The following is a 57,154-nucleotide window of genomic DNA, read 5'->3' as shown; positions in this document are numbered from 1 at the left end:
GTTGCTCATCAAGAAACAGGCGCCTTTTCAGGCGCCTGTTTTTTTTGCGTGCCGATTTGATCGGCGTCGCGACTTTGTTCATGCTGCGCGCCCCATGGATGATGACGCGATACTGCAAGGAGCTTTTTCATGAGCGGAAAACCCGCTGCCCGAGTGACCGACCCGACGGCCTGTCCTTTGCCGGGGCATGGCACCAACCCGATTGTCAGTGGCTCGCCGAACGTGAATTTCGACGGGTTGCCCGCTGCGCGAATGACGGACAAGTCGGCGTGCGGCAGTCCGATTACCGGTGGTGTTTCTTCGACGGTTTTTATCAACGGCCTGAACGCCGCCACCCTGGACAGCACCGGTGGTCACGGGAATGTGGTCATTGGTGGATCCGGCACGGTCCTACATGATCCAGCGTGCGGACGGCCGGATGGAGCACGGTGTATCCGATGCTGGCGGCTTCACCCACACGATCAGTTCGCATCTTCCGGAATCCATCAAACTGTTTCTGGAGGAATGAGGCATGTGTGCGGAAACGGTTACGTGCGAGAAGGGCAACAATTACAAGCTGCACAAGGAACATACGCTGACAGACAAGAAAGACGTCAGTGTGAAGACTGTTCCGGTGGAGAGTACCAAGGCGGTTGTGTTTTTTGTGGGAGGTGCGGGGGATAAGGAGAGTTACTATTTTTCTGGTCCGTATAGAAATATCCAGGGAGCTCAACAGCGCTTTGATAAACGAACCGAAGAACTCGCGAAGCAGGGAAAATACAGATCGGAGTGGCTAGGGTATAACGAGGTCAGAGGAAAAAAAGATATTCAGAGATGTGTCTTAAATCTTATCCCGTACAAAAGTTGCCCAATCTATGTTGTGGGTCACAGCCTGGGGGGATGGAACGGTGCGCATCTGACAAAAATCATGTCGGATTGGGGTTACCGGATTCAGATGTTGATTACCCTTGATCCAGTGGGAGAGGGCGCTTTGGTCTGGTTGGGTTCCGATATATATCGCGAGCGTCCTGAACCCGTCTCCGCTGACTGGATCAACATCAAAGCGACACCCAGTCAAAGAGATCCATCGGACGGCGTGGCAGACTTTGGCGAAAAATGGCAAGTGTCCTGCGGCCCCTCACTAAACGTAAGCGTCGACACGAATCATGCAAATGCACTGTGGCTGTTTAACGCGCCGATAGCTGGAACAAAATCAGCGAGCGACCTTTTGTATGATTCAATCATGGAGGAGTTTTCTTAATGCATAAGTTTATACTTTGCGCATTTTTGGTCGCCTGTACGGGATGTGCTAAAGATCATTCAAAGCCTCCCGCCAATCTAAGCTTCACCTCTGTCGACAGGAAAAGTGGATCGTTGCTTTACGATATAAGGTATAGGTCTGATATTGATGTTCTGGATCTTTTTGGCCGAGGGGAAAGAGTCGGAATGGCTTCTGGAAGTCTTGAGTGCGCTTTGGCGGATGATACGGATTTTTCGGTTGATAAAGCGATTCAGTTTTCTGCAGTTGGTTTGGTTGAGTCTGACAAAGGTGAAGGGCGTGATGGCAGTTTTTCGTACATTACCAACGCGTTTCTGGTTGAAACGTATAACAACCGTAGTTCACAAAGGCACTTGCCAACAAGCGAGCTGAACCAACTCCTCTCAGACAAACAACAAATCCCCTGCAAAGTCGTCGTCACCGCTTACGGCTACAAACCCTACTACTCGAACACCATGAACATCCCGGTCGCGGACCTGCTGCGGGAGGTCAACAAGCCTTGAGCCGGCTTGAGGTGCGGAGCCTGAAAAAATAAATCGCCGCGCAGGTCATCCATTTCCACTGCGCGCCGATATCTACGGGGTCGGGATGGTCCCGGTGGCACTTGGTTGCCCCGTACAATCCGGTGGGCTACGCTCACCAAACACAAGGGTTTCGGGCCTTTGCCCCTGTCGTACCTGCCCAGGACACGCTTTTGCCTATCCCTATTCACGATCCGCATCAGGCCCCCGGCGGCACACTCAAGCGTTTACCGCTGCGCAAGGCAGCGGCGCTGTTCATTGTTGGTGTGTGCCTGTGTCTGTCCGGTCTGCTGTATTTGCAAATCGAACAGTCGCGTCGGCAGGATCTGGCGAACGCACAGATGGCTTCGGCCAACCTGACCCGGGCGATGGCGCAGCAGGCCGAAGACACCTTTCTGGCTGCCGATCTGGTGATGACCAGCCTGGTCGACTGGATTCAGGAGGACGGCTATGGCGCGGCGCAGAGGCCGCGACTGCAAAGAACCTTCGCGCGCCGGGTGCAGCAGCTGGAACAGTTGCACGGCATGTTTCTGTTCGATCGCGAAGGGCAGTGGGTCATCACCTCGTTCCCGGATCTGCCGCGTGGCAACGGTGTGGCCGATCGCGAATACTTCAAATATCACCAGCAGAACGTTTCATCCGTGGCGCACATCGGCCCGGCGATCCGCAGTCGCGAGAACGGTGAGTGGGTCATCCCGATTTCCAAGCGAGTGAACGATCACGCCGGCAACTTTCAGGGCGTGCTGATGGCCGGCATCAAGATGTCGTACTTCGATCAATTCTTCAAAAGCTTCAGCCTGGACGACAACGGCACCATGTTCCTCGGCCTGACCGACGGCACCTTGCTCGCCCGGCGGCCGTTCGACGAGGCGTTGATCGGCACCTCGCTGGCCAAGGGCGAGATCTATCAGACGCTGCTGCCCAATGCTTCTGCCGGCACGGCGATGATCGATTCGGTGGTGGACGGAGTCACGCGGCTGTACGGTTATCGGCAACTGGCTGCGTACCCGCTGGTGGTTTCCGCTTCGACATCGCGGGACACGATTCTTGCGGGCTGGCATGACCGGGCCTTTCAATCCAGCGTGATCGTGGCGCTGGTGATGCTCGGTGTAGGGCTGTTCGGTTGGGTGTTCATCCATCAGGTGCGCGACGGCGAGCGGATCGAGAAGAATCTGATCAAAGCCCAGCGCGCGCTCGAGCAGATCGCCACCCACGACAGTCTCACCGGGCTGGCCAACCGGCGTCTGTTCGAGCGCTCGCTGGAGACCGAGTTTGCCCGTGGTGCACGGCAGTCGAGCCCGGTCAGCCTAATCATGCTCGATATCGATTTCTTCAAACGCTACAACGATGCCTACGGCCATGTGGCCGGCGACCATTGTCTGACGCAAGTCGCCCAGGTGGTGAGGAACTGCTGCCAGCGCAAGTCCGATCTGGCCGTGCGCTACGGCGGCGAGGAGTTCGCGGTGCTGTTGCCGGACACCGACATCAACGGCGCGCTGGCGATTGCCGGGCAGATCCGCCGCAGCGTCATGGACAAACACATCACCCACAGCGGCTCGCCCTCCGGTTATCTCACGGTGAGCCTGGGCTGCTATTCCTTCATTCCGCTGGGCAACGACAGCCCGGAGCTGTTCATCCAGCGCGCCGATGCGGCGCTGTATCAGGCCAAGAACGCCGGACGCAATCGAGCGGCGGTGTTGTCGATGGACGTCGGCGTCGGCGAATTGCTGCGTTCGGATCGCTGATCGCAAAAGACTTCAGACACAGGCCATGCTGCGCTCACCATGGCCTGCTCTTGTTCGTTCAGCTGCCAGTGCCACCGCCAGCTCCGCCTGTGCCGCCACCCGCCGAACCTGTGCCGCCGCCGGCTCCCGATCCAGAACCGCTGGCACCGCCATTGGTGCCGGTGCCTTTGCCCATGTCATCGGAAGTGTTGCCGCCCGAAGGCGCGCCAGGCGTACTGTTCGGTGGCTGGGTCGAGCCGCTGGTGGCGCCGGACTTGGTGCCGGTGGCGTCAGCGCCGTCATTGGCGGCAACACTGGCGGCGGATGCCGTGGCCAACAGGCCGGCCAGCAGGAACGAGGTCAAGGTGCGCGTGTTCATGATGTTTCTCCAAAAACGGGATTTACCTGAAGTTGGTCTGAAGCGCGCACAGCTTGGTGCCGGTCAAGTGACCAGTGGTACTCAGAAGTCCACGGTCGCCGAAACTTTCAGCGTTCGCGGCGCGCCCTGGGTCAGGTAGCCGCCATTGGCCGATGCCCAATAGGCTTCGTTGGCGACGTTTTCCAGATTGGCCCGCAGGGTGATCTGTTTCTCATCCAGCCTGAAGGCATAGCGCGAACCCAGGTCGAAGCGGTTCCACGCCGGGATGCTCTGGGTGTTGGCCGCGTTCAGGTACTGGCCGCCGGTGCGCAACATGCGGGCACTGAGGGCTGCGCCTTCCAGGCCCGGAATGTCCCAGTCGGCGCCGATATTGAACTGGAAGCGCGGGACACCGATGGCGCGGTTGCCGTCGTTGACGCCGTTGCTGCTGCCGTCGAGTTCGGTCTTCATCACGGTCGCGCCGCTGAGTAGCCGCAGGCCTTCGACCGGTTCGCCGTAGACGTTGAGTTCGACGCCTTTATTGGTCTGCTGGCCGTCGACCCGGAAAATCCCGTCCTGGGTGTAGCTCGACGGTTGCTCGATGCGGTAGACGCCGAGACTGGCGCCGTAGCTGCCCATGTCCAGGCGCACGCCGGCCTCGACCTGTTTGCTGCGCACCGGGGCGAAGGTTTCGTCGCGGTTGATGGCGCTGGTCGGTGGCGTCGGGCCCTTGGCCAGGCCTTCGATGCGGTTGGCGTAGAACGACACGTGTTCCCACGGTTTGATCACCAGGCCGTAGACCGGGGTGGTGATCGACTCGTCATAGCTCGAGGTGCGGGCGCCGGTGGCCGTGGCCCAGCCATCGACTTTCATTTGCTGGCGGCGCACACCGAGGGTCAGCAGGATGCGGTCGTCGAGGAATCCCAGGGTGTCGGAAATCGCTTCGCTGCGCAGGGTGTTTTTGCCGACCACACGTGGATCGTTGATGTCACCGGCGAACGAGGTGGCAGGCGGGCGCGGTTTGTCGGTGACGTTGTAGAGATTGGTGCTGTAGCGCGAGGCGCTGCCGATGGTCTCGAACGCCGAGCGTTGCTCGCCCCGGATGCCCGCCCAGCCGAGGTTCAACTGATGGCTGACGGGGCCGGTGTCGAAATGACCGTTGAGGCCGGCCATCGCGCTTTGGTTGTCCTCGTCATGGGGTGAATAGAGCATGCCGCCACGGGCGTTGCCATTGAGGTCGGTGACGGTCAGCGACGAGTAAACGCCATTCTCACGGGTGTGTTTGGCGCCGCCGGACACGTAGGCCGTCCAGTTGTCGTTGAGGTCGTACTCGGCGCGGGCCATGCCGAAGGTGTCTTCAAGCTGCGAGTAGCTCCAGCTCTGGGCGTAGCTGGCGTTGGCGTGCGGCACCTTGGGAGCTTTCGTCAGGCTTGAGTCGACGTAGATCACCGAGCGACCCTGATTGATGACCTGCTTCTGATAGCCGAAATCGGTGGAGATCCGCAGGCGTTCGCCGCGATAGTCCAGGCCGAGGCTGAACAGCGACGAACGCTGGTCTTCGTCATCGACAGCGGTGTCGCCTTCGCGCTGCATCAGATTGAGCCGAGCGCCGAAGCGGTTGTCCTCGCCAAAGCGCTGGCCGAGATCCAGATGTGTGCCGACCCGACCGTCGGCACTGTAGTCGAGGGTGACGCTGCGGGTCGGGGTGTCCATGGCACGTTTGGGTTGCAGGTTGATCCCGCCACCGATGCCGCTGCCGCTCGGGGTCACGCCATTGACGAACGCATTCGGGCCCTTGAACAGTTCGACCCGCTCCAGCGCTTCGACGGCGATGATCTGTCGGGGCAACACGCCGTACAGTCCGTTATAGGAAATGTCATCGGAGGCCAGCGGCAGACCGCGGATCATGAACATCTGCGAGAAGTTGCCGAAGCCGTTGGACTGGCGCACCGAGGCATCGTTGAGCAGCACATCGCCAATGGTTTGCGCCTGCTGGTCGGCCATGGTCCTGGCGGTATAGCTGGTGACGCTGAACGGCAGATCGTTGACCGCCTGATTGCCGAGCATGCCGACTTGCGCACGACGGGCGACCTGTTCGCCGCCGTAAGTGTCATCGTTGCTGTCGTGCTGGGCGCTGATGGTGGTGGCGCCCAGCTCCAGCGCGCCGTCCGCCGCAGCTTTCGGCGCCACGGTGTAACCGTTGTCGCCAGTGCTGATCAGTTCGAAACCGCTGCCTTCCAGCAACCGGGCAAAACCGCTTTGCGCGGTGTAGTTGCCTTGCAGGCCCGGACTCTGGCGATTGCCCAGTTGTACCGGATCGAACGACAACGGCACGCCGACGCTCACTGCAAACTGCGCCAGTACGTGGCTCAGCAGGCCGGGGCCGATGTTGACACGCTGGCTGGCGCTTTCGCTGACGCTGTCGGCGGCGTGACCGAGCGTTGGCACCAGTGAGCCGAAAGCCAGGGCAAGACTCAGGGCCTTGAACGGAAAAAGAGCGGGGCGGGGCGTGGGCAATGCGGTCATTCGGCGATCCTGTCGAGCGCGTGGAAATTGAGGGTCTATCCACTCACCGAACGAGACGCGAAAAGGTATCAGTGAACATTGAAAATATTTTTTATCGGTCTCAGACGCGGGGCTCCACCGACAGCCAGTAGCGGGTCAGGCTGTTGATGTTCAGCGGCAGAGTATCGCTGAGCAAGCGCAGGCTGGCGTCGGTGTCGCGCAGGGAAAACGCACCGGATACGCGCATCGCCGCAACGTCCGGATGACAGCGCAGGACGCCGCGACGATAACGGCTCAGTTCGCCGAGCAATTCGTCCAGACGCATGTTGCTGGCCAGCAGCATGCCCTTGTCCCAGGCCAGGCTTGCGGTGTCGAAGGTTTCGGCGGTGTCGAAACCGTTCAGCTTGAAGCGCTGACGCTCGCCGGCCTTGAGGACTGCGTGTTGCTGGAGCAGTTGCGGAGTGATCTGCACCTGGCCTTCGAGCACCGACACCAGGCTGCGCGAACCTTCGGTGCGCACGCAGAAGCGCGTACCGAGCGCACGAGCGAGGCCTTGTGGCGTTTCGACGATGAACGGGCGGGCGGCGGCATCGCTGGCGGTGTTGATCAGCACCTCGCCCTCGAGCAGCAACACCCGACGTTCAAGCGGACTGAAAGCGATGTCCACGGCGCTGTCGGTGTTGAGCAACAGTTGCGAACCGTCCGGCAGTTGCAGGGTTTTTTGCTCGCCGACAGTGGTGCGCTGGTCGGCGGTCCACTGCTGCCATGCAACGTGTTGCGAGGCGATGCCCAACGGCCCGGCCATCAACAGCAGGCCGAGGCGGGTGAGGGTCTGGCGACGGCTCAGGCCTTCCTTGCGTGAAGCTCGTTGCAGAGTCTGGATGGCGACGTTGGCCGGTACACTGCGCAAGTCCCCCAGCAGGGCTTCGGCCCGTTGCCAGGCCATGGCGTGTTCGGCGCTGCGGCTGCGCCATTGGGCGATAGCCTGATGATCGGACGGCGAGGCGGTACCCGAATGCAACTGCACCAGCCAATCGGCGGCTTCACCGAGAATCTGCGGATTGATCATCGACGAATTCATCAGGCGACACTCAGGCAGGCAAGGAACGCGGCGCGCATGTGGCGTTTCACGGTAATCAGCGAAACCTTCAGGCGTGTGGCGATCTGCGCGTAGGTCAGGCCTTCGATCTGCGACAGCAGGAAGGTGTCGCGGGTCTGTGCCGGCAGTTCACGCAGCAAGGCCTCGATGCGCCACAGGGTTTCCAGGATCAGATAGCGGGTTTCTGCCGACGGCACTTCGGCGGGCGGCAGGTTGGCGATGGTTTCCAGATAGGCGCGTTCGAGGTCCTGACGTCGCCAGCGGTCTATCACCAGACCTTTGGCGATGTGCGTCAGCAGCGCCCGGGGTTCGCTGCCAAGAGGTTTGAGTACCTGGCGGCTGAGCAGACGCAAGAATGTGTCGTGAGCCAGATCAGCCGCATCGCAGCGATTGCCCAGCTTGCGCTGCAGCCAGCCTTGCAGCCAGCCGTGGTGTTCGCTGTAGAGCGTCTGGACTTGCTGATTCAATGGCGGATCGAAAGACGACATGAGCGGCAGATACTCGTTGCGGGCATCCGATGCCTGGCTGCAATTGGAGTGCAATTAAGAATGGATCGCATTCTAGTGGCACCGAACAAGCGCTGGCAATCGCCCCTCTGCACTTTCTTTTCTGGCGCCAGAAAGCAGTGGCCTACCCGTCTTCCGGGAGATTGGCTATTTGTCCGGCCCGCTCCCGGGACTAACGTAGCCACACATTCACTTGCCCCGGAGAGTCACCATGAAACCTCGTGTCGATTTCTACACCGCGTCCCCCGATGCCCTGAAAGCGATGATCGCCCTGGAAACCGCCGTCTCGAAACTGCCGCTGGAAAAGCCCCTGATCGAACTGGTCAAACTGCGCGCTTCACAGATCAACGGCTGCGCGTTCTGCATCGATATGCACACCGCCGACGCGATCAAGGGCGGCGAAACCCCGCGCCGTCTGTTCGCCGTGACGGCCTGGCGTGAAGCGCCTTTCTTCACCGACCGTGAACGCGCTGCGCTGCTGTGGACCGAGTCCCTGACCCAAGTGAGCCTGACCCATGCCCCGGACGAAGATTACGAAGCGGTCGCCGCGCACTTCTCGCCCAAGGAAATGGTCGACCTGACCGTGGCCATCAGCACCATCAACAGCTGGAACCGTCTGGCCGTGGGCTTTCGCAAAACCCCGCAGGCCTGATCGATCAGTGTGCATCGGCACTCGGCGCGGCCGGTGGTTGCACCTTGCGCATCAAGGGCACCATCGCCGTGGCGATCACGAAGCACACCATGATCATCAGAAAGGTGTCGCCATAGGTCTGCGTTTGCGCCTCACGGTAAGTCAGCAGCCATAACTGATGCAGACCGGCGGTGATGCCCACGTCACCGCTCTGACCCAGAGCGGCGAAGTTGCCGCCGACCTGGGCCAGCCACTGGTTCAACGCTTCGTTGCTGCTGTTCAGATGCTCTGCCAACCGCGTGAAGTGCAGGTTGGTGCGGTCGTTGAGAATGGTCGCGCACGCGGCAATGCCGATCGCACCGCCCAGGTTGCGCATCAGGTTGAACAGACCCGAGGCGTGCTTCAACCGTGCCGGGGCCAGCCCGCCAAGGGTCAGCGTCACGGCGGGCGGCACCGCCAGTTGCTGGGCAATCCCGCGCAGGGCTTGCGGCAACAGCAATTGCCCGGCACCCCAATCGTGGGTGATCGGACTGAACTCCCACATCGACAGGGCGAACAACGCCAGGCCCGCCATCATGATCCAGCGCAGATCGAGGCGATTGGCGAGAAAGGCGTACAGCGGAATCGCCATGATCTGGAACACTCCGGTGGAGAAAACCGCCAGACCAATGTCCAGCGCGCCGTAGCCACGCACCCGGCCAAGAAACAACGGCGTCAGGTAAATCGTCGCGAACAGGCCGATCCCCGTGACGAAGGAAAAGAAGCAGCCGAGCGCGAAATTGCGATCCTTGAGGGCGCGCAGGTCGACGATCGGATTGGCCACGTGCAGCGTGCGGCCGACAAACGCCACACCGGCCAGGACGCTGATCCACGCGGTGGTGAGGATGGTCTGGTCGCTGAACCAGTTCCAGCGCGGGCCTTCTTCGAGGGTGTATTCCAGGCAGCCGAGAAACAGCGCCAGCAGCACCATGCTCGGATAATCCGCGCCCTTGAGCAGCGACAGTTCCGGCTGGTCGATCTTCACCAGCATCGGCACCGCCACGGCCACGAAAATCCCTGGCACCAGGTTGATGTAGAACAGCCAGTGCCAGGACGAAACATCGGTGATCCAGCCGCCGATCACCGGGCCCAGCGTCGGGGCCAGCGACGCCACGGCGCCGATGGTCGCGGCAGCAATCACCCGCTGTTTACCGGTGAAGAAAAAGAACGCGGTGGTGAACACCAGCGGAATCATCGAGCCGCCGAGAAAACCTTGCAGTGCGCGAAAGGCGATCATGCTCTGGATATTCCAGGCGACGCCGCACAGCAGGCTGGCAAGGGTGAAACCGATGGCCGAAGCGCAGAACAGCCAACGGGTCGAAAACACTCGCGACAGCCAGCCCGACAGCGGGATCACGATGATTTCGGCGATCAGGTAACTGGTCTGCACCCACGCCGTTTCATCGGTGCCGGCGGACAGTCCGCCGCCGATATCGCGCAGCGAGGCCGAGACGATCTGGATATCCAGCAGCGCGATGAACATGCCGATGCACATCGTGGCGAAGGCAAACACTTTGGTCGCCGTCGCCATGTCGGCGGCATTGAACGGCTGCGCAGGGACGGCGAGGGCACGGCTCATGGCGCGCTGGCCACGGCGGTGGTTTCAGGCCGGTCGCGGGTGTCGACTTCAGCCGTCACCGACAGCCCTGGACGCAGGTGACCGAGCACGCTGTCGGCGGGGTCGAGCAGGATGCGCACCGGTACACGCTGGACGATCTTGGTGAAGTTGCCGGTGGCGTTTTCCGGCGGCAGCACGCTGAACTGCGAACCGGTGGCCGGGGCGAGGCTGTCGAGACGGCCATGGAATTCCTGGCCGGACAACACGTCGGCGCGGATGCTCACACGTTGGCCGGGTTTCATCCGCGCCAGTTGGTCTTCCTTGAAATTGGCATCGACCCACAGACCGTTGGCGGGCACCACCGACAGTTGCTGCGAACCCGCCTGTGCATATGCACGACCCGCGCACGGCGGTTGCCGATCACGCCGTCGACCGGGGCGCGCAGTTCGGTGTAGCCGAGGTTGAGTTGCGCCAGATCGCGCTCGGCCCGGGCTTGCTGGAGGGCGGCACGGGCCTGTTGTTTTTGGGTTTCGATCACCGAGAGCTGGCGTTGTGCGGCCAGCAGCTCGGCCTGGGCCTTGGCGCTCAAGGCTTGCGCGGTCTTGAAGGTGGCGTCGGCCCGTTGCGCGGCTTCCACCGAAACCGCATTGGTGGTGACCAGACGTTTATAGCGCGCATTGTCATCCCGGGAGCGGGCGGTTTCGGCACCGGCGGCATCGATGCCGGCGCGGGCCTGACCGATCACTGCTTGTTGCAGTTGTTCGGTGGCATCGAGATTGGCCAGTAGCGCCTCTTCGGCGGCGACCGCGCCTTCGGCCTTGGCCAGACTGGCGCGGTAGTCCCGGGCGTCGAGGCGGATCAGTACGTCGCCGGCCTTCACCGGCTGGTTGTCGCTGACCAGCACCTCTTCGATGTAACCGGCGACTTTTGGTCCGATCACCGTCACGTCGGCACCGATGTAGGCATCGTCGGTTTCTTCGAGAAAACGCCCGGTGCCCCACCAGTGCGCGGCATACAGCCCGGCAAACACCAGCGCAGCCAGGCCCGCAGCGGGCAACAGCAGGCGTTTCAGCAGGGGAGGCCGGGGGGCGCTTACCGGAACGGCGAGGTCGGGTTCTACGGTGGGCATGCTGGTCATGGCGTAATACCTGAAAAAAGGCTGTTATTACGGCTGTAATATGACGCGAGTAATATTTTGTGGCAATTGATTTTTATCGCCGGTCGTCAGTTGTTTATCTGAGCCAGGTGCCGGGCGTGCTGCCGGTCATGGATTTGAAGAACGCGATGAACGCGCTGTCGCTGGCAAAACCCAGTTCAAACGCGCAATAGCCGAGGTTGCGCCCGGTGGCGAGCAGTTCCATGGCGCGCATCAGTCGCCACTGCTGGCGCCATTGCTGATAGCTCATGCCGGTTTCGCGCTGGAAGATCCGGCCGATGGTGCGGCTGCTGGCGCCGATCTGTTGTTCCAGCACTTGCAGCTCCGGTGGCAATTGCTCGGGCCGTGCAAGCAGGGGGGCGAGACGCTTGTCTTGCGGCAAGGGTAAAAGCATCGGTTGCTGCGCCGCCTCGCGGATTTCACTCTGGCACAGTCCCAGCAGATGGACGAATTTGCCCTGTTGCCAATCGGTATCGAAATCCGCAATCGCTATCGGCTCCAGTACGGCACGAAGCAGCGGGCTGACCTCGATCACACAGACCTGTTGCGGCAGCTCGCGACACAACTCGGGCGTCAGGTAGATGGAGCGGTAGTCGACGCTTTGCTGCATCACCGCCCGATGGGTGACGCCACCGGGAATCCACGCCGCTCGTGACGGTGGCAGCAGGCATAACTGCTGCGCCAGCGTGATGCGGGTGCAGCCTTGCCGGGTATAGAGCAGTTGCCCGCGCTGATGCCGATGTAACCCCGAATCGTGATCGCCGAGGGTAGAGGCAATGCCGATCACCGGCGCCGGGAAATGATCCGGGTCAAAACGGTCGTGAGCTTCGAGCCAGGCCATGGGTTGTCCGATTTCAGCGATAAATTGGCGGGGTTTGGATAATACGCCAGTCACGGCTTTTTAAACTCCTCGGCGCTTTTGTTGAGGAGTCAGGCTAATGAGCCATAGAACGTTTTTGATGTTGGCGATTGCGCTGCTGATGTTTCCGCAGATCGCCCAGACGTTGTTCAGCCCGGCGCTGGGGGATATCGGCCGGGCGTTCGATGTGGGGCCGCAAGCCGCAGCGCAGACCTTGTCCGTGTACTTTCTGGCCTTCGCGTTTGGCGTGGTGACCTGGGGCCGGGTGTGTGACCGGATCGGCCGTCGGCCCTCGATGCTCGCCGGTCTGGCGATATATGCAATGGCCTGTGTACTGGGTTTGTGGGTTCGCGGTTTCAACGGTTTGTTGATGGCTCAGGCGTTGGCGGCCTTCGGCGCTGCCGTGGGTTCGGTCGTGACCCAGACGTTGTTGCGCGACCGCTTTCGCGGGATGGAACTGGCCCGTGTGTTTTCGCTGGTGGGCATGGCGCTGGCGGCCAGTCCCGCTATCGGCCTGTTCAGTGGGGCGAGCCTGGTTCAAGGCTTCGGCTATCGCGGCGTGCTCGCTGCACTGTTGCTGCTGGCTTCGATCTTGTGGATCTGGAGTTGGCGCACCTTGCCGGAAACCCGTCCAGCGCAACTGACCTCCATCGGTCTGTTCGCAACCATGGGCGACATGTTGCGCGACCCGGGCATCTGGCGTTCGGCTCTGTGGATTGCATCGTTCAACGTCGCGTTGTTCAGCTATTACAGCCTCGGGCCGTTTCTGTTCGAACGTCTCGGCCTGGGCGGCGAGTGGTTCGGCTACAGTGGTGTGATACTCGCGCTGGCCTCAGGGTTTGGAGCATGGTTCAACAAACGCCTGCTGCAATCCGGTTGCAGCCCGTTACGGTTGATTCGCCTGGCGGCACTCACGGGGTTGCTCGGCGGTAGCGGCGTATGGCTGTTGGAAGCGCACGTCTGGTTCGTGCTGCCGATGCTGCTGGTAGTACTGGCGTTCGGCATGGCGATCCCGAACATTCTGGGCGCTGCCTTATGCAATTACCCGGATCGTTTGGGCACCGCCGGCGCATTGCTCGGGCTGTTTTATTACCTGCTGATCGGTGCGGGATTGATGTTGGCCGCATGGGCTCAGGCCCTCGGGGAAACCCTGATGATCTGCAACTTGCTGGCATTATCGCTGGCGATCCGTGCTAAAAACGCATTTGTTTAAGAAATGTAAGCAATGTAGGAAGCGTCTTGCATTTGTGTAGGAAGGCTCTGACTATCACTGCAATTGATGGGATGGCATTAAGCCATTTGATTGCAAGGAAGTTGAGTGCCGTATTCGATTCGCGCTGTTTCTCGCTGTAGTTATCTGCCTCGTCCGCTGTTGCCGGCTTTGTTGTTGAGTGTGTGTGCACCCAGCGTTTTTGCTGCCGAACCGTCGAATCCAGGTCAGGAAGTGCTGCGCCAGCAGCAACAGCAACAGCGCGACTTGCAACAACTGCAACTTGAACAACGCAAGCGCCAACTGGAGCGCGGTGCGTTCGGTCCGGCGCCTGCCACCCCGGCCATTCCCGACTCGGTCAAACCCGATGAACGCTGCTGGCCTTTGAGCGGCACGCGCATCGGCGGCGTGACGTTGATCGACAAAGACCAGCTCAATGCCCGCATCCAGCCGTTGCTGGCGCCGTGCATGGGCGTCGGCCAGATCAACCATCTGCTGGCGACCATCACTGCGCTGTACGTGGAGAAGGGGTACATCGCCAGTCGCCCGTACCTGAGCAGCGCGCCGGCAGCGGGGCAGTCGCTGGATATCCTGATCGACGAAGGCTATATCGAGTCCATCGAACTGGCTGACCAGAGCCTGCCGGTGTCTCTCGGTGGTGCGTTTCCGGGCATGCTCGGCAAACCGCTGAACCTGCGGGATCTGGAACAGGGACTGGATCAGTTGAACCGTCTGCGCTCCCTCGATCTGACCGCCGACATCGCTCCCGGCAGCCAGCCCGGCGCGTCAAAAATCATCTTGCGTTCACGCACTTCCGGGCAATCGCGCTGGGCCCTCGGCGCCGGTCTCGACAATCTCGGCAGCGCCAGCACCGGGCGGGATCGCAACACGTTCACTTTGAGCCTGGATAGCCCGCTGGAACTCAACGATCTGTTGAGCCTGAGCGCCAGCGACACCCTCAACCGGGGTGACCGTTACAACCGCAACGCCAGCCTCTATTACGCAATTCCCTACGGGTACTGGACGTTCAGCACCTTCGCCAGCCATGCCGAATATCGTTCGCCGTTCAAACTGCTCGGCTCGACCCTGTACAGCACCGGTATCACCGATCAACTCAGCCTGCGCGCCGACCGCGTGTTGTGGCGTGACCAGAGCCACCAGCTCAGCGCCAACCTGCAACTGGCGCACAAGGACGTCGACAGTTATCTGGAAAACGTTCGCCTGGGCATTCAGAGCCCGACCCTGACCGTCGTCGAGGCCGGACTCAATCTGTTCTGGCTCGACCGGGCGGTGTGGAACCTCGACTTCAATTACGCCCAGGGTCTGCGCTGGCTCGGCGCCGACGACGATGCCGATCATCAGGTCAGGAACCTGCCCAAGGCACAGTTTCGCAAGTACCGCGCCGGCCTCAGTCAGTGGCGCAACGGTCAGTTCGGCACGCAAGCCTGGCAATGGCAGAGCCAGCTCAATGTGCAATACAGCCCCGATCCGCTGCCGGCCATCGAACAACTGCTCGGCACCGACGATTCCGCCGTTCGCGGTTACCGGGTCAGCAGTGCCTCCGGTGCCAGCGGCGCGATCTGGCGCAACACCTTGCGTCTGCCGATGCGCACCGATCTGCCGGTGCAGATCACTCCGCGCGTGGGCCTCGACCACGGCTGGATCAAGGCCGATCACGGTGCGCCGGTTCAACGCCTGAGCGGTGCCAGCATCGGCCTCAACCTGGGCTGGAAAAACCTGCAGGTGGATGTCGATTACCAGCGCAGCCTCAACACCCCGACCGGCCTGCACCACGAGCCTGAAACCTGGCTGATGCGGGTCGGATTGCAGATATGAACGTCAGTGAACAACAGCCATCGGATCTGAGCGCGACAGCCGTGGCCTGTAACTCAACGCGCAACGTGATGCCGCACTACATGGAGAGTTTTTTATGCCAATGAACACCTTTGCGTTTCATCTTTCCCCGCGAGGCAAACTGCGCTGGGCCATCGCCAGCCTGTTCCTGGCCGCTCACCTGCCGGGCGCCATGGCCGGCGGTGTGGTGGTCGCACCCGGCCCCGGCGGCACCGCGCAGTTGCAGACCCAGGGCGGCGTGCCCATCGTCAACATCGTTGCGCCCAATGGCTCGGGCCTGTCGCACAACCAGTTCCTCGACTACAACGTCGACCGTCAGGGCCTCGTGCTGAACAACGCCTTGCAGGCCGGGCAATCCCAGCTCGCCGGACAACTGGCGGCCAACCCGCAATTGCAGGGCCAGGCGGCGAGCGTGATCCTCAACGAAGTGATCAGCCGCAACCCGTCGGCCATCAACGGCGCCCAGGAAATCTTCGGGCGCGCCGCCGACTATGTGCTTGCCAACCCGAACGGCATTTCGGTGAATGGCGGCAGCTTCATCAACACGCCGAACGCCAATCTGGTGGTCGGTCGTCCCGAGCTGAACGACGGCAAACTGCAAGCCCTCAGCACCCGCGACGCCAACGGTCAATTGCAGATTCAGGGCGGCGGTCTGCGCAACGGTGAGGGCTCGATCAACCTGATCGCGCCGCGCATCGACAGCCAGGGTGCGATCACTGCGCGGGACCAACTGAACCTCACCGTCGGGCGCAATCAGGTCGACTATGCCAGCGGTCAGGTGAAAGCCGTGGACCCGGCGGGCAACACCACCGATCAGCGGATCGACGCCAGCCTGTTCGGCGCGATGCAGGCGGGGCGCATCAACATCGTCAGCACCGCTGAAGGCGCGGGTGTGAAGGTCGGTGCGGTGCAAGTCGCCGGGCGTGACGGCGTGCAGATCCGTTCGGCTGGGGACTTGAGCGTCAGCGGTCAGGCGATTCCGGACAGCCTCGATGTGACCCGCGCCGGCATTCGCAGCAGCCAGGGCGATGTCGGGCTGCACAGCGGCAAGGACCTGACGCTGGCCGCCACCGACGTCAGCGGCCGCGACGTGAAGGTCGATGCCAAGCGCAATCTGACCCTGAGCACCGTTGAAAGCCGCAAGCTTCAGGAACAGCGCGAAAACTGGAACAACAGCACCATCGGCATCACCTGGGAAACCTACGAGCGCACCCGGACCGACAGCGATTCACGCCAGCACGGCAGCCAGATCGTTGCCAGCCGCGACGCGCAATTGTCGTCCGGCAAAGACACCGAACTGAAAGCCGCCAAGGTCGACGCGAAGAACAACCTCAGCGTGCAAAGCGGCGGCGATCTGCGTTTGACCGCCGCCACGGAAAGCCACACTCAGACCGATCAGGGCAAGCACCGCAAACACCTGTGGAAAGCCGATTGGGACAGCAGCAGCGAAGAGCAGCGCAGCGTCTCCAGTCAGTTGAAGGGCGGCAATATCGCCCTGCAAACCGCTGCGTTGTTGCGCTCCGAAGGCGCTGAACTGACCAGTGCCGGCGACCTGCAAATGGCCGGAAAACAAGTGGAAATCACCACCGCGACCCGCACCAGCCGCAGCAGCGACAATCGCTATTCCGGTGATCTGGTGGGCGGCGGTTTCTTCGGCAAGACCGGCGACGCCGATAAAGGCCAGACCCAGCATCAGGGCAGCAAAATCAACGCCGCCGGCAAACTGGTGGTCAAGGCTGACGATGTGCGTATCAGCGGCAGCCAGGTGCGTGGCGCCAAGGACGCCAGCGTGATCAGCGACAACGGTTCGCTGACTATCGACGGTGTGCAGGACACTTCGCACAGCAACCAGCACGACAAGGACAGCAAGTTCTTCGGCATCACCAAGGACGAGTCCCGGCAGAACAGCAAGGACAGCACCACGGTGCGCAGCGAGCTGGCTTCTGACAGCAACCTCAAGCTCAAAAGCGCCAAAGACATCGATGTCGCCGGTTCCACAGTCAAGGCCGGTGGTTCGCTGACGGCGGATGCTGCGGGCGATGTGAACGTGCGTTCCACGCAGAACACCCATGACAGCAGCAACAGCACACAGACTCGTGGTTTCGATGCCTACGCCAAGGAGCAGACGGCGGAGCAGTATCGTGCCGGCGTGCATTACGAAGACAAGGTGCAAACCGTCACCGCCAACGACCTCACGCAGCAGGGTTCCAGCCTCAGCGGCGGCAGCGTGCAAGTGAAGGCGGGCGGTGACGTGACGCTCAAGGGCGCCGAGGTGAAGTCCACCGCCGGCGACACCACGCTGAGCGGCAAGAATGTCTCGCTGCTGGCCGAGCAGGACAGTCACACCACCTCGACCGAAACCCGCAGCACCGGCGGTGGTTTCTACTACACCGGCGGCCTCGACCGCGCGGGCAGCGGTGTGGACTTCTCGCACAGCACCTCGCAAGACATCACCGCTAAAACCACCGCGCAAACCACCGGTGTGCAGAGCAGCGGCAGCCTGAACATCAACGCTGACAAACTCGCTACCGAAGGCGCGCAGCTCAAGTCCGGCAACGGTCTGAACGTCGCCGCCAACGAAGTCGACAACCGTGCCGCCAGCAACACCGAAAGCAGCACCCACAAGGAGAGCAACTGGTCGGCGGACATCGGCGCCAACGTCGAGTACAAAGACATCGCCCGGCCGATTGCCGGCGCGGTGAAAGATGTGCTCGACGGCAAGGTGCCGGACAAGGACGCACTGGCCAATCTCGGTCAGCCGAACGTCGGTATCGACGTGGCGGTCGGTCATGCGAGCGCTGACAAGACCGAGCAGAGCAGCAACGCCGTGGTCAGCCGGTTCGACGGCCAGACCGTGGACGTGAAGGTCGGCGGCACGCTGCATGATCAGGGCACCCAGTACAACGCCAGCGCCGGCAAGGTGAACATCAGCGCTGACAAACTGGTGGCCGATGCCGCAACCAACACCCGCAGCAGCACCGACAATTCGGTGGATGCCAAGGTCGATGTGCGGGTCTACACCAAGACCGGTGAAGACGTGAACGTGGCCGGCAGCGGCGCGGGCGGCAGCAGCCAGTCGAGCAAGAACAGCTCCACGGCGGTGGTCGGCAGTTATGCCGGCACTCAAGGCGTGAATATCAATGTTGGCCATGATGCACAGTTCGAAGGCAGCCGTTTCGACGGCGGGCAGGGCGGTGTCAGCGTCAAGACCGGCGGCGATCTGGCCCTTAATCAGGCCGATGACCGTCAGAGCAGCGACAGCTCCAGCCTGCGGGGCAGCGGCTCACTGACCGTCGGCACCTTGCCGGGCACCGATGGCACCAACGTCGATCTCGGCGCCGGGTTCCAGCTCGATCACAAAGGCAACCAGACCACCGACAGCCAGGCGCACGTTGCCAGCCTCAGTGGCAACGGGCCGGTGCAACTGAGCAGCGGTGGCAATCAGGTTCAGCAGGGCACGAAGATCGACAGCGCTGGCGCTATCGACTTGAAGGCTGACGGCAAACTCGATCTGCAAGCGGCCACCGACACCCACGTCGCCAACGGCAGTAATCTCGGCGGCGGTCTGAAGGCGGGCGGCAGCAAGAGCAGCAGCGAGAAGAGCCACGATCAGGGCGGCAACCTCAGCGGCAACTTCAACATCGGTCGGGTCAACGAGAACACGCAAACCCTCACCGGTGGCCAGCTCAACAGCCAGAACGGCCTTGCGCTGAGCGGTGATTCGGTGCGCCTGCAAGGCACTCAGGTCACTGCGCCAAACGTCAGCATCGACGCGCAGAAGGGCGGTTTCGTTCAGGAGTCCGCGCAGTCCACCGACAGCCGCAATAACTGGAACGTTGCGTTGAACGCTGGTGGCAATCTGAGTAAAAGCATGCCGACCGCCGCCGATGAAAAAGTCAGCAGCGATCACGGCTTCAATGCCGGGGCCAAGGTGGGCGTGGATTACCTGCAAGGCACCACCCAGCAGAACAGCCAGATCAAGGCTGACACTGTGGTGCTGAACAGCGCGGGTGATGCGAGCCTGAATGGTGCGCGGATCGATGCGCGCAACGTCAGCGGCAACGTATCCGGCGATCTGTCAGTCGAGAGCCGTCAGGACTCCAGCACCCACGCCAAGGTCGATGTGGATCTGGGCCTGACTGCCAAGAAGACCCCTGCAGACGACAAAGGCAAATTGGCCGGCACCGACTACAAGCCGACACTGAAAGCCGAAGGCGAATACGCGCACAAGGACAGCGTGAAGCAGGCTTCTGGCGTCAGCGCAAGCCAAGGTGTAAACCTCATCGTCGGCGGCGCTACGCAACTGACCGGCGCGCGGATTTCCGCCACTGAAGGCAAGGTCGATCTGGGTGGTTCGAAGGTCAGCAGCAACGACCTGAGCAACCGCGACTACGGCGTGAAAGCCGGGCTGGACCTGCCACACAAGTCTGAAGAAAACGCACCGAAGGTTTCCCTTGAAAACGGCAACCTGAAGGTCGGCCCGGTGACCCTGAGCGGTCATCTGGGCAGTCAGTCCCTGCAAGCCGGGATCGACGAAAAAGGCTGATTCATCGTCAGTGAAACCAGCGGGGGCGAGCCTGCTCGCTCCCGTTTCTGATGGATGCCCCGCTCAAAACGGCAGCCCCTGTCGTTCCCCGTCAAGTCGATGAATGCATGTGCGCCACACTCGGGTGAAACCGGGAGGCCGCGCCCTGCACGATAACGTCCGGATCCGGCACGTTTGGCGGAAGGAATTTCAAAGATATTCCGGCAAGGGATCGGAACGCCGCAGCCGTGTCCGTATCAGGACACGGCTGCGGTCAGCCGGCTCAGCCTTCGCTGCGCTTGAGGTCTGCCAGCACGGACGCGTTGTCCGCCGAGAGCAGGCCGGTCTGCGAGAAGATCCGCAGCTTGTCGGAGGTGTCGGCGATGTCGAGGTTGCGCATGGTCAGCTGACCGATGCGGTCCCGTGGCGAGAACATCGAGGCCACTTTTTCCATCGACAGACGTTCCGGGTGATAGGTCAGGTTCGGCGAAGTCGTGTTGAGGATCGAGTAGTCATTGCCACGGCGCAGTTCCAGCGTCACTTCACCGGTAATGGCGCGTGCGACCCAGCGCTGGGCGGACTCGCGAAGCATGATGGCCTGCGGATCGAACCAGCGACCCTGATACAGGAACTTGCCCAGACGGCGACCGTTGTCGCGGAACTGGTCCATGGTGTCTTCGTTATGGATACCGGTGACCAGACGCTCGTAGGCAATGTGCAGCAGGGCCAGGCCGGGGGCCTCGTAGATGCCGCGGCTCTTGGCCTCGATGATGCGGTTTTCGATCTGATCGCTCATGCCCAGACCGTGGCGGCCACCGATACGGTTGGCTTCCAGCATCAGCTCGACGGCGTTGGCGAAGGTCTTGCCGTTGAGGGCGACAGGCTGGCCTTCTTCAAAGCGGATCGAGACCTGCTCCTTGTCGATTTTCAAGTCGTCGCGCCAGAACGCCACGCCCATGATCGGGTTGACGATCTGGATACCGCTGTCGAGATTCTCGAGGTCTTTGGCTTCGTGGGTCGCGCCCAGAAGGTTGGAGTCGGTCGAGTAGGCCTTTTCCGCGGACATCTTGTAGGCGAATCCGGCCTGGTGCATGAACGCGGACATTTCGGCGCGGCCACCCAGCTCGTCGATGAACTGCTCGTCAAGCCAGGGTTTGTAGATCTTCAGCTCCGGGTTCACCAGCAGGCCGTAGCGGTAGAACCGTTCGATGTCGTTACCCTTGTAGGTACTGCCGTCGCCCCAGATGTTGACCCCGTCCTCTTTCATGGCGGCAACGAGCATGGTGCCCGTCACGGCACGACCCAAAGGCGTGGTGTTGAAGTAAGTGGCGCCCGCCGTCTGAACGTGGAACGCGCCGCTCTGCAGGGCGGCGATGCCTTCGGCAACCAGCTGCGCACGGCAGTCGATCAGGCGTGCGTCTTCTGCACCGTACTCTTTGGCGCGACGTGGAATCGACTGGTAGTCGTCCTCGTCGGGCTGGCCGATGTCCGCCGTATAGGCATAGGGCACGGCGCCCTTGATGCGCATCCAGTGCAACGCAGCGCTGGTATCGAGGCCGCCGGAGAAGGCGATGCCTACCTTTTGGCCCATTGGAAGGCTTTCGAGAATTGAACTCATGACTGGGCTCCTTGAAGTCGGGGCATCGAGAATACCGGGAAATTTTGCGTTGCATAGACTCCTCGCCATTCAGAGCGTCTGCATGGGGAGCGTCGAATTTGATTTTTAGATCGGCGATGAATGGCATTTGACGGTTTGGAAAACGTAAACCATATTGGATCCAATTTATGGAAATGCATATCCAACCTAACGACACAAGGACGTGTGTATTTCAAATGATTTCTTCTCTTCGATATTTCCGTTCCGTTCTCCAGCCTTTCCACAACAGGGAGGCGCGCCCGCATGATCGGGCGCGAGCGCTGGAAAACCACTGGCTGATCGCCGTTTCGCTTTAATCATTCGCCACTCGACAAGTGCGACCGGCTCTATCGAGCCGGGCGCGATATTGCTGTGAAAAAAGAAACAGGTGCGGTTCGTTCCGGCGATAGGCCGCAAGTGCAGCCGCGCCCTTTTTCAGTTGCACGCTCCCACACGCATGACGCAGTGGGCCAATGGAGAATGCTGACATGGAAAACGAGATTTACGATTGCGTGGGTATTGGCTGCGGGCCGTCGAATCTCAGTATCGCGGCGCAACTGCACGGACGGCGTGAAGTTCGCAATATTTTCTTCGAGAAGAAAGCCGAGTTTTCCTGGCACAGCGGCATGATGTTGCCGGACGCGTGCCTGCAAGTTTCGATGTTCAAGGATCTGGTCACCCTGACTGAGCCGACCAATCCGTTTTCGTTTGTCTCGTACCTGCATCAGCACGGTCGGTTGCTGCCATTTCTCAATGCGCAGTTTGCGCAAATCTCCCGTCTTGAGTTTGCGGATTACCTGAAGTGGGCCGCGCACACCAATCAGAACGTGCACTTTGGCGAAAGCGTGGAAGCCGTCGATTTCGACGGCCAGCATTTCGTTGTCCAGACTTCCCGTCGCCAGACGTTGTGCAAAAACATCGTCGTCGGGGTCGGTATCGAACCGTACTTGCCCGAGTTCGCAAGGCCGCATGTCGACGATGAATCCAACTTTCATATTTACCGTTTCGCCGATAAACCGCGTCGGGCGGGGGGGCGTCGGGTTGTGGTGGTCGGGGGTGGCCAGTCGGGGGCGGAAGTCGTTCTCGAATTGTTGCGGCGAACCGGCGAGGAGGCGCCGAGCGAGGTGTCGTGGGTGTCGCGAAGGGAAAACTTTTCGCCCATCGATGATTCACCGTTCGCCAACGACCTGTTCACGCCCGCCCATTCGGATTTTTTCTATAGCCAGGATGCGAGCTATCGCGAGGCTTTTCTCAAACGCAATGAATTGGCCAGCGACGGTATTTCCGGGCACACGCTGCGCAGCATTTATCAGCGCATCTACACCCTGCGTTACATCGAACACTCGCCGATGGTCGTGCGCCTGATGCCCTCGCGCAGTGTGGGTGAAGTGTGGCGAGACCAGGACTGCTGGAAACTGGCCGCACAGCACCAGGGCTGCAACGACCAGGAGATGCTGGAAGCCGATCTCTTGCTGTGGGCCACCGGTTTTCGTGCGGCCAGACATCCGTTCCTGGGCGCGCTCGAACATCGCTTCGAACGCGAGGGCGGGGAAATCCGTGTGGATCGCGACTTCGCTGCGATCTGGTCGGGTCCGGCCGACCGGCAGATCTTCATGCTCAACGCCGCGCGCGGCCAGCGTGGTCTCGCCGACCCCAACCTGAGTCTGGCGGCGTGGCGGGGGCAGATCGTTATCGACCGGATCCTCAATCGGCCGCGCAGCCGGGCGCCGGGTGCCGACACCTTCGTCAATTGGGCAGCGCTTCAAACCGGCTGAAGCTGCCGGGTCGCCGCAAAGGTAATTCCTTCATTCATCTACAAGGATTGAATCGTGAGTCGATTATTCAACAAGGATGTCATCGTCATCGTCGGTGGATTGTCGAGCGGTCGCCACATTGCCCCGCTGTTCAAGGGGCTCGGCTTCAGTTGCATTCATGTGTGCACTGCCGACGCCATGGAGCATCCGATTCTCAAGCCGACGTTCAATCGACAGGATTACACCGAACATCATGTGCTGGCGTCCGAGGCCGAGGCGGCGGATTTTGTTGCTCGTTTGAAGGGGCGGCATGTGAGGGCGGTGATCGCCGGGTGTGAGCCGTGTGTGCTGCTGGCGGACAAGCTCGCCGCCATGTTTGATGTGCCGCGCAATGACGGCGCATCAAGTATCACCCGCCGCAGTAAATACCTGATGCATGAAACGCTGCGTCAGCATGGGCTGAAGTCGGCCCGGCAGTTGCTCAGCGACGATCTGGAACAGATCTGCGCGTTCCATGAGCGCATCGGCGGCCAGATCGTGCTCAAGCCCGAAGCCGGCGCCAACACTGATGGTGTGCATTACTGCAACACGCGGGCGCAGATTGCCGACGCTTTCGATCGCATTCTCGGCGCCAAAAGCATCTTCGATGACTTCAGCTCCCGCTACACCAAAGTGCTGGCCCAGGAGTACCTGTCGGGCAAGCAGTACCTGGTCAACACCTGCTCCTCGGAGGGGCATCACTACGTCTGCGATGCCTGGGGAGAAGTGCGCCTGAACGATGAAGCGCCGTCGAACGACAGCTATGCGGACCTGATCAGCCCGGCGACTGAACTGCATCGTTCATTGGCCGATTACGCCGGCCGGGTCTGTGATGCGCTGGGGATTCGCTACGGCAATGCCCACTTCGAAATGCGCATGACCGATGATGGACCGTGTCTGATCGAGGTCGCTGCGCGCCTGTCGGGCAATGTCGATTTTTCGGTGTTGCACGACACCCACAGCCTCACCCAGCTTTCGCTGCTGGCTGACGCGATGCTGGATCCCCAGGCATTCCGCACACGGATCAACGGAGCGAATCCGCACACCAAGGCGGCCAGAAAGGTGTACCTGGCTTCCGATATGACCGGAGACGTGCTGCGCGAGCCGGACCTGAACCTGCTGCTGGATATCGGGACGGTACGCAGCGTGCTGTTCCGCTTGGCGAAGGGCGACCGTTTGCACAAGACCGACCGCGCCCTGGGTCATGACCGACCGGGACATCTGTACATGGTCAGTGCCGACTCCGGGCAGATTGCCCGTGACTACGAACAGGTACGGCGCAGTGAGCGCCTGCTGTACGAAACCATGCTCACGCGCCCCTGACCGGAGAGTACAGACCCCATGAAGATCACCCGCACTTTCCCGGCGTCCTTCGATGTGTCGTCCGGGCAGATGAACGCACGGGACATCACCGTGGCACCGTCGCAAAGCACCCGCATCCACAATCACCATGACAGCGAATGCTGGAAGGTCCTGAGTGGCGAAGGCGTGCTGACGTCCGGCAGTCGACAATTCACGATACGCGCCGGAGATCATGTCGAATTCCAGCCTTTTGAAGCTCACACCGTGGAAAACCGCAGCGGTGAGGCATTGCGTTTCACGTCCTATTGGCACGTCGATCACGCGGCGCTCGCCGACCGGGAAAGGGCTGCCATGCCCGACGACGGTCATCTGTTGATCGAGACGGCGTTTCCGACGCCCAATGGTCCGTTGCATCTCGGACATTTATCGGGGGCCTATCTGCTGGCGGACGTTTTCAAGCGCTGCTGCGAACTGACCGGCACCGATGCGTTTGCCTACTGCGGCACCTACGGGCACACCAATCACATCGACAAGACCGCGATTGCCCGTGGCACCACTTACACGGGGCTGGTGGAGAGTTGTGAAAGCGTCATCGTGAACGATCTTCAGTCGTTCCAGGTCGAGTACGACGCGTTCCTGCCTCACGTGCCGGATTCGCCGGATTTCGCGGCGGTCAAGGAGCGCTTCCTCGGTCTGTTGCTGGAGTCCGGTTATCTGTCCGAGCGGATCGTCGAGCACCCCTACAGCGAAGCGTCCGGGCAATTCATCTGTGAGAGCTATGTGGCCGGTCAGTGCCCGCACTGCCGGGCTTCGACCATCGGCATGGAGTGCGAGAACTGCGGGTTGTATCAGGACGAATGCAAACTGATCGAGCCGTTCCATTCGGTCACCCGGGAGAAACTCGTGCGCCGGCCGGTGGCGCGGCTTTACCTGCGGCTCGATCAAGCCGTCATCGGCGAACTCGCAGCACAGATGTACAGCCACAATACCGTGGCGAGCCGGATCTGTTATGACCGTTTGCAGCAGTACCTCAAGGACGGTGCGCTGGGCGATATCCCGGTTTCGTCCTTGCGGGGGCGCGGCGTGCCGGTCAAGGGAGAGCAGGTGCTGACGGTGGTCATGGAGCGCGCCCTGCGCTCGTTTTTCGGCCTTTCGCGTTATCCGTCGGCAACCGGGCATCTGTTTTTCTGCGGCGTCGACAACCTCTGTGGTTCTGGGATCCTGCTGCCGTATGTGCTGAAAGTGCTCGGTGTGGCCCCTCAACAATTGCCTGTCGCGGTGATCAACCAGTTCAGTCTGCTGGACGGCCGGAAGTTCTCCACCGGCGCCAACCATGCGATCTGGGCCAGCGAATTCCTGCAGACGTATCCGGCGGATCTGGTGCGTCTGTATCTCTGTCAGATCCTCAGCCCGACCAGCGAAAGCAATTTTCGCCGCGAAGCCTTCAACGAGTTCACCGGGCGTTTCGTACAGTCGTTGACCGATGTGTTCGCCAATGGCCGCGAACTGATCGGGCATTTTGCCGACGGCTGCATCGAAGCCGGCCCCTGGTTGCGGCAGGACGTGGCGTTCTACCGCGAACTGAATGCGGCGATGGACGACTGCCTTGAACACTACGCCAGTCATGCGCCGCACGCAGCGGTGCGCAGGATCGTTTATCTGCTTGAGGTGATCGCTGACTACACCACGCAAAGCCACGCCTGGCGCGACGACCGCAATGCGTTGCGCACCAGGATCGCGCTGATGCTGCACGCCTGGCAATCCCTGGCGTATTGCCTGTATCCGGCGATGCCGGTGCTGGCGACGCAGATCTTCGAAGGCCTGGGTGCGGAACGCGACCGTTGGCACGCCGACCGACAGGCCGTGCGGATCTTCGAGATCGCTGCGCTGGACATCGACGCCATCGCTCACACATTGAGCACGTTCAAACACAAGGTGTCGCCTACATGAGCAAGAACATCGGACTGATCGGCTGCGGCAATCTGGGCTACCCGCTGGCATTGCACATCGGGCAACTGGGTTTCGACCGCCTGCACGTCCACGACCTGGACGAGCGCAAGGCGACAAGGCTCAAGCGTGACCTCGAGCAGGCCCATCCGGCACTGCAGGTCATGGACCATCTGGACACGGCGGAGCTGGACGTGGTGCTGCTGGCCCTCAGCGGGCCGGCGACCATTGCCTTTGTCACGGATGAACGCAATGACGCACTGTTCAGGAAACGCCCGGTGTACGTCAGCCTCGGCCGGCCGCTCTATGACGATTTCACCGCTCATCAGGCGCTGCATCGACGCCTGCTGGAGCGTGACGTGACGCTGTTTTTCGGTTTCGGACTGGAACCGGGTCTGGTGGAAATCCTCATGCACGATCTCGCCTCGAACTCGGCTGCCGGGACGATCGTCAGCCTGAGTGCGGTTTGCGGCGGTGTGCCGCAGCAGCCACAACCGCCGCTCAACTACGACTTGCTGTTCGGTGACCGTTTGCCGGCGCTCAATCGCAAGGCGCTGGTGAAGATCGACGGCAGTCTCGGGTATTGCCTGCGGTTCGACATGAAGGAAAGCCGTTTCGTCGAAGGCGTGGGAATGCTGGACGTCTACCATGACGGCCTGTCGCCTTACCTGCTCGAATCACCCGGCGTGGCCGCCGTAGCGACGATCAGGCAGCAGACCGCACGCTGGCCGGGGTTCTTCGACAGCGTGCGCAATCTGATTGCCCTCGGTTTGCTGGATGAGCATGTGCCGCCGGGGGCAAGCGCTTCGGCCAGCGATCAGGTGCACGACATTCTGGTGCGCAACGGCAGACTTTCCCGCAACCGCCCTGACATCAGCTTCGTCGAAGTGGTGGCACAACTGGCCTGCGGCGAGCAGGCAACGCACCGGATCGTCTCCACGTTCGATGAGGCCAACGGGCTGACCGGCATGGCGCAACTGACCAGCTTCCTGGCCGTGTGGACCGCGTGGCGGGCCGTACAGACTCCCGACATCTGCCGACCGGGGATCATTCTCAGTCATGAGTGTTACGAGCGCGACGCGACGGATGAACTTCTCGCTGCGTACCGTCGATACGTGAAATGCACCGTGAATTCGTCGCCCCTGTCACGCGACGTGCCCCTCTGACTCCCATCGTTCCGAAGGTCTTCCATGACTGCGACCGTACCTTTCCAACTGACCCGGCCCGAACTGAAGGTCGTGACGATCGTGACCCTGTTGCTGCTGGTGGGGTTGCTCGGCACCGACATCCATCTCTCGGCGTTGCCGCAGATGATGCTGGCGATGCACACCACCCAGGCGCTGATGCAATCGTCGATTTCCGTGTTCCTGTTCGGGGTCGGCCTGAGTGCCCTGGTCTATGGCCCTCTCAGTGACATTTACGGGCGCAAGCCGGTAGTGCTGACCGGGCTCGTCATTGCCATTGCCGGTAATCTGATCGGCGCTTCGCTCAACGAGATCGGACCGTTTCTGGCCGCGCGTTTCATTCAGGGGGTGGGCAGCGGCGTGTGTCTGGCGCTGTCGAGGATCGTGCTCTCGGACATCGTGCGCGGTGACCGCTATGCGATCACCAGTTCCTACATCACCTTGTTCACCGGGTTGTCGATCGTGCTGGGGCCGGTCATCGGCAGTTTCATCCAGACCTGGTTCGGCTGGCGGGCCAATTTCATCACGCTGGCGATTCTGCTGGCCGGCATGTGGACGGTGTACGCCGCGCAATGCCCGGAAACCAATGTGCATCGCAACAAAAGCATCGTCATCCGTGATGTCTTCGCCAATTACCGGTTTGTCCTGCGCAATCCCACGTTTGTCTGCGCCGCCACACTGGCGGGCATCGGCATGTCCTGTTTTGTGATGTACACGGCGACCAGTCCCTTCGTGTTGCAACATCAGTTCGGCTTTTCGCCGACGCTTTATGGCTGGATCACGGCGCTGGTCAGTGCTGGCCTGCTGGTGAGCCGCTCGATGTTGCCGCGCCTGATCCGCCGCTATGGAATGATGAAAATCATCCATCTGGGGCTGTTCATTCTGCTGGGCTGCGGTGCTTCGCTGCTGATGCTGAACAGTCTTTCGATGCTGTTCACGTTATCGTTTCTGGTCAGTGTGTCGGGGGTCTTTTTCAGTTACACCTTCATCGTGTTGTGCGCTTCGGCAATCTCCATGACGCCGTTTACCGACAAGCGAGGTGCTGCCGGTGCCGTGTATTCCTGTTCGCAAATGGCATTGGCGTTCGCCGTCAACTCGGTGGTGTCGTCGTTCTCCGGCAGCGAAATCGTGCTGTTGGGCGTGACGTTCATCGTTTTGCCGCTGGTGGGGCTGTATCTGTGTCGCAAGATGCACTTCGAGTCGTGAACGCGCCGTTCCACGCCGCTTCTGACTGCAAGGGGAGAGGCTTGCCTTGGTCACGCGGTGCCAGATCCGCTGCACTGTAAAGTGGCGAGGCCTGCTCCGTTGGCGGTTCGAGGAATCCATTGCTTCGGCTTAATAGGAAGCATTACTATTCACGCCCCTTTCCTCAGCACGCCGCAATGATCCCCATGCTGCCCCGCAGACCCGGCTTTCTCGAGCATTACGAAGAGTTGATCGGCACCTGGACCCGACGCCTGCGCAATCGCTCGCAGGCCGAGGATCTGGCGCACGACACCTTTGTGCGGGTGCTCGAATCCGACTCTTCGGCGGTGCAGCAACCCCGGGCGTATCTGCACCAGACGGCGCGCAACATCGCGGTGGACGGTTATCGGCGTGAGGACCGGCGGGGCGCCATGGAGTCGCAGGCGATTGATCTCGGTGAGGCGCCGAACGGTGACCCGGAGCACTACATGCATGCGATCCAGCTGGCCGATTCCATCGAACAGGCGCTCACCGAATTGCCGCTCAACTGCCGGCGGATTTTCGTCTGGCAGAAGATCGAGGGCCTGACCCAGGCGGAAATCGCCGAACGCCTGGGCCTGTCCAGGAACATGGTGGAAAAGTATATGATCCGCACCCTGCGGCATCTGCGTGATCGCCTGGACGGGGCGCAATCATGAGCCGCGGCGTCTTTTCATCCCCGGCCGGACAGGACATTCCATGATGGATACTCGTGATTGCGCGTGCGGGCAAACAACGGTGCGCGATGACGCGGCACGCTGGTTTGTGCGTTTGCAGGAGCCGACCATCGATGCCGAGCAATATCGCAATTTCGAGGCCTGGCTGAACGAACATCCGCAGCACCGTGATGAGTTCCAGTTGCTGCAAGGCTTGTGGACGGCGGCGGACCTGTTGCCGGCGCCGCGTCTCAAGGCCCTGTGCGAAACGCCGCCAGCGCGGCGCGAACCTCGCCCGTTGTTGCGTTATGCCTTGGCGGCCTGCGTGGTCACAGTGGCGCTCGGGCTCGGCCTGTTCAGTGGCTTGAATCACCCGGCGGGTTACACCGCCGAATTCGCCACCGCGCTGGGCGAGCGCAGGCATGTGGCGCTGCCGGACGGTTCGGTGATCGACCTCAACAGCCGCAGCCGCTTGCAGGTGCGTTTCGAGAAGGATCGACGACTAATCGAATTGAGCGAAGGCGAGGCGATGTTCAGCGTCGAACACGACACCTCGCGTCCGTTCGTGGTCGAGGCCGGAAGCGGAAAGATCACGGTCACCGGTACCCGCTTCGATGTGCGCCGCGACGTGACGCAAACCCGGGTCGCCGTGGAGCAGGGCACGGTCAGGGTGCAGGGGCGTCATGCGCCGGACAACGAATTCATCAACCTGACGGCGGGCCTCGGCACCCATGTCGATACCAATGGCGTGGTGGCCCGGGCCTATGCGGTCAACCCGGCGCAGCTGACGGCGTGGCGCAGCGGCAAACTGGTGTTCAACAACGCCAGCCTCAGCGAAGTCGTCGCAGAGGTTTCCCGTTATCGCGAAAAGCCGCTGACAGTCGCCAACCCGGCCGTGGCCGGTCTGCGTCTGACCAGCGTGTTCAAATCCGATAACACCGACGCCTTGCTCAAGGCCTTGCCGAATATCCTTCCGGTAGCCGTGCGAACCCTTGCCGACGGCAGTCAGGAAATAATTTCAAAATAGCATTCAGGTTTTTTTCGAGTTCGTCGTCTTCCTGTTCAACTGCAACTGGTTTGCATTAACGGCCGCACACTCATGCGATCCACAGGACTCCGTACGACGTGAAAAACACCTCTGCCAACAACAAAAAATCCCCCTGGCTGCCGCTGGCCCTTGCGCTGGCGGTCAACGCCGCGATGCCGCAGGCCTTCGCTGCCGACGCCATTCATATCCGCGCCCAGCCACTGGGCCAGGCCCTGAGCGAACTGGGCCAGCAAACCTCGCTGCAGGTGTTTTTCAGCCCGGATCTGGTGGCGGGCAAACAGGCGCCGGCCGTCGATGGCAATCTTTCGCCGGAAGACGCGCTGCGCCGGTTGCTGCAGGGCAGTGGCCTGGACTATCAGATCAATGAAGGCTCTGTGACCCTGACGCCAGCGCCGACCGCGGCCAGCAACGGTCCGCTGGAGCTGGGTGTCACCGATATCAAGATGGTCGGCGACTGGCTCGGCGACGCCGATGCCGCCGTGGTGCAGAACCACCCCGGCGCGCGCACGGTGATCCGCCGCGAAGCCATGGTCGAGCAGGGCGCAATGAACGTCAGTGACGTTCTCAAACGTGTGCCGGGCGTGCAGGTGCAGGATTCCAACGGTACCGGTGGCAGCGATATCTCGCTGAACGTCGGCGTGCGTGGCCTGACGTCGCGTCTGTCGCCGCGCTCCACGGTGCTGATCGACGGCGTGCCGGCGGCGTTCGCACCCTACGGTCAGCCACAGCTGTCGATGGCACCGATTTCCTCCGGCAACCTCGACAGCATCGACGTGGTGCGTGGCGCAGGTTCCGTGCGTTACGGGCCACAGAACGTCGGTGGCGTGATCAACTTCGTGACCCGTGCCATCCCGGAAAAGGCCACCGGTGAAATCGGCACGACCCTGGAAACCACCCGCTACGGCGGCTGGAAACACATCGACACCGCGTTCCTTGGCGGCACCGCCGACAACGGCATGGGCGTGGCGCTGCTGTATTCCGGGGTGAACGGCAACGGTTACCGCGAACGCAACAATGGCAACGACATCGACGATGTGCTGCTCAAGACCCATTGGGCGCCGACCGATCAGGACGATTTCAGCCTCAACTTCCATTACTACGATGCCAGCGCCGACATGCCCGGCGGCCTGACGCAGAAGCAGTACGACGACAAACCGTACGACTCCGTGCGCGACTACGACAACTTCAGCGGCCGCCGCAAGGATGTATCGTTCAAGTGGATCCGCCAGATCGACGAACGCACCCAGGCCGAAGTGCTGACCTATTACACCGACAGCTTCCGCGGCAGCACCATCGCCGCCCGCGACCTGAAAACCCTGAGCTCGTACCCGCGTTCCTACTACACCCTGGGCATCGAACCGCGGGTGTCTCGTGTGTTCGACGTCGGCTCGACCACTCAGGAAGTCAGCGTTGGTTACCGCTACCTGAAAGAAGCGATGCACGAGCAGTCGAGCCGTTTGGCGCTGGTCAACAATGAGCCGGTAGTCACCAGGACGTCCGACGGCCACGTGTTCCAGGACCGCACCGGCGGCACCGAGGCCAACTCGGTCTACGTCGACAACAAGATCGATGTCGGCAAATGGACCATCACCCCGGGCATTCGCTTCGAGCACATCAACACCGACTGGCACGACCGCGCCGTGCTCGACACCGCCGGCAAACGCGTACCGGAGAAGAACCGCAGCATCGAGAGCAACGAACCGCTGCCGGCGCTGAGCGTGATGTATCACCTGTCGGATGCGTGGAAGCTGTTCGCCAACTACGAGACTTCGTTCGGCAGCCTGCAGTATTTCCAGCTGGGGCAGGGCGGTTCGGGTGACCAGACCGCCAATGGTCTGGAGCCGGAAAAGGCCAAGACCTACGAGATCGGCACCCGCTACAACGATGACGTGTGGGGCGGTGAAGTGACGTTGTTCTACATCGACTTCGACGATGAACTGCAATACATCAGCAACGACGTGGGCTGGACCAACCTCGGTGCCACCAAACACCAGGGCATCGAAGCTTCGGTGCGCTACGACCTGGCGGCGCTCGATCCGCGCCTCGATGGTCTGACCGCCAACGCCGGTTTCACCTACACCCGCGCGACCTATGAAGGCGAGATTCCAGGCTTCAAGGGCCGCGACCTGCCGTTCTACTCGCGTCAGGTGGCGACCGTCGGGCTGCGCTACGACATCAACCGCTGGACTTACAACATCGACGGTTTCGCTCAGTCCAAACAGCGCTCGCCGGGCACCGGCGTGAATGCCGACGGCAGCTTCAGCAACAACTACATCACCGAAGGCACGGCGGACGGGCAGTACGGCGACATTCCGGGCTACATGACCTGGAACGTGCGCGGCGGCTATGACTTCGGTGCGCAGCTGTCGAACCTGAAGCTCGGCGCCGGGGTGAAAAACATCTTCGACAAGCAGTACTTCACTCGCTCCAGTGACAACAACTCGGGCATGTATGTCGGTGCGCCGCGCACGTTCTTCGTGCAGGCCAGCGTCGGTTTCTGACCCCGCGCGGCTCGTTCCCACTGAGCGTGGGGACGAGCCGGTTCAGACCTTGAGGGCTTTGCCGCCGATCGCCACCGCCACCAGCAAGGTCGCCATCAGGCCGAAGGCGAAACTCAGGCTGCTGGCATGGGCGACAAACCCGATCACTGCGGGCCCCGCCAGAATCCCCGCATAACCCAGCGTGGTGATCGCCGGCACTGCAATGCTTTCCGGCATCACTGTCTGTTTACCCACCGCCGTGTACAGCACCGGCACGATGTTCGAACACCCGGCGCCGACCAGTGCATAACCCAGCAGCGCGATTTCCCAGCCCGGCGCGAATGTCGCCAGAAACAATCCCGTCGCCGCCAGCAGACCGCCGAACAGAATGATCCGTGTGGCTCCCAGTGCGCGAACGATCCGGTCACCGGTCAACCGACCCGCCGTCATCGTCAGCGCGAACGCCGCGTAACCCAGGCCTGCATACGCGGTATCGATCCCGCGTTCCTCGGCCAGAAACACCGCGCTCCAGTCCAGCGCCGCGCCTTCGGTCAGGAACACGATGAAGCACATGCCGCCGATGAACAGCACGATCCCGTGAGGCACCGCGAACGCCGGCCCCGAGCTTTCGCTGCCGTAAGGCAACATGTGCGGCACAGCCTTGAACAGCGCCGCGATCAGCACCGCGACCACCACCAGCATCGCCGCCAAAGGGGTCAGCCCGAGACCGAGCAGGCCGCTGACGCCCGCCGCGCCGACGATCCCGCCGAGGCTGAACAGACCGTGAAACCCCGACATCATGTTCTTGCCGCTGGCCCGCTCGACAATCACCGCTTGCAGGTTCACCGTCGAGTCCACCGTGCCGAGTCCGGCGCCGAACATGAACAACGTGGCGATCAACGCCGGAATCGACGACACCGTCGCCAGCAATGGCAACGCCGCACAGATCAACAGCGTTCCGCCAGTGGCTACACGCCGGCAGCCGAATCGCGTGGCCAGAACTCCTGCCAGCGGCATCGCCAGAATCGAACCGACACCCAGACACAGCAGCAACAGGCCGAGCGTCCCTTCATCGAGCCCGGCCCGCGCCTTGGCATAAGGCACCAGCGGCGCCCAGGCGGCGATGCCGAGCCCGGCGATGAAGAAGGCGATGCGCGTGGACATCTGTTGCAGACGTCCGGGGACGAAGGTGTCTTTGGGCGTGAGGCTGGTCATGGGAATCCTTGGCAAAAAACGTTTCAGCAGCGGACATCCTTGCACAGCTCTTCTGTGGGAGCGAGCTTGCTCGCGATGGCGGTGTATCAGTCAATGAAAGTTCGACTGACACGATGCTATCGCGAGCAAGCTCGCTCCCACAGGGAATTGCGTTTTAAAGTGACGCCCCTGGCAACCCGAAAACAAGGGCCGTTATATGACGCAGTTCTACGATGCACGAGGCAATCTCTACGGAGTGATTTCACCGCAGGCGCTGCGAGAGTCGGGGATCGATCTGCCCGCCAGTGCCGCGCAATGTGCCCTGTCTCGACAGGCGTGGAGCTGCGCCGCGATCGCCCTGTGTTGTGACTGGCCTGACGGCGGGCGACCTGCCGGCAGCAAGTCTCACCGCAGCGATGGCTTGCTGATCGGCCCGTTCCGGTCCGCGCCACCTTTCGATCTGCTGATCGTCAACACCGACGGCACGCTGGCCGAGCGCAGCGGCAACGGCTTGACGATTTTCTCTCAGGCGTTGCTCGAGCAAGGGCTGATGCCGGAGCAGGGCGCATTGTTGCGGGTGCATCACGACCAGCAGGCTGCGTCATCGCCAGTGCCCGTTTCCGTCAAACCGGCTGACGTGGCAGGCGTGCAAGGCTTCTGGCTGGAACTCGGGCAACCGGGTTTCGGCCCGCAGGCCGTGGGGGCGTCTGGCGTTGAGCCGGTGCGATTGAACAACGTGGAAGTCAGTTGCGTTCAGCCGTTGGCACAACTTGATCCCGCCTGGGCGCAGAGCCAGTTCGTGCGCATCGGCAATCCTCATTGCGTGACGCTGGTACAGGATGAAGCGGTATTGCCGAGCAACGAACAGATGCGCCAATCATCGCTCGGGGACAACCTGACCGCCATCGCCTATGCCATGCCGGTCGCGCCGGTCAGCCATGCCCGGCGGGCGTCAACCTGCAGTGGGCCATGCATGCCGGCGAACAACGCATCGTTGCGCGGGTGTTCGAGCGCGGTGAGGGCCCGACGGCATCCTCCGGCACCAGCGCCAGTGCTGTGGCCTGTGCGGCGTGGCGGGCGGGCTGGGTGTCGGCGGGGGAGGTGCAGGTGATCATGCCGGGCGGAACGGCGCCGGTTTTACTGGAGGAGCAGGAGGGTGAACTGGTCGGCGTGCGTCTGTTCGGCGCCGCGCATCAGACAAAAAGGTGAAGTCCCTTTCATGATCGTCCCCCCGGGCACGATGGATCCCTTGGGGCTTACTGTGAACCGGTTGACAGTGGTTGTCGCCTGTCAGATCTGACAGGGCGGCGCTATCGTTTTGCGATAACGCCGCCTTGAATCATAACCACCGCTCACTCTTCGGCGAACTCCACCACCGGCATCTGTCGCTTCATCAACACCTTGCCGCCGCGGACCGAATACAGCGGCAGGCCCTGGCTGCGGATCACTTCGTAATCGCTGTCTGCCGACAGGATCAGCAGGTTGGCCGGGCGGCCCTGTTCCAGGCCATAGCGCTCACCGAGGTGCATGGCTTTGGCGCTGTTGTCGGTGACCAGATCCAGTGCGCTCTGCAGGTTGCGGTAACCGAGCATGTGGCAGATGTGCAGCCCGGCTTCGAGCACCCGCAGGATGTTGCCGTTGCCCAGTGGATACCACGGGTCGACGATCGAGTCCTGGCCGAAACAGACGTTCATGCCGGCGTCGAGCAATTCGTTCACCCGGGTCACGCCCCGGCGTTTCGGGAAGGTGTCGAAGCGGCCCTGCAGGTGAATGCTTTCGGTCGGGCAGGAGACAAAACTGATCCCTGAATGCCCGAGCAGGCGGAACAGTTTGGCGCAGTAGGCGTTGTCGTAGGAGCCCATCGCCGTGGTGTGGCTGGCGCTCACGAGTGCGCCCATGTCGCGGCTGCGAGCCTCTTCGGCCAGCACCTCGAGGAAGCGTGAATGCGGATCGTCGGTTTCGTCGCAGTGCACGTCCACCAGACAACCGGTGCGTTCGGCCAGGTCCATCAAAAACTTCACCGAGCTGACGCCCTGATCGCGGGTGTATTCAAAATGCGGAATCCCGCCGACTACGTCCGCGCCCATGCGGATTGCTTCTTCCATCAGCTCACGGCCATTGCGGAACGACTCGATGCCTTCCTGGGGGAACGCGACGATTTGCAGGTCGATCAGGTGCCGGCTTTCTTCGCGCACTTCTAGCATGGCCTTGAGCGCGGTGAGCTGCGGGTCGGTGACGTCGACGTGGGTGCGCACGTGCTGGATGCCGTGTGCGGCCAGCGCCTGAATGGTTTTCTTTGCCCGGGTTTTAGTGTCTTCCCGGGTGATGGTGACCTTGCGCTCGCCCCAGCATTCGATGCCTTCGAACAACGTGCCGCTCATGTTCCAGCGTGGCTCGCCGGCGGTCAGGGTGGCGTCGAGGTGAATGTGTGGTTCGACAAAGGGCGGCACCACCAGATTGCCGCCCGCGTCGAGGTCGTCTGGACCCAGTGTCGGCGCTTCGGTCTGGCGGGCGATGCTGCGGATCAGGCCGTCTTCCAGGTGCAATTCGTGCAGACCTTCCTGATTGCGCAGTCGGGCGTTGATGATGTGCATTGGGCAATTCCTTTGTGAGCGGTCACGTAAGCATACGGTAGCGCAACACCCGGCCCTTTTGGGATGGGTGGTCAGAGGAACCGCAGCAGGGCGGCAACAATGGCTTGCGGCGCATCCTCCTGCACCAGATGCCCGGCATTCGGGATCGGGTGAAACTGTGATCCCGGGATCATGTTGTGCAACTCGCGTCCGCGCTCAACGGGAATCCACTGATCCTCTTCGCCCCAGAGAATCTGCACCGGGCAGCGAATCGTCGGGTACAGCGGCTGCGCTTCCAGCGTGTAACGCGGGTCCATCTGGGCGATCTGCCGGTAGAACGCCGCTTGCCCCGGATCGCCGAGCCACGGCTGCACGTAGGGGGCCAGTTCATCATCGGGGATCTCCCGGTGAATGGCTCCGCGAATGTAGGTCGGGACAATGGCGCGCTGAATGTAATCGGGCAGACCACTGAACGCCGTTTCATGCTGGCGCACGTGCTGCACGAACGGCGAGCCCCAGGGTGTCAGTGCAACCGGGTCGATCAGGGTCAGGCTGCGGTAATCCTTGCCATTGAGCAGATGCGCGCGCAGGGCGGTGGCGCCGCCGAAGTCGTGGGCGACCACGTCCGGGCGTTGCAGGCCCCAGTGATCCAGCAGTTGCGCAAGCAATTCGTTTTGCACGCCGGCGGGTTCGAGCCAAAAAGCATAGGCGTAAAAAAACAGCCTCGGGGGCTGTTTATTCAAACACTGAGGCGCCTTCTATCCCTGTGGGAGCGAGCTTGCTCGCGAAGGCGCTGTCAGGCAACACATGCTTCACTGGCAAACCGCTATCGCGAGCAAGCTCGCTCCCACAGGGTTGTTCGGCGACTTCAGGATCGGTTACTCGCCGCGATAGATGCAACCGCTGGTGCAGGTCTCGTGGATGCGGATGGCGCTGAGTTCCGGCAGCAGGGGCTTCAATTCATTCCAGATGAATTTGGCCAGCACTTCGCTGGTCGGGTTCTCGAGGCCCGGAATGTCGTTCAGGTAGTTGTGGTCCAGACGCTCGTACAACGGCTTGAAAATCGCCTTGATCTCGGAGAAGTCGCGGATCCAGCCGGTGTGCGGGTCGAGGTCGCCGCTCAGGTGAATCGCCACTTTGAACGAGTGACCGTGCAGGCGTCCGCACTTGTGGCCGTCCGGGACGTGGGGCAGGCGGTGGGCGGATTCGAAGGTGAACTCTTTGAAAATTTCCACAGTGATTTCAGCTCTGTTCAGGTGACGGTCGCCGCAGCGATTCGGGCAGGCGGCGAGTCTACCAGAGCTGCGGGCAAAACACTGACTAAAGGGTCAGCAAGCGCTCGGCGAGGCGACCATTGGCAGTCAGTTCGAGGAACTCGTCGCCCAGGCGGCTGCTCTCGTCCATTGCCGTGCGCCAGTACTTCTGCCGGCTCGGTGCATCGCCCATGAAACGCTTGAAATCGTTACGGTCGGGAAGTTTGCCGTAAGGCAGGCGCGCCAGGTATTCCTTCGACGGCGCCAGCAACAGCACGTCCTGCAAGCGCTCGGTCGAGGCCTTCCGCCAAGGCAGGGTCTTGTCGAACCAGCCCGGAATCACCCGGTCGGTGAAGTGCGGGTAGAGCACGATGCCGTCGCCGCTGTAGGGCAGGTCGAGGTGATAGTCCAGCAGGCCGCCGTCGCGGAATGTGCCGGCACCGGCGCCTGGCAGGTCGCGCACGCCTTCCATGACCATCGGGATCGAGCCCGAAGCCAGCAATGCCTGGCGCAGGTTACCGGCGTTGAGGGTAACGAAACGCGACGGGAAATCGTTCAGCGCATGCACCGGCGGCGCCAGGCGCGGGTCGTGGATGATCAGCCGTTCGAAGTGCCGCGACAGCCGCGCGCGGCCCCGCAGGTTGTCGGCAATCACCGAACCCAGCGCCAGCCCGAGCCGGCCACGATGGTCGTCCGCCAACCCGCCGTGGCTTTTGACCACCATGATGTTCAAGCGGTAATGGGCATTGTCGAGCAGTACCGCGTCGCGGCCGTCCAGCAGGTCGTCGAGCATGCGCTGCGAACTGCGGCTGACTTCGCTGATGGTCACGCCTTTGTTGAAATTCTGCTCGGTGTACAGATGACCGAGGCGGCGAATCCCTTCGGCGGCATCCGGCAGACAGGCGCTGGCGAAGCGCCAGGAACCCACCGACGCACCGATCAGCGAACGCTCACGCGGTGCCGCCGGCAGCCACTCGCCGAACAGCGCCAGATCCAGCCCCTGAATCCCCAGCGCCTTGGGCCCGCCGGCTGCACCGGGCAATGTACCGACGTCGGCGGCGCTCAGGCCCTGATTGCGGATGCGTGCCATGGCACGAGGGCCGGCCTTGAGGGTGAGGGCAGGGAACTTGATGTGGATGGCGGTCATACCGGTCTCGATCGTTAGCAAGCGAAAGATTATAAGCACATGTTGCCGGCGTTGCTGAGCTGGCCCGATGATGGCCATTCAGTTTCAGTTAAGTTCGCACCGTTAGGGTGCTGTCCATAGCGGTACTGAAAACACGGAGACTCCATGAAAACCCTGACTGCCCTGAGCCTCGCCTTGTTCATCGGTCTGGGCGCCAGTCTGACCCAGGCCCGGGATCTTGGCCCGGACGAAGCCCAACGATTGCTCGACACTGGTACTATCGTGCCCTTCGAGCAACTCAATGCCATGGCGCTGGCCAGGCATCCGGGCGCCACCATTACCGACGCCGAGCTGAAAGAGAAGTACGGCAAGTACCTCTATCAGATCGATCTGCGCGATCCGCAGGGACTGGAATGGGATGTGGAACTGGACGCGGTCAGCGGGCAAGTGCTCAAGGATCATCAGGATACGTAATGAAGCTCAGTGCTCGTGCCGGCGGTCGAACCGCATTGGCGCTTTTGATTGTCTGTTCAGTGGCCGGGGCTCGCGATCTCGATCAGGACGAAGCCCTGCGTCTGCGCCAGCAGGGGGTGATCCTGCCGCTGGAGCAGGTGCTGCATAACGCAATGGATCGCTATCCCGGCGCCAGACTGCTGGAGGTCGAGCTGGAAGAAAAGCACGACGTCTACATTTACGAAGTCGAGTTGCTGACCGTCGATGGCGTGACCCGCGAACTTCATCTCGAAGCCGCCACCGGCCGTTTACTGAAAGACAAGGAAGATTGAACGATGCGTTTGCTTCTGGTGGAAGACCACGTCCCTCTTGCCGATGAACTGATCGCCGGCCTGCAGCGCCAGGGTTATGCCGTGGACTGGCTGGCGGACGGGCGCGACGCGGTTTATCAAGGCTGCAGCGAACCCTATGACCTGATCGTGCTCGACCTGGGCCTGCCGGGCGTGCCGGGCCTTGACGTGCTGACGCAATGGCGCGCCGGCGGGCTGGCGACGCCGGTGCTGATCCTCACGGCCAGGGATTCCTGGGCCGAGCGCATCGAAGGCCTGAAGGCCGGCGCCGATGATTACCTGACCAAACCTTTCCACCCGGAAGAACTGTACTTGCGCATTCAGTCGTTGCTGCGCCGCTCCAAGGGACAGGCCAACCAGCCGACGCTCAAGGCCGCGGGGCTGCATCTGGACGAAGGTCGTCAGTGCGTGGTGCGTGACGGCGCCGATATTCAACTGACCGCCGCCGAATTCCGTCTGCTGCGCTATTTCATGCTGCACCCGGAACAGATTCTTTCCAAAAGCCACCTCGCCGAACACCTCTACGACGGTGAGACCGAGCGCGATTCCAACGTGCTGGAAGTCCACGTCAATCACCTGCGGCGCAAGCTGGGCAAAAGCGTGATCGAAACCCGTCGCGGCCAGGGTTATCTGTTCGGCGGACAGGCTTCGTGAGATCGATCCAGCGCCGCTTGAGTCTTGGCCTGATCAGCGTGATGGTGGTGGTCGGCGTGGTGCTGGCGCAAGTCAGCCTGTGGCTGTTCGAGGTGGGGCTGCAGCGTTATCTCGAAGCCGGTCTGCGCAACGACAGCGAAAGCCTGCTGGTGGCGCTGGTGCGTGGTCCGCAGGGCTTGCAACTGGATGAACGACACCTGTCGCCAGCCTATCAGCGGCCGTTTTCCGGCCATTATTTCCGCATCGACTTTGCCGACAGTCACTGGCGTTCGCGTTCGCTGTGGGATCAGGACCTGCCGCTGTTGCCGCAACCGGGTCTGCACAGCAACCTGCAACTGGGGCCGGACGGACAGCAATTGCTGGTGCTGCGCTCGGACTATCGACGGCTTGGCCAGTCGATCTCGATCAGCGTGGCTCAGGATTACACCCCGGTGCGCGAGAGCTTCCAGCGCATGCGCCAGATCGGTCTGGGTCTGGGGCTGGCCGGATTGCTGCTGATCCTGATTCTGCAGCGCCTGACCGTGCATCGGGCCTTGCGTCCGCTGGAAAAGGCCCGCGAACAGATTGCCCAGTTGCAGCAGGGCCAGCGTTCGCAGCTCGATGAACAAGTGCCGGCGGAGCTGGAACCGCTGGTGGCGCAGATCAACCATTTGCTGGCCCACACCGAAGACAGCCTCAAGCGTTCGCGCAACGCACTGGGTAATCTGGGGCATGCACTGAAAACCCCGCTGGCGGTGTTGTTGAGCCTGGCCTCGAACGAACAGCTTGATGCCCATCCGGAGTTGCGCAGGATCCTCAAGGAACAGCTCGAACAGGTGCAGCAACGACTGAACCGCGAGCTCAACCGTGCGCGGCTTTCCGGCGATGCGTTGCCGGGGGCGCTGTTCGATTGCGATGCGGAACTGCCTGGGTTGCTGGCGACGTTGAACATGATCCACGGCGAGCATCTGGCGTTGAGTTACGTTTCGCCATCGGGACTGCAGTTGCCGTGGGATCGGGAAGACCTGCTGGAACTGCTCGGCAATCTGCTGGACAACGCCTGCAAATGGGCGGATGCCGAGGTGCGGTTGAGCGTGGTCGAGACGGCTGAAGGGTTTGTGCTGAGCGTGGAAGACGATGGGCCGGGGATTCCCGAGGCGCAACGCGATCAGGTGTTCAGCCGGGGCACGCGGCTGGATGAACAGACCCATGGGCATGGATTGGGGCTGGGGATTGTGCGGGATATTGTCGAAACGTGGGGCGGGGTGCTGGTACTTGGCGAAAGTGAGTGGGGTGGGTTGAAGGTGGAGATTCAGTTGCCCCGGCGGTGAGCCCGTAGAAGCCCTCACCCTGACCCTCTCCCAGGGGGAGAGGGGACCGACCGCGATGGATGTGCGGCATACATCGACCTGAAAGTCCTGAGTCGAACTCAGGTTCGAACAGCACGGAGATCTGCTCCCTTTCCCCTCGCCCCCCTGGGGTAGGTTGGAGTGAGGGGGTAAGCTCTTGATCTTCAGCAGTCCCGAGTCAAACGCGGAACTGATCCATCAAACTCTGCTGCTGATTCGCCAGGCTATTGAGCGACTGACTCACCCGCGCCGATTCATTCGCCTGCCCCGACAGCGACTCAGTCACATCACGAATCGTCGCCACGTTGTTGTTGATCTCTTCGGCCACTGCGCTCTGCTCCTCGGCGGCGCTGGCGATCTGCAGGTTCATGTCGCTGATCACCGTCACCGCATCGCCGATCTGGCGCAGCGCGGTCACGGCCTGGCCGACCTGTTCGACGCTGCCCTGGGCCTGACGATGACTGTTGCCCATGGAGCCGACCACATCCTGGGTGCCGCTTTGCAATTGTTCGATCACCTGGCGGGTTTCTTCCACCGACTCCTGAGTGCGGCGGGCGAGGTTGCGCACTTCGTCGGCCACCACCGCAAAGCCACGTCCGGCTTCACCGGCACGGGCGGCCTCGATGGCGGCGTTGAGCGCCAGCAGGTTGGTCTGCTCGGCAATGGCGCGGATGGTTTCCAGCACGGTGCCGATTTTTTCGCTGTTGGCGGCCAGGCCTTCGACCTGCACCATGGCGGCGCTCATGTCGGCGGCAAGATTGTCGATGCTGGCGGTGGTGCGGTCGATCACGGTCAGACCCTGGCGGGTGGCGCGGTCGGCATCCTTGGCCGCTTCGGCGGCTTGCGCGGCGCTGCGGGCCACGTCCTGGGCGGTGGCGCTCATTTCGTGGGACGCGGTGGCGACCTGATCGACCTGACGGTATTGCTGCTCCATGCCGGCGCTGGTCTGGGTCGCGATGGCCGAAGACTGGTCGGCCGTGTTGCGTGCGTCCTGCACCGAGCGTTTGACCTCGGCGATGATCGGTTGCAGCTTGTCGAGGAAACGGTTGAACCAGCCGGCCAGCTGACCGAGTTCGTCTTTCTTGTCATAGGCCAGACGGCGGGTCAGGTCGCCTTCGCCGCTGGCGATGTCTTCGAGCATGTGCGCCACGCCGAGAATCGGTCGGGTCACGCTGCGTGCCGTCAGCCAGACCAGCAGCAGGCCGAGCAGGGCGGCGAGGACGCCAAGGCTCAGCTCGATCAGCGTGCCGGAGGTGTTGCTGGCATCCAGTTGCTGCTTGAGTGCTTCGGCGCGACTGACCAGGACTTTTTCCGGCACATCCAGCAGCACGCCCCAGGACGGGCCGCCAGGAATCGGCTGGAACGGCGACAGCACTTTCAGCTGCGCGTTGCTGTGCAGGCTGCTGACGGTTTTGCTCGATGTCAGCAGGCGCAGCAGTTCGGCGCCGCTGGTGGTGTCCACGGCATCGAGGCGCTGGCTGAGCTTGCCGGCGTCCGGGCTGTAACCGGCGAGCAGGCCCACCGGGCTGATGATGCTCACGGCGGTCTGGCCGTCATAGAGCTTTTTGCTTGCGCCCTGGCTGATTGCCTGCAGGCTGTTGAGGTTGATGTCCACCGACAGCGAGGCGATGACTTTGCCGTTGACCATCAGCGGGAACACGATGCTGGTCATCAGCACCTTTTGCCCGTCGATCACATAGAAGTAGGGTTCGATCACGCACGGTTTGAGCGTGGTGCGCGGGCAGGTGAACCAGGCGTTGGCGGCCTGGCCGCTGGGGCCGGTGCTGGTGTCGGCCATGTCGCTTTCCGGCAGCGCCATCGATGTCAACTTGCCCGGGGTCGGCTGCGACCAGTACAGGGCGAAGCGGCCCTTGTCGTTGCTGCCTAATTCACTTTGTCCGGCGAACAGCTCGTCCTTGCCGTCCAGCGCGTTGGCCTCGAACACCAGCGACAGGCCGAGCAATTCCGGGTTGGCCTGCAATGCGGACTTCACCTGACGGGTCATGTCCTCGCGCAGGTCGAAGGCATCGAGGAAGCGCTTCTCGGCCTGTTCGCGCAGGAACAGCACCTGACGCGAGAAACCGTGGCCATATTGATAGGCGTCCATGAACTGCTGGCGGATGCCTGCCGCCTGAACCTCGCCCTGGGATTCGATGCGAGCCTGGGCCGATTCGGTGAGCATCTCCATGCTGGAGGCTTTGACCAGTTCAGAACTGTGCTCCATGCGATACAGCGAAAGACCCACCAACAGGGTCACGATACCGGCCAGGCACAGGCCGGCGAGCAGGGTGATTTTCCATTGGATGGAAAGTTGTCTGAGCGACATGGAAACGTCCTTATTCGATAAATATCTGAGACTTTGCACTGTAACGGCCGCGTTTCGACTTTCTTTATGGCGCAAAGGCAATAGGGCGAATTGACGCATTTTGTGGCGGATATGCCGTCGTCGCCGTTTTGATCTGGAAAGTTACACAGTGTCGCGACCGGTCGCTTTGACACTGCGCGCGCTCTGCGGCACAGTGCGCGCCCTTCTAATAAGACCCTCCGTGCAAATCTGCTGGCGACCTTCGTGGCTTGCCGGCCGGACTCATCCTGTCTGGCGGTGAATGGCTTTACCGTCGTGTTTTTTGAGGTAGTGAAATGAATGCAGTGATTGCTGCGGTCGGCGTCATGCTGATCCTCAGCCTGTCCCGTGTGCATGTGGTGATCGCGTTGATCGTCGGTGCGCTGGTCGGTGGCCTGACCGGCGGCCTGGGCATCGACGCCACGCTCAAGGCGTTCAACAGTGGCCTGGGCGGCGGGGCGACGGTGGCGTTGTCCTATGCCTTGCTTGGTGCTTTCGCCGTGGCGATCGCCAAGTCCGGTCTGGCCCACGCGCTGGCCGACAAGGCCCTGGCCATGGTCGACCGTCAGCACGCATCCGGCGGCGGCAGCGTCAAATGGCTGTTGATCGGTCTGCTGTGGGTGGTGGCGATCGCTTCTCAGAACATCTTGCCGATCCACATTGCGTTCATTCCGTTGCTGGTGCCGCCGCTTCTATATGTATTGACCAAGCTGCAACTGGATCGCCGGCTGATCGCCTGCGTCATGACCTTCGGCCTGATCACGCCGTACATGGTGTTCCCGGTGGGCTTCGGCAACATCTTCCTCAACCAGATCCTGCTGGCCAACGTCAGCAAGGCCGGCGTCGATATCAGCCAGGTCAACGTCATGCACGCCATGGCCATCCCGGCGGCGGGCATGGTGTTCGGCCTGTTGATGGCGGTGTTCTTCAGTTACCGCAAAAAGCGTGTCTACGATCTGGAGAAGATCGAACAGGTGGAGCAGGTCAGCGTCGCCTACAACCCGATGACCATCGGCATCGCCGGTCTGGCCATCGCGGCAGCATTCATCATTCAGTTGCTGCTGGATTCGATGATTATCGGGGCGCTGGCCGGGTTCCTGATCTTCTCGGCCTCGGGCATCGTCAAATGGCGCGAGACTGACGGCCTGTTCACCGAAGGCATGAAGATGATGGCGATGATCGGCTTCATCATGATTGCCGCTTCGGGTTTTGCCGAAGTGCTGAAGGCCACCGGTGAGGTGCGCACGCTGGTCGAAAGCGCGGCGGCGCAGATCGATCACAGCAAGGCCATCGGCGCGTTGCTGATGTTGCTGGTGGGGCTGATGGTGACCATCGGCATCGGTTCGTCGTTCTCCACGGTGCCGATCCTGGCAGCGATTTTCGTCCCGCTGTGCGTGCAGCTGGGTTTCAGCCCGATGGCGATCGTCTGCATCGTCGGCACGGCCGGGGCCCTGGGCGACACCGGCTCGCCGGCCTCGGACTCGACCCTCGGCCCGACCTCAGGCCTGAATATCGACGGCCAGCATCACCACATCTGGGACACCGTGGTACCGACCTTCCTGCACTACAACCTGCCGTTGCTGGCGGCCGGCTGGTTGGCCGCGATGGTCCTGTAACATCCACTCTGATCGTTCCCATACTTTGCGCGGGAATGCAGCCCGGGACGCTCCGCGTTCCAAAGCGTGACGCAGAGCGTCACAAGAGGCGTTCCCACGCAGAGCGTGGGAACGATCTGCGTCGAGCCGTCCGCGTGGGAACGATCTCAAGCCGCTGCTCAACTTTTGCTTTCGCGTGCCGTTAACGCCTTTAACCACGCCAATAAAACCAAAAGAGTGAGCCCCCCATGCGCCTGAGCCTCAAGGCTAAAGTCCTGTCCCTTGCCGTCCTTCCGGTCTTGCTCTTTGCGCTGGTGATCAGCCTGACCACGCTGTTCATTCTCCAGGAACAGGCGCACAAGGAAGTCGAACAGACCCGCGAGCGCCTGCTCGGCGACGCCAAGGCCACCCTGGCCAGCTATGTCGCGGTGGCCATGACCACCATCAAGCCGTTGTACGACGCTGCCGCCCCCGGTGACACTGACGCACGGGCGCAGGTGATCAAGTTGCTGTCGGGCATCAAATACGGCAAGGACGGCTATTTCTTCGGTTACGACTCCGAGACCGTGCGCCTGTTCAAGGCCAACGATCCCGAAGGCGTGGGCAAAAGCTTCAAGGACAACCGCGACCCGAACGGCGTCTACGTCAACCGCGATCTGGTGAAAGTGGCGAAGGATGGTACTCACTACCTGCAATACAGCTCGCCGCTGCCGGGCAATGCGCAGGTGCTGGTGCCGAAACTCGGCTACACCGAATACCTGGCGAAGTGGGACATGGCGGTCGGTACCTCGGTCAACCTCGACGGCATCGAGGCGCAAGTGGCGCTGGTGCAGGCTCAGGTTCAGGAGCGCATGGAAGGCGTGGTGCTGAGCATCGTCGGCGTGGCGGTGATTGTGTTGCTGGTGATCGCAGTGGCCGGGCTGGTGCTGGCCAATACCATTCTGCGGCCGCTGAACCTGATGAAAGCCAACCTCGATGACATTGCAGCGGGCGAGGGCGACCTGACCCGGCGCCTGACCCTCACCAGTCAGGACGAGCTCGGCGAATTGGCCGGTTCGTTCAACCGCTTTGTCGACAAGATCCACGGCCTGGTGCGGCAGATCACCGAGATGACCACGCAACTGACCGGGCTGGTCAATCAGGTGTCGGATCAGGCCCAGCGTTCCGATCAGGCCATGGAGCGTCAACGCCACGAGACCGATCAGGTGGCCACGGCGATCAACGAAATGTCCGCCGCTGCTCAGGAAGTCGCCAAGAGTGCGCAGAACGCCGCCGTCGCCGCGCAGCAGACTGACGAAGAAGGCCAGACCGCCAAACGCGTGGTGGCCGGCAGCATCAAGCAGATTCATGCGTTGGTGGACGACATCCGCAGCAGCGGTGTGTCCCTCGACAGCCTGCAGCAGGACGTGGCATCGATTGTCGGCGTGCTCGGGGTGATTCGTTCGATTGCCGAACAGACCAACCTGCTGGCCCTCAATGCCGCGATCGAAGCCGCACGGGCCGGCGAGGCCGGGCGCGGGTTTGCGGTGGTGGCGGACGAGGTGCGGGCGCTGGCTTCACGCACGCAGATCAGCACTCAGGAAATCCAGGGCATGATCGACCGCTTGCAGGCCGGCACACAGTCGGCGGTCGAAGCGATGCGCCGCTCCAGCGAGGCCGGTGACGGTACGTCGGCCCAGGCGAATCAGGCGGGGGCATCGCTCGACGCGATGGCGGACTTGATCGCGACCATCAACTCGATGAACGCGCAGATCGCCAGTGCCGCCGAAGAGCAGACGGCCGTGGCCGAAGAGATCAATCGCAGCGTGCATCAGATTGCGGTGGCGGTGGATAACGTGGCGGACGAGACCCAATTGGGCGCGCAGACTTCGCGCAGTCTGGCGGAGTTGGGGCAGCGGTTGGGCAAACTGGTGGGCCAGTTCCGGATCTGATCCCCAAAGGCCCCCTCACCCTAACCCTCTCCTGGAGGGAGAGGGGACTGACCGCAGTGTCTTGCGTCATACATCGACCTGAAAAACCCAGTCGATTATGGATTCAAAGCTAATCGCTCACGTCGGTGCATTTCTTAAATATCCCCCAATCGGTCCCCTCTCCCTCCGGGCGGTCCGACGTTTCGGGAGGGCTAGGGTGAGGGTTGGCTTTTGATCTTCAGGGGCGATCCCAATACGGCACCTCGCCAAAGCACTCAACAAAGAAATCAATCACCGTCCGCACCTTCACCGATAACCGCCGGCTCCCCGGCCACAGCACGGCAATCTGCTGCGGCTCCACGCTGTTTGACACCTGATATTCCCCCAGCACCGGCACCAGCGTACCCTCGCGTACCGCCTCGCCGATCAGCCATGACGGAAACATCACCAGCCCCAACCCTTGTACCGCGGCCTGGGTCAGAGTGTCGACGTGGTTGCCGGTGATCGGGCCCTTGACCGAATACGGCGTCCACTCGCCCTGATCCCGCCGGAAGAACCAGCGCTGCTGACCTGTCGCGCCCTTGTACGCCAGGCACTGGTGGCGGGCGAGGTCTTCGGGATGCTGCGGTGTGCCGAAACGCTTGAGATACGCCGGACTGGCCGCGACCTGAAAGCGGTGCGGGGCCAGTATCCGCGCCTGCATGCTTGAGTCGTGCAACGGGCCGATGCGAAACAGCAGATCGGCGCCTTCCTGCAACGGGTCGATGTAGTGATCGGTCTGCTGGATATCCAGTTGCAGCTTCGCAAAGCGCTCGCACAAACGGCCCAGCCAGGGTGTCAGATGGCGTTGGCCGAACACCACCGGGGCGTTGATACGCACCAGTCCGGTGGGTTCGCTTTGCTGTTCCTGCAATGCCTGTTCGGCTTCCTCCAGTTGCACCAGCACCAGCCGTGCATGGTGGCCGAGCATGCGTCCGGCTTCAGTCGGCGTGACCGCGCGGGTATGGCGGTAGAGCAGTTGCTGATTCAGCGCCTGTTCCATCAACTGGATCTGCCGGGAAATCGATGAGGGCGCCACGCCTTCGCGCCGGGCGACCTCGGAAAAGTTGCCGTGATCGAGCACCGCCACAAACAGCCTTAGCGCCTTGAATCCCAGTTCGTTGAGCCCGTGCATTGCGTGTCCTGCTGTGCGAATTGCGCAAAAGTGTTGTCAGGATGCTCCCATTTATCGCACAGCTGCACCAGCCGATAATCCGCGCCATCGTTTCCTTCAGAGGTTTTGCAGATGCAGTCGTTTGATGAAGTGGTTGCTGCGCCGGCACCTGTCGCCCGGCCCGGATTGCGCTGGTTGCTGCTGCCGCTGGTGATCCTGGCCGGTATGGGCCTGTCGGTGGAGGCCGGGTTGCTCGGGCCGTTGGGTGAACAGGTCGGGCATTTGTGGGCGACCTTGAGCATTTTCGGTGTCGGCTCGGCGATTCTGTTTTTGCTGCTGCTGTTTGCGGGGCCGCAAAAAGGCCCGGCGTTGACCGACCTGCCGCGCTGGCAGTTGATCGGCGGGTTTCTGGGGCCGGTGTATGTGGTGGGGTTGACGCTGGCCACGCCGCATATCGGCATCGCCATGACCATGATCGCGATTCTGTCCGGGCAGGTGGGCAAGAGTGTGCTGATCGACCATTTCGGCTGGTTTGGCGCCACGCGCAAGAAGGTCAACGGCGAGCGCTGGCTGGCGCTGGGGTTGATTGTGGCAGCTTTGGTTTTGATTGCGCGGGGGTGAGGTGATGAGTCTGGTTATGTTGTTGGCGGTGGTGGTGCTGGCCGGTGCGGTGTTGAGTGTGCAGGCGGCGATCAATGGGCGATTGGGGGAGACCGTCGGGGTTTTGCGCAGTAGCCTGCTGACGTTTGCGGTCGGCGCCGTGAGTACGGGGCTGCTGATCCTGTTTTTCGAGCCTGCCCAGGCGGTCAGCCTGCTGGAGGTGCCGAAATGGCAGCTCACCGGGGCGCTGTTCGGCGTGGTTTACATGATGGTCATGGTGGGTGCGGTGCCGCGCGTCGGTACGGCGGTGGCGACGGTGGCGGTGATTGTCGGGCAGCTGGGCATGGGGATGTTGATCGACAATTTCGGCTGGCTGGGCAACCCCGCCATCGAGCTGTCGGGCGCACGGATTCTGGCGATGGCCTGTCTGGGGCTGGCGCTGGTGTTCATGTATCGCAGCAGCGCGAGGCAGGCGGACTGACAGCTTCTACACTGGTGGTACGGCCTGCTCTTGAGGCCTCAGACAACCACCACCGAAGGAGTCTGTCCCATGCCAGATAGAAAATGCGATTGCCCGGGCTGTAATTGCAAGATCAAGGAAGGCGACCATTCTTATGTGGCGCACGGCAAGCACTATTGCTGCGAAGCCTGTGCGCATCACCATAAGGGCGGCGAAGAGTGTTCCGGCAAGGGATGCCACTGCGCGCATCCGAAGTAACGGAAGGCATGAAAACGTGGAGCCTAGTCAGGCTCCACTTCCAGTTTCAGGCTGTCATCGTCCAGCCGTTCGATATGGCGGACAGTACCCTGCAGCCGACGGCCTTCAACGCTGACCACGACGGTTTTGGCTTTTTCGAGATCTTCCGGCAAGGGCGCCGGGACGCGCAGGGCGAAGCGGAAGGGATCGTGTTCGACGGGCTCCAGGCCCACCGGACAGTCGACGCTGCGGGTCATGCGGCCAAAGAGCGTGTCCAGACCATAGTCCAGATGCGCCGGGCTGCTGATGGTCGTCATGTGTGTTCCCCCCGAATAGTCCCCGCCTTCGCCACAGCTTAGCTTGCCGGACGCCACGTCACGTTTTCCACGCCGAATTTTTCTGCCATCGGCTTGCTGGTCTTTTGCACTTTCTCCCGGCCGAAACGCGGGATGCGGCCGACTCCTGCGTCGCAGCTTGCCCAGTGCCACGCCTCGGTGTTGTCCATTCTGTCCGAGCGGATAATGAACGACTTGGGCGCGCCGTGAAGGGTGTATTCGATGACAAACAGTTTTGCGTTGTTCATAAAGCCGGTCTTCCTCCCTGTGGTAATAGAGGGATCGCTGCGTCTCGGGAAAATTCACTCGGATTGTCCGACGGTATCTATCAATGGCGAGGGACCGGGCTGACTGGTTACCATGACGCCTTCGCCAATCCCGATGAATGTTGCGCATGGCCCTCGCCGCACCTCCTGACCTCACTGACACCGACGTGCCCGTACAACCGCTGGCGCGCACCTATCCGCGCGGGTTGTTCATCGAACCGCACGAGCATGTCTGGGGCCAGTTGTTGTATGCGATGAGCGGGGTGATGTGGGTCGAAACTCCGCACGAGGCGCTGGTGGTACCGCCGCAGCGGGCGGTGTGGTTGCCGCCGGGCGTGCCCCACGGGATCCGGGTGGTGTCGGATTTGCAGATGCGCAATATCTACCTGCGCCCGGCGCTGGCGGCGACGTTGGACGAAACCGTGCAGGTGATCGAGGTTGGCGGTCTGCTGCGTGAGCTGATCGTCGGGCTGGTGGAGCAGGGCGACCACGGCGATGCCGAATATTACGAAGCGCTGGTCGGGCTGGCGCTGCTGGAGCTCAAACGCGCCAGGCGTTCGCAGTTGAAGATCCCGCTGCCGGACGATGCCGACCGGCGACTGATGAGTTTGTGTCAGGCGGTGATGGCAGCGCCGTCGCTGGACATTCCCTTCGAGCAACACGCCGAAAACGCCGGGGCCAGCGTGCGAACGTTGGCGCGGCTGTTCAAGGAAGGTCTGGGCATGGGCTTCGCCGAATGGCGGCGTCAGGTGCAACTGGCGACGGCGGTGGCCGAATTGATACAGGGCGTACCGGTCAGCGCGATTGCCCGGGGGCTGGGGTATTCACCCAGCAGTTTCAGCGACATGTTCCGCCGTGAGTTGGGTGTCGCGCCTTCACAATTCATTTTGACCTTTCCCTGAAACCCATGTGGGAGCGAGCCTGCTCGCGAAGGCGTCATGTCAGGCGATACTTTTGCAGCTGATATACCGCTATCGCGAGCAGGCTCGCTCCCACCGATTTTGTGTCAGTTCCAAATTCGGCGTCTGACGCCGAATCCGGTGATTTGGCCGAAATTCAGAAGTCCTTGGCCGATGCCGGTCGCCTCCTTTCCCTAGACTCTGCCCATTCCCTTTATGTGGCGGAGTGATCCCATGAACTACCTGATTTCCCTGGGCATCGGTCTGGGCGTCGGCCTGCTGTATGGCGCGCTGGATTTCCGTTCCCCGGCGCCACCGGCCATCGCGCTGGTCGGGCTGCTGGGCATGCTGGCGGGCGAGCAGTTGTGGCCGTTGGGGCGACAACTGGTCAATGGCTGGCTGTCCTGAATTTCCTTTTTTCATTCGGTGGATGAACTCATGAAAGCACTGCAATTCGATAAGACCGGCGACCTGTCCTCCCTGCGCTTCGTCGAGGTTCCGACGCCAGTGCCGGGAGCGGGCGAGGTACTGGTGCAGATCAAGGCTGCGGGCCTGAACCCCAGCGACGTGAAGAACGTGCTCGGGCGTTTCCCCTACACCACGCTGCCACGCATTCCCGGCCGGGACTTTGCCGGGGTGGTGGTCGAAGGTCCGCAGGCGCTGATCGGTCAGGAAGTCTGGGGCACCGGGCGTGAGCTGGGCTTTTTCGCCGATGGCTCCCATGCGCAATTCGTCAAACTGCCGGCCAGTGGCGTGGCGCATAAACCGGCGCATTTGAGTTTCACCCAGGCCGCCAGCCTCGGTGTGCCTTACACCACGGCGTGGGATGCGCTGGAGCGCAGTCTGGTCAACGCCGAAACCCGGTTGCTGGTGATCGGTGGCGGGGCAGTGGCGACGGCGGCGCTGGCGCTGGCCAGGGTGCGTGGTGCGCAGTTGCTGGCGGCGGCGCGGCGGCCGGAGCAGGTCAAGGATTTGCAGGCACAGGGATATCAGACGATTCAACTGGATAAACCTGAAGAGCTCGGCGCACAGGTCAACGCGGTGTACCGCGGCGGCGCCGACGTGATCTTCGACACCACCGGGTTCTGGCTGCCGGCTTCGGTTTCCGCATTGGCACCGTTCGGGCGCATCGCGATCATCGCCGCGCCGGTGGACGGGCATGTACAACTGCCGGCACTGGCGCTGTATCGCAAGGGTGGCTCCGTGGTCGGCATCAACTCCTTGCTGTACGGCGTCGAGGCCTGTGCGGCGATGCTGGAGCAGTTCGGCCGGTTCTTCGACGAAGACCGGCTGCCACTGCCGCAAGGGCTTGTCGAAGCGCCGCTGGCCGATGGACTGGCGCGTTATGCCGATGTCAATCAGGGCAGCGGCGACAAGGTCATCCTGATGCCTTGATCCTCAGGCTTCAGGGACACCGTGCTCCCACGCCGACCAGTGCTTGAGGATGTCCTGCACCAGCGGATTGCCTGCGCGATAGAGGTTTTCCAGCGCCGGCACGAATCCGCCCTGATCGGCGTACTTGAGCAGGTTGTCCACTTCGCTGCCGCCCGGCGCCGGGCGGTCGAAGTCGGAGCCGGCACGCACCACGGCCAGGCGCTGCACGTCCACCAGGCCTTCACGGCTGGCGCGCAGCAAGGCTTCATAGGTGGAGTTGTCTTCCTGTTGGGTGGTGCAGTATTCGCCCTTGTTGTCGGTCAATAGTCGGGTCCAGACTTCGGCGCGCTCGCTCAGGCGTGTGCCGGAGAACCAGGTGTTGCCCGCCAGCGTGTCGCAACGGGTGACCACCGGCGGCTGATTGGCCGGCGCTGTCGGGTATTTCAGACGCCATGCCGCCGATTCCGGGCTCTCGCTCAGTTGTACCTTCTGGCTCAGGGCGAAAGCCTTGGCCTGCAGTTTCGGGTTGAGTTCGAAGACTTCGGTCTTGTAGTCCAGCGGTGGTTTTTCGTTGGGGCCCTTGGTGTTGATGCCGAGGTAACCGGTTGGCCAGCTCGATGGCGCATCCCGCGAATCCAGTTCCCACTGGGTGCCGAACTCCACCAGATAATGCGCCCAGGCGGCGGTGCCGATGGTTCCGTGTTTCGGGCTGATGCCGGCAATCCCGGCGATCAGGAAGTAGCTTTTGCGCAGGTCGAATTTCGGTGACAGCGCAAGGGCCAGGGTCGAGGCGGCCGCGTTGGTCTGGCCCATGCCGGTGGTCATCAGGCACACCTGCTGCGTATTGCAACGGATGGTCGGGAACTCGGCCGACAGGCCCGGTACGCGGATTTCCTGCTTCAGTTCCAGGCGATCGATCCAGTGCTGCGCCTCGGGAGCGAACATGGTGATCAGCACCACTTTCGGTTGAATCGGCGCCTCGGTGGCCCAGGCGGTAGAGCAGAGCAGGGCCGCAGCGGCCAGTGATACACGCGTCATTGCTTTCATGTTTGCTCCTGGATTCAGAACTGATAACCGATGCCGGCGTAGTAACCCCAGCCGTTGGAACGTGCGCGGAAATTGCCGTCGCCGAAATTCAGCTCGCTGCCGTCCTCCCAGTTGCCGCCGTTGTGGAAGTAACGACCGACCAGGGTGAAGCGCAAGTGCGTGAACGAGTACAGCAACACGTTGGTCGCCACCGTGGCATTGGCGGTGCGCGCCGGGTTGTCCTTGTGCAGGTCCGAACCGAAATCGAAGTTGGTGAAGCCAATGTAGGTCAGCGATGCACCGTTGCTGAATTTGTCGATCGGCACGATGTACTTGAGCTGGGCGCGGTAGCCGTCCCATGAGTATTCGTTGCTGGCGCCATAGTTTTCCCACTGGTAGCGTCCGTACAGGTTGGCCGACAGATTGACTCGCGAGTGAGTGTCGATGTCGGTGCCCAGACCGCTGTACAGCGTGTTGGCGCGGTTCTCTTTGCGGCTGCCGTGATCGTAGATCCAGTCGAACGCCACGTACCATTCCTTGAACGGCCCGATGGCCAGGCTGCGGCCGGCGAGGTAGTCGATGGAGATGCGCGGCTCATGCTCCATGAACACCGGCGAGCCGTGATCCCACACGCCTTTGTCATGGCTGTTGCCGATGTTGAAGATCTTCGGGATGTCGATGTAGCCGTACAGCTCGAACGGGCCCTTGCGCCCGAAATACTCGTATTCCAGGTAGATATCGTCAGCCGGTTGCGGGCCGAAGCTGATGTCCTTGCTGCCGATCAGCATCAGGTCCTGGTTGTACCAGTCCGACAGATAAGCGCCTTTTTTCGGCGGGCTGGCCTCGGGGCTGAGGGCTTCGCCCTGAGCTGATTCTTCGGGCAAGGCAGGTTGTGAAAGCGCTGGCTGGCTGAGAACTGCGGTAACGCCGGCCAGTAGCAGGGAAACAGCGAACGGGCGCGCAGCACGACGGCGGCGGCAGGAAGAAGCGTGCATTCAAAGTCCTTTTTGCGGATCAACGCCCGGATTTGCGGGCCTGTATGGTTTTGTAACGAAAATGAGGTCAACGGCGACTCGCAAACGTTTGCACAAGCCGTACCAATTCCTGTAAAGCGCTGAATTCTCGATCGAATCATCGAATTATCTGGCGCCTCGGTCAGGTGCAGACGCCGTGGTGTCTGAAACACGTCAAACCCTTGCTCAGAACGGCTGGAAGTATCGCCGCAGAGCCTTATCGCCCAAAAGTATTAACACTATTTAATCAATGCCCCATCGCGGGGCATCTACTAGCGTGTGTCTGGAACAGACGGTTTATCTGATGACCGTCATACGCTTGATACGCGTGTTGGAGCTTGCCGCCGTTGCACGCCCTCAAGGAAGAAATCGGCCACGAAAGGAGTAACCCGTGGAAGCAAGGTCTGGTGTCGCCCTCGTTTCGCGTTTTTCCCCACTTTCCCTTGCTGTGCATCTGAGCGTTGCCGGATTTCTGTTCGGCGGCGTCAGTGCACCGGCGCTTGCAACCTGTTCCACTGCCGGATCGACGGTGACCTGCACCGGGGTGCCGAGTCTGCCGCTGTTTCTCAATGACTTCAGCAGTGCCAGCAACGGCCTGACGGTCAATGTCAACTCGGGCGCGCAGATGAACGCGACGCTCGGTGGCAAGGTGCTCAATCTGACGGGCGTCAACATCAGCCTGAACAACTCCGGGACCATCGACCCTGCGTTGCTGGGCCTGGTGTCCGTGCTCAGCGGCGGCGCGTTCATCGGAACGGGCGCCTCCAGCACGGTCAGCGTGCTCAACAACGCCAGCGGCATCATCCGCGGCACCGGCATGCTGCTCGGCCTCAACCTGACCAGCATCGATGGCCTGGGGATAGGGGTCAACAATGCGGCGGCCGGCACCACCACCATCACCAACAACGGGACGATCACCTCGACCGGTCTGTCGGTGGGCGGGATCACCCTGGCCGATACGCCGGTGGTCGGTGTGTATGGCGGTTCACAGGTCGTCATGACCAACAGCAGCACCGGCACGATCAACGGCCGGGTGGCCTTCGAGACATCGGCGGCGGGCAATACCTTCACCAACGCCGGTAACATCACCGGCAGCGTGTCGATGGGGGCGGGCAGCACCAACACGTTCTACGCGATCACCGGTTCGAGCGTAAACGTCGGCGACGGCGTGCAAGTCACCGTCGGCCTCGGTGGCCTGATCGGTATCAACCTGACCTTCGCCCCGACCGGCACGATCGATGGCGGCGCGGGTGGCACCAATACCCTGATTCTGCAAAACCCCATCGGTGTCGGCGGCGGCACCACGGGTACGGGCACGGCGTCCAGCGCCACCTATGTCAATTTCAACAACCTGACCCTCAACAGCGGCACCTGGACCCTGCAGGGACCCTTGGTCAGCGGGGCGACAACCCTCAATGGCGGTGTCGCGCTGTTCAATGACAATGGCGCGTTCGGCAGCGGTGTATTGACCTCCAATGGCGGCATCCTGCAGGCCAGCAATGCCGGACTGAACATCAGCAACCTGATCTCGCTCGGTGCCGGCGGCCTGACGGTGCAGGGGACCAACCCCACCACGCTCAGCGGCGTGCTGTCCGGCAGCGGCGGTTTGACCAAGATCGGCAGCGGCCAGCTCAACCTCAACGGGGTCAACACCTACACCGGCAGTACCGTGCTCAATGGCGGCGTGGTGCAGGTGGGTAACAACCAGGCCCTCAGTACCGGCGGCATTACCGTGGGCGGCGCTTCGAGCATTTCGGCCTCGGGCCCGATTTCGTTGAACAACGCGATCACCCTCAACAGCACATTGACGGCAACCGGCACCGGAGCCCTGACCCTGGGCGGGCTGATCAGCGGCGCCAGCGGCCTGACCAAGACCGGCAGCGGCAGTCTGACGCTCAGCGGCGCCAACACCGGTTACAGCGGCACCACAACCCTGAG

General features: G+C 61.8%; 47 protein-coding genes and 6 pseudogenes (1 of these 53 running past the window's edge). 32 read left to right on the top strand and 21 right to left on the bottom strand.

The window, feature by feature from the left end; all coding sequences use genetic code 11:
* Nucleotides 1-8: 8 nt before the first annotated feature.
* On the bottom strand, nt 9-131 hold the full coding sequence (locus tag BBF94_RS28240) for a hypothetical protein (RefSeq protein WP_263970166.1): 123 nt from the start codon (nt 129-131) through the stop codon (nt 9-11).
* Here BBF94_RS28240 and BBF94_RS13025 point away from each other — a divergent pair.
* From BBF94_RS13025 to BBF94_RS13010, 5 genes and pseudogenes are all read left to right on the top strand, one after another.
* Nucleotides 130-393: pseudogene (locus BBF94_RS13025) on the top strand (PAAR domain-containing protein); the annotation flags it as partial. The gene BBF94_RS28240 and the pseudogene BBF94_RS13025 sit on opposite strands and share 2 nt — an antisense overlap.
* Complete coding sequence (locus BBF94_RS28165) at nt 362-508, top strand: hypothetical protein (RefSeq protein WP_225875052.1); 147 nt, start codon at nt 362-364, stop codon at nt 506-508. The pseudogene BBF94_RS13025 and the gene BBF94_RS28165, both read left to right, overlap by 32 nt.
* Nucleotides 509-511: 3 nt before the next feature.
* Complete coding sequence (locus BBF94_RS13020; protein ID WP_065259429.1) at nt 512-1,240, top strand: alpha/beta fold hydrolase; 729 nt, start codon at nt 512-514, stop codon at nt 1,238-1,240.
* Nucleotides 1,240-1,761, top strand: a complete 522-nt coding sequence (locus BBF94_RS13015; RefSeq protein WP_065259428.1) for a hypothetical protein — start codon at nt 1,240-1,242, stop codon at nt 1,759-1,761. Before BBF94_RS13020 ends, BBF94_RS13015 begins: the two co-directional genes overlap by 1 nt.
* Nucleotides 1,762-1,952: 191 nt before the next feature.
* Nucleotides 1,953-3,524, top strand: coding sequence for a sensor domain-containing diguanylate cyclase (locus BBF94_RS13010; RefSeq protein WP_065259427.1), 1,572 nt, complete (start codon nt 1,953-1,955; stop codon nt 3,522-3,524).
* A gap of 58 nt (nt 3,525-3,582) precedes the next feature.
* Here BBF94_RS13010 and BBF94_RS13005 read toward each other — a convergent pair whose 3' ends face one another.
* The 4 genes from BBF94_RS13005 to BBF94_RS12990 all read right to left on the bottom strand — a co-directional run bounded on the left by BBF94_RS13005 (nt 3,583) and on the right by BBF94_RS12990 (nt 7,953).
* Nucleotides 3,583-3,882 carry a hypothetical protein gene (locus BBF94_RS13005; RefSeq protein ID WP_065259426.1) on the bottom strand — a complete coding sequence of 100 codons (300 nt, stop codon included), beginning with the start codon at nt 3,880-3,882 and terminating at the stop codon, nt 3,583-3,585.
* Between the two features lie 81 nt (nt 3,883-3,963).
* On the bottom strand, nt 3,964-6,387 hold the full coding sequence (locus BBF94_RS13000; protein WP_065259425.1) for a TonB-dependent receptor: 2,424 nt from the start codon (nt 6,385-6,387) through the stop codon (nt 3,964-3,966).
* A gap of 100 nt (nt 6,388-6,487) precedes the next feature.
* The gene (locus BBF94_RS12995; RefSeq protein ID WP_065259424.1) at nt 6,488-7,447 is read right to left on the bottom strand and encodes a FecR domain-containing protein; all 960 of its coding nucleotides are present in this window, start codon (nt 7,445-7,447) and stop codon (nt 6,488-6,490) included.
* Nucleotides 7,447-7,953, bottom strand: coding sequence for a sigma-70 family RNA polymerase sigma factor (locus tag BBF94_RS12990; RefSeq protein ID WP_065259423.1), 507 nt, complete (start codon nt 7,951-7,953; stop codon nt 7,447-7,449). Before BBF94_RS12990 ends, BBF94_RS12995 begins: the two co-directional genes overlap by 1 nt.
* Before the next feature lie 229 nt (nt 7,954-8,182).
* Here BBF94_RS12990 and BBF94_RS12985 point away from each other — a divergent pair, with 229 nt between their 5' ends.
* A complete protein-coding gene (locus BBF94_RS12985) occupies nt 8,183-8,623 on the top strand; it encodes a carboxymuconolactone decarboxylase family protein (RefSeq protein ID WP_065259422.1) in 441 nt (146 codons plus the stop codon).
* Nucleotides 8,624-8,627: 4 nt separating this feature from the next.
* On the opposite strand, the gene BBF94_RS12980 is transcribed toward BBF94_RS12985, so the two are convergent.
* From BBF94_RS12980 to BBF94_RS12970, 3 genes and pseudogenes are all read right to left on the bottom strand, one after another.
* The gene (locus tag BBF94_RS12980; RefSeq protein WP_065259421.1) at nt 8,628-10,220 is read right to left on the bottom strand and encodes a DHA2 family efflux MFS transporter permease subunit; all 1,593 of its coding nucleotides are present in this window, start codon (nt 10,218-10,220) and stop codon (nt 8,628-8,630) included.
* Nucleotides 10,217-11,337, bottom strand: a pseudogene (locus BBF94_RS12975) (HlyD family secretion protein). The gene BBF94_RS12980 and the pseudogene BBF94_RS12975 overlap by 4 nt, the downstream one beginning before the upstream one ends.
* Before the next feature lie 94 nt (nt 11,338-11,431).
* The gene (locus BBF94_RS12970; protein WP_065259420.1) at nt 11,432-12,196 is read right to left on the bottom strand and encodes an AraC family transcriptional regulator; all 765 of its coding nucleotides are present in this window, start codon (nt 12,194-12,196) and stop codon (nt 11,432-11,434) included.
* Between the two features lie 97 nt (nt 12,197-12,293).
* Here BBF94_RS12970 and BBF94_RS12965 point away from each other — a divergent pair, with 97 nt between their 5' ends.
* From BBF94_RS12965 to BBF94_RS12955, 3 genes are all read left to right on the top strand, one after another.
* Nucleotides 12,294-13,427, top strand: a complete 1,134-nt coding sequence (locus BBF94_RS12965; protein WP_065259419.1) for an MFS transporter — start codon at nt 12,294-12,296, stop codon at nt 13,425-13,427.
* A gap of 105 nt (nt 13,428-13,532) precedes the next feature.
* Entirely contained in the window at nt 13,533-15,260 is a 1,728-nt protein-coding gene (locus BBF94_RS12960; RefSeq protein ID WP_065259418.1) for a ShlB/FhaC/HecB family hemolysin secretion/activation protein, read from the top strand.
* Between the two features lie 94 nt (nt 15,261-15,354).
* A complete protein-coding gene (locus tag BBF94_RS12955) occupies nt 15,355-19,824 on the top strand; it encodes a hemagglutinin repeat-containing protein (protein WP_065259417.1) in 4,470 nt (1,489 codons plus the stop codon).
* Nucleotides 19,825-20,086: 262 nt separating this feature from the next.
* Here the strand turns inward: BBF94_RS12955 and argG are convergent, their stop codons facing one another.
* The gene (argG, locus tag BBF94_RS12950; RefSeq protein WP_065259416.1) at nt 20,087-21,421 is read right to left on the bottom strand and encodes an argininosuccinate synthase; all 1,335 of its coding nucleotides are present in this window, start codon (nt 21,419-21,421) and stop codon (nt 20,087-20,089) included.
* Nucleotides 21,422-21,927: 506 nt separating this feature from the next.
* On the opposite strand from argG, the gene BBF94_RS12945 reads away from it, so the two are divergent.
* From BBF94_RS12945 to BBF94_RS12910, 8 genes are all read left to right on the top strand, one after another.
* The gene (locus tag BBF94_RS12945) at nt 21,928-23,214 is read left to right on the top strand and encodes a lysine N(6)-hydroxylase/L-ornithine N(5)-oxygenase family protein (protein ID WP_218060138.1); all 1,287 of its coding nucleotides are present in this window, start codon (nt 21,928-21,930) and stop codon (nt 23,212-23,214) included.
* Between the two features lie 54 nt (nt 23,215-23,268).
* The gene (locus BBF94_RS12940; protein WP_065259414.1) at nt 23,269-24,555 is read left to right on the top strand and encodes an ATP-grasp domain-containing protein; all 1,287 of its coding nucleotides are present in this window, start codon (nt 23,269-23,271) and stop codon (nt 24,553-24,555) included.
* An 18-nt stretch (nt 24,556-24,573) separates the two neighbouring features.
* Nucleotides 24,574-26,484 (top strand): class I tRNA ligase family protein, encoded by a 1,911-nt coding sequence (locus tag BBF94_RS12935; protein WP_065259413.1) that lies wholly within the window; start codon nt 24,574-24,576, stop codon nt 26,482-26,484.
* A complete protein-coding gene (locus tag BBF94_RS12930; protein ID WP_065259412.1) occupies nt 26,481-27,647 on the top strand; it encodes a saccharopine dehydrogenase C-terminal domain-containing protein in 1,167 nt (388 codons plus the stop codon). The genes BBF94_RS12935 and BBF94_RS12930 overlap by 4 nt, the downstream gene beginning before the upstream one ends.
* 24 nt (nt 27,648-27,671) lie before the next feature.
* Nucleotides 27,672-28,871: a multidrug effflux MFS transporter gene (locus tag BBF94_RS12925; protein ID WP_065259411.1), complete on the top strand. Its 1,200-nt coding sequence runs from the start codon at nt 27,672-27,674 to the stop codon at nt 28,869-28,871.
* Nucleotides 28,872-29,047: 176 nt separating this feature from the next.
* On the top strand, nt 29,048-29,548 hold the full coding sequence (locus tag BBF94_RS12920) for a sigma-70 family RNA polymerase sigma factor (RefSeq protein ID WP_065259410.1): 501 nt from the start codon (nt 29,048-29,050) through the stop codon (nt 29,546-29,548).
* A gap of 40 nt (nt 29,549-29,588) precedes the next feature.
* Nucleotides 29,589-30,572: a FecR family protein gene (locus tag BBF94_RS12915; protein ID WP_065259409.1), complete on the top strand. Its 984-nt coding sequence runs from the start codon at nt 29,589-29,591 to the stop codon at nt 30,570-30,572.
* A gap of 98 nt (nt 30,573-30,670) precedes the next feature.
* Nucleotides 30,671-33,094: a TonB-dependent siderophore receptor gene (locus tag BBF94_RS12910; protein WP_065259408.1), complete on the top strand. Its 2,424-nt coding sequence runs from the start codon at nt 30,671-30,673 to the stop codon at nt 33,092-33,094.
* 42 nt (nt 33,095-33,136) lie between these two features.
* Here the strand turns inward: BBF94_RS12910 and BBF94_RS12905 are convergent, their stop codons facing one another.
* Entirely contained in the window at nt 33,137-34,288 is a 1,152-nt protein-coding gene (locus BBF94_RS12905) for an MFS transporter (RefSeq protein ID WP_065259407.1), read from the bottom strand.
* Nucleotides 34,289-34,484: 196 nt separating this feature from the next.
* On the opposite strand from BBF94_RS12905, the pseudogene BBF94_RS12900 reads away from it, so the two are divergent.
* Nucleotides 34,485-35,476: pseudogene (locus BBF94_RS12900) on the top strand (diaminopimelate epimerase).
* Between the two features lie 143 nt (nt 35,477-35,619).
* On the opposite strand, the gene codA reads toward BBF94_RS12900, so the two are convergent.
* From codA to BBF94_RS12880, 4 genes and pseudogenes are all read right to left on the bottom strand, one after another.
* Nucleotides 35,620-36,861 (bottom strand): cytosine deaminase, encoded by a 1,242-nt coding sequence (gene codA / locus BBF94_RS12895; RefSeq protein WP_065259406.1) that lies wholly within the window; start codon nt 36,859-36,861, stop codon nt 35,620-35,622.
* 71 nt (nt 36,862-36,932) lie between these two features.
* Nucleotides 36,933-37,523 (bottom strand): annotated as a pseudogene (locus BBF94_RS12890) (alpha/beta fold hydrolase); the annotation flags it as partial.
* Nucleotides 37,524-37,718: 195 nt separating this feature from the next.
* Nucleotides 37,719-38,075, bottom strand: coding sequence for a 6-carboxytetrahydropterin synthase QueD (queD, locus tag BBF94_RS12885; RefSeq protein WP_007955941.1), 357 nt, complete (start codon nt 38,073-38,075; stop codon nt 37,719-37,721).
* Between the two features lie 85 nt (nt 38,076-38,160).
* Nucleotides 38,161-39,240, bottom strand: coding sequence for a hypothetical protein (locus BBF94_RS12880; protein WP_065259405.1), 1,080 nt, complete (start codon nt 39,238-39,240; stop codon nt 38,161-38,163).
* A gap of 144 nt (nt 39,241-39,384) precedes the next feature.
* On the opposite strand from BBF94_RS12880, the gene BBF94_RS12875 reads away from it, so the two are divergent.
* The 4 genes from BBF94_RS12875 to BBF94_RS12860 are packed head-to-tail and all read left to right on the top strand — an operon-like array spanning nt 39,385 to nt 41,986.
* Entirely contained in the window at nt 39,385-39,693 is a 309-nt protein-coding gene (locus BBF94_RS12875; RefSeq protein ID WP_065259404.1) for a PepSY domain-containing protein, read from the top strand.
* Complete coding sequence (locus tag BBF94_RS12870; RefSeq protein ID WP_065259403.1) at nt 39,693-40,004, top strand: PepSY domain-containing protein; 312 nt, start codon at nt 39,693-39,695, stop codon at nt 40,002-40,004. The genes BBF94_RS12875 and BBF94_RS12870 overlap by 1 nt, the downstream gene beginning before the upstream one ends.
* A 3-nt stretch (nt 40,005-40,007) precedes the next feature.
* The gene (locus BBF94_RS12865; protein WP_065259402.1) at nt 40,008-40,676 is read left to right on the top strand and encodes a response regulator transcription factor; all 669 of its coding nucleotides are present in this window, start codon (nt 40,008-40,010) and stop codon (nt 40,674-40,676) included.
* Nucleotides 40,673-41,986: an ATP-binding protein gene (locus BBF94_RS12860; protein WP_065259401.1), complete on the top strand. Its 1,314-nt coding sequence runs from the start codon at nt 40,673-40,675 to the stop codon at nt 41,984-41,986. Before BBF94_RS12865 ends, BBF94_RS12860 begins: the two co-directional genes overlap by 4 nt.
* A gap of 196 nt (nt 41,987-42,182) precedes the next feature.
* Here the strand turns inward: BBF94_RS12860 and BBF94_RS28420 are convergent, their stop codons facing one another.
* Together BBF94_RS28420 and BBF94_RS28415 are read right to left on the bottom strand one after the other, a co-directional pair.
* A complete protein-coding gene (locus tag BBF94_RS28420; RefSeq protein WP_404820941.1) occupies nt 42,183-42,938 on the bottom strand; it encodes a methyl-accepting chemotaxis protein in 756 nt (251 codons plus the stop codon).
* Between the two features lie 102 nt (nt 42,939-43,040).
* A pseudogene (locus BBF94_RS28415) lies at nt 43,041-43,652 on the bottom strand (HAMP domain-containing protein); the annotation flags it as partial.
* A gap of 992 nt (nt 43,653-44,644) precedes the next feature.
* Between BBF94_RS28415 and BBF94_RS12850 the strand changes: the two are divergent.
* The 3 genes and pseudogenes from BBF94_RS12850 (at nt 44,645) to BBF94_RS28405 (ending at nt 47,874) form a co-directional block, all read left to right on the top strand.
* Nucleotides 44,645-45,964 carry a Na+/H+ antiporter family protein gene (locus tag BBF94_RS12850; RefSeq protein ID WP_065259399.1) on the top strand — a complete coding sequence of 440 codons (1,320 nt, stop codon included), beginning with the start codon at nt 44,645-44,647 and terminating at the stop codon, nt 45,962-45,964.
* 227 nt (nt 45,965-46,191) lie between these two features.
* A pseudogene (locus tag BBF94_RS28410) lies at nt 46,192-46,968 on the top strand (cache domain-containing protein); the annotation flags it as partial.
* 84 nt (nt 46,969-47,052) lie between these two features.
* Nucleotides 47,053-47,874, top strand: coding sequence for a methyl-accepting chemotaxis protein (locus BBF94_RS28405; RefSeq protein ID WP_404820940.1), 822 nt, complete (start codon nt 47,053-47,055; stop codon nt 47,872-47,874).
* 217 nt (nt 47,875-48,091) lie between these two features.
* Here the strand turns inward: BBF94_RS28405 and BBF94_RS12840 are convergent, their stop codons facing one another.
* A complete protein-coding gene (locus BBF94_RS12840; RefSeq protein WP_065259397.1) occupies nt 48,092-49,027 on the bottom strand; it encodes a LysR family transcriptional regulator in 936 nt (311 codons plus the stop codon).
* A gap of 111 nt (nt 49,028-49,138) precedes the next feature.
* Here BBF94_RS12840 and BBF94_RS12835 point away from each other — a divergent pair, with 111 nt between their 5' ends.
* From BBF94_RS12835 to BBF94_RS27145, 3 genes are all read left to right on the top strand, one after another.
* On the top strand, nt 49,139-49,627 hold the full coding sequence (locus tag BBF94_RS12835; protein ID WP_065259396.1) for a DMT family transporter: 489 nt from the start codon (nt 49,139-49,141) through the stop codon (nt 49,625-49,627).
* Between the two features lie 4 nt (nt 49,628-49,631).
* On the top strand, nt 49,632-50,087 hold the full coding sequence (locus BBF94_RS12830) for a DMT family transporter (protein WP_065259395.1): 456 nt from the start codon (nt 49,632-49,634) through the stop codon (nt 50,085-50,087).
* A gap of 69 nt (nt 50,088-50,156) precedes the next feature.
* Complete coding sequence (locus BBF94_RS27145) at nt 50,157-50,324, top strand: metallothionein (RefSeq protein WP_082302398.1); 168 nt, start codon at nt 50,157-50,159, stop codon at nt 50,322-50,324.
* A gap of 23 nt (nt 50,325-50,347) precedes the next feature.
* Here BBF94_RS27145 and BBF94_RS12825 read toward each other — a convergent pair whose 3' ends face one another.
* Together BBF94_RS12825 and BBF94_RS12820 are read right to left on the bottom strand one after the other, a co-directional pair.
* Nucleotides 50,348-50,620, bottom strand: coding sequence for a hypothetical protein (locus BBF94_RS12825; protein WP_065259394.1), 273 nt, complete (start codon nt 50,618-50,620; stop codon nt 50,348-50,350).
* A 38-nt stretch (nt 50,621-50,658) separates the two neighbouring features.
* Complete coding sequence (locus BBF94_RS12820; RefSeq protein WP_065259393.1) at nt 50,659-50,886, bottom strand: DUF6555 family protein; 228 nt, start codon at nt 50,884-50,886, stop codon at nt 50,659-50,661.
* A gap of 137 nt (nt 50,887-51,023) precedes the next feature.
* On the opposite strand from BBF94_RS12820, the gene BBF94_RS12815 reads away from it, so the two are divergent.
* The 3 genes from BBF94_RS12815 to BBF94_RS12810 all read left to right on the top strand — a co-directional run bounded on the left by BBF94_RS12815 (nt 51,024) and on the right by BBF94_RS12810 (nt 53,198).
* Complete coding sequence (locus tag BBF94_RS12815; RefSeq protein ID WP_065259392.1) at nt 51,024-51,806, top strand: AraC family transcriptional regulator; 783 nt, start codon at nt 51,024-51,026, stop codon at nt 51,804-51,806.
* Nucleotides 51,807-52,037: 231 nt separating this feature from the next.
* Nucleotides 52,038-52,211 carry a DUF1427 family protein gene (locus BBF94_RS27140; protein ID WP_082302397.1) on the top strand — a complete coding sequence of 58 codons (174 nt, stop codon included), beginning with the start codon at nt 52,038-52,040 and terminating at the stop codon, nt 52,209-52,211.
* A gap of 30 nt (nt 52,212-52,241) precedes the next feature.
* Entirely contained in the window at nt 52,242-53,198 is a 957-nt protein-coding gene (locus tag BBF94_RS12810; RefSeq protein ID WP_065259391.1) for a quinone oxidoreductase family protein, read from the top strand.
* A gap of 3 nt (nt 53,199-53,201) precedes the next feature.
* On the opposite strand, the gene BBF94_RS12805 is transcribed toward BBF94_RS12810, so the two are convergent.
* Both BBF94_RS12805 and BBF94_RS12800 read right to left on the bottom strand, forming a co-directional pair.
* Nucleotides 53,202-54,224, bottom strand: coding sequence for a purine-nucleoside phosphorylase (locus tag BBF94_RS12805; protein WP_065259390.1), 1,023 nt, complete (start codon nt 54,222-54,224; stop codon nt 53,202-53,204).
* 14 nt (nt 54,225-54,238) lie between these two features.
* Nucleotides 54,239-55,198 (bottom strand): nucleoside-specific channel-forming protein Tsx, encoded by a 960-nt coding sequence (locus BBF94_RS12800; RefSeq protein ID WP_065259389.1) that lies wholly within the window; start codon nt 55,196-55,198, stop codon nt 54,239-54,241.
* A gap of 409 nt (nt 55,199-55,607) precedes the next feature.
* On the opposite strand from BBF94_RS12800, the gene BBF94_RS12795 reads away from it, so the two are divergent.
* Nucleotides 55,608-57,154: the start of an autotransporter-associated beta strand repeat-containing protein gene (locus BBF94_RS12795; protein WP_065259388.1), read on the top strand. It continues 8,980 nt past the right edge of the window; the window shows 1,547 of its 10,527 coding nt (coding positions 1-1,547); the start codon lies at nt 55,608-55,610; its stop codon lies beyond the right edge, outside the window.

The organism is Pseudomonas bananamidigenes (assembly GCF_001679645.1).
In the GTDB taxonomy this organism is placed as follows: domain Bacteria; phylum Pseudomonadota; class Gammaproteobacteria; order Pseudomonadales; family Pseudomonadaceae; genus Aquipseudomonas; species Aquipseudomonas bananamidigenes.
The sequence above is the reverse complement of the archived record's forward strand: the minus strand, read 5'-3'. Positions and strand labels throughout refer to the sequence as shown.

Bases quoted from the DNA above. Each gene is read 5' to 3' on its own strand.
- argG (WP_065259416.1), bottom strand. From the start codon at position 21,421: ATGAGTTCAATTCTCGAAAGCCTTCCAATGGGCCAAAAGGTAGGCATC.
- BBF94_RS28420 (WP_404820941.1), bottom strand. From the start codon at position 42,938: ATGGAGCAGCAATACCGTCAGGTCGATCAGGTCGCCACCGCGTCCCAC.
- BBF94_RS28405 (WP_404820940.1), top strand. From the start codon at position 47,053: ATGACCACGCAACTGACCGGGCTGGTCAATCAGGTGTCGGATCAGGCC.
- BBF94_RS12875 (WP_065259404.1), top strand. From the start codon at position 39,385: ATGAAAACCCTGACTGCCCTGAGCCTCGCCTTGTTCATCGGTCTGGGC.
- BBF94_RS12820 (WP_065259393.1), bottom strand. From the start codon at position 50,886: ATGAACAACGCAAAACTGTTTGTCATCGAATACACCCTTCACGGCGCG.
- BBF94_RS12955 (WP_065259417.1), top strand. From the start codon at position 15,355: ATGCCAATGAACACCTTTGCGTTTCATCTTTCCCCGCGAGGCAAACTG.
- BBF94_RS12830 (WP_065259395.1), top strand. From the start codon at position 49,632: ATGAGTCTGGTTATGTTGTTGGCGGTGGTGGTGCTGGCCGGTGCGGTG.
- BBF94_RS12965 (WP_065259419.1), top strand. From the start codon at position 12,294: ATGAGCCATAGAACGTTTTTGATGTTGGCGATTGCGCTGCTGATGTTT.
- BBF94_RS13005 (WP_065259426.1), bottom strand. From the start codon at position 3,882: ATGAACACGCGCACCTTGACCTCGTTCCTGCTGGCCGGCCTGTTGGCC.
- BBF94_RS12840 (WP_065259397.1), bottom strand. From the start codon at position 49,027: ATGCACGGGCTCAACGAACTGGGATTCAAGGCGCTAAGGCTGTTTGTG.
- BBF94_RS12995 (WP_065259424.1), bottom strand. From the start codon at position 7,447: ATGAATTCGTCGATGATCAATCCGCAGATTCTCGGTGAAGCCGCCGAT.
- BBF94_RS12985 (WP_065259422.1), top strand. From the start codon at position 8,183: ATGAAACCTCGTGTCGATTTCTACACCGCGTCCCCCGATGCCCTGAAA.
- BBF94_RS12880 (WP_065259405.1), bottom strand. From the start codon at position 39,240: ATGACCGCCATCCACATCAAGTTCCCTGCCCTCACCCTCAAGGCCGGC.
- BBF94_RS12970 (WP_065259420.1), bottom strand. From the start codon at position 12,196: ATGGCCTGGCTCGAAGCTCACGACCGTTTTGACCCGGATCATTTCCCG.
- BBF94_RS12905 (WP_065259407.1), bottom strand. From the start codon at position 34,288: ATGACCAGCCTCACGCCCAAAGACACCTTCGTCCCCGGACGTCTGCAA.
- BBF94_RS12865 (WP_065259402.1), top strand. From the start codon at position 40,008: ATGCGTTTGCTTCTGGTGGAAGACCACGTCCCTCTTGCCGATGAACTG.
- BBF94_RS13015 (WP_065259428.1), top strand. From the start codon at position 1,240: ATGCATAAGTTTATACTTTGCGCATTTTTGGTCGCCTGTACGGGATGT.
- BBF94_RS28240 (WP_263970166.1), bottom strand. From the start codon at position 131: ATGAAAAAGCTCCTTGCAGTATCGCGTCATCATCCATGGGGCGCGCAG.
- BBF94_RS13020 (WP_065259429.1), top strand. From the start codon at position 512: ATGTGTGCGGAAACGGTTACGTGCGAGAAGGGCAACAATTACAAGCTG.
- BBF94_RS28165 (WP_225875052.1), top strand. From the start codon at position 362: ATGTGGTCATTGGTGGATCCGGCACGGTCCTACATGATCCAGCGTGCG.
- BBF94_RS12980 (WP_065259421.1), bottom strand. From the start codon at position 10,220: ATGAGCCGTGCCCTCGCCGTCCCTGCGCAGCCGTTCAATGCCGCCGAC.
- BBF94_RS12920 (WP_065259410.1), top strand. From the start codon at position 29,048: ATGATCCCCATGCTGCCCCGCAGACCCGGCTTTCTCGAGCATTACGAA.
- codA (WP_065259406.1), bottom strand. From the start codon at position 36,861: ATGCACATCATCAACGCCCGACTGCGCAATCAGGAAGGTCTGCACGAA.
- BBF94_RS12800 (WP_065259389.1), bottom strand. From the start codon at position 55,198: ATGCACGCTTCTTCCTGCCGCCGCCGTCGTGCTGCGCGCCCGTTCGCT.
- BBF94_RS12850 (WP_065259399.1), top strand. From the start codon at position 44,645: ATGAATGCAGTGATTGCTGCGGTCGGCGTCATGCTGATCCTCAGCCTG.
- BBF94_RS12925 (WP_065259411.1), top strand. From the start codon at position 27,672: ATGACTGCGACCGTACCTTTCCAACTGACCCGGCCCGAACTGAAGGTC.
- BBF94_RS12930 (WP_065259412.1), top strand. From the start codon at position 26,481: ATGAGCAAGAACATCGGACTGATCGGCTGCGGCAATCTGGGCTACCCG.
- BBF94_RS12815 (WP_065259392.1), top strand. From the start codon at position 51,024: ATGTTGCGCATGGCCCTCGCCGCACCTCCTGACCTCACTGACACCGAC.
- BBF94_RS27140 (WP_082302397.1), top strand. From the start codon at position 52,038: ATGAACTACCTGATTTCCCTGGGCATCGGTCTGGGCGTCGGCCTGCTG.
- BBF94_RS12935 (WP_065259413.1), top strand. From the start codon at position 24,574: ATGAAGATCACCCGCACTTTCCCGGCGTCCTTCGATGTGTCGTCCGGG.
- BBF94_RS12945 (WP_218060138.1), top strand. From the start codon at position 21,928: ATGGAAAACGAGATTTACGATTGCGTGGGTATTGGCTGCGGGCCGTCG.
- BBF94_RS13000 (WP_065259425.1), bottom strand. From the start codon at position 6,387: ATGACCGCATTGCCCACGCCCCGCCCCGCTCTTTTTCCGTTCAAGGCC.
- BBF94_RS12835 (WP_065259396.1), top strand. From the start codon at position 49,139: ATGCAGTCGTTTGATGAAGTGGTTGCTGCGCCGGCACCTGTCGCCCGG.
- BBF94_RS12915 (WP_065259409.1), top strand. From the start codon at position 29,589: ATGATGGATACTCGTGATTGCGCGTGCGGGCAAACAACGGTGCGCGAT.
- BBF94_RS12810 (WP_065259391.1), top strand. From the start codon at position 52,242: ATGAAAGCACTGCAATTCGATAAGACCGGCGACCTGTCCTCCCTGCGC.
- BBF94_RS12990 (WP_065259423.1), bottom strand. From the start codon at position 7,953: ATGTCGTCTTTCGATCCGCCATTGAATCAGCAAGTCCAGACGCTCTAC.
- BBF94_RS27145 (WP_082302398.1), top strand. From the start codon at position 50,157: ATGCCAGATAGAAAATGCGATTGCCCGGGCTGTAATTGCAAGATCAAG.
- BBF94_RS12870 (WP_065259403.1), top strand. From the start codon at position 39,693: ATGAAGCTCAGTGCTCGTGCCGGCGGTCGAACCGCATTGGCGCTTTTG.
- BBF94_RS12805 (WP_065259390.1), bottom strand. From the start codon at position 54,224: ATGAAAGCAATGACGCGTGTATCACTGGCCGCTGCGGCCCTGCTCTGC.
- BBF94_RS12825 (WP_065259394.1), bottom strand. From the start codon at position 50,620: ATGACGACCATCAGCAGCCCGGCGCATCTGGACTATGGTCTGGACACG.